The 55,774-nt window shown below is 59.3% G+C and carries 56 protein-coding genes and 4 pseudogenes; 33 read left to right on the top strand and 27 right to left on the bottom strand.

The annotated features are described in order from the left end of the window. Positions 1-168: 168 nt before the first annotated feature. From SBC1_RS40760 to SBC1_RS36810, 4 genes and pseudogenes are all read left to right on the top strand, one after another. Positions 169-249, top strand: a pseudogene (locus SBC1_RS40760) (hypothetical protein); the annotation flags it as partial. A gap of 133 nt (positions 250-382) precedes the next feature. Then, on the top strand, positions 383-676 hold the full coding sequence (locus SBC1_RS40765; RefSeq protein WP_370469760.1) for a universal stress protein: 294 nt from the start codon (positions 383-385) through the stop codon (positions 674-676). Between the two features lie 221 nt (positions 677-897). Beyond that, on the top strand, positions 898-1,290 hold the full coding sequence (locus SBC1_RS36805) for a TerB family tellurite resistance protein (RefSeq protein ID WP_165107357.1): 393 nt from the start codon (positions 898-900) through the stop codon (positions 1,288-1,290). Between the two features lie 447 nt (positions 1,291-1,737). Beyond that, positions 1,738-2,478: a Mut7-C RNAse domain-containing protein gene (locus tag SBC1_RS36810; protein ID WP_165107359.1), complete on the top strand. Its 741-nt coding sequence runs from the start codon at positions 1,738-1,740 to the stop codon at positions 2,476-2,478. A gap of 52 nt (positions 2,479-2,530) precedes the next feature. On the opposite strand, the gene SBC1_RS36815 is transcribed toward SBC1_RS36810, so the two are convergent. Further along, on the bottom strand, positions 2,531-2,749 hold the full coding sequence (locus tag SBC1_RS36815; protein ID WP_165107361.1) for a hypothetical protein: 219 nt from the start codon (positions 2,747-2,749) through the stop codon (positions 2,531-2,533). A 350-nt stretch (positions 2,750-3,099) separates the two neighbouring features. Beyond that, positions 3,100-4,563: a glucose-6-phosphate dehydrogenase gene (gene zwf / locus SBC1_RS36820; protein WP_165107363.1), complete on the bottom strand. Its 1,464-nt coding sequence runs from the start codon at positions 4,561-4,563 to the stop codon at positions 3,100-3,102. Between zwf and SBC1_RS36825 the strand changes: the two genes are divergently transcribed. Continuing rightward, positions 4,556-4,942 (top strand): hypothetical protein, encoded by a 387-nt coding sequence (locus SBC1_RS36825; RefSeq protein WP_165107366.1) that lies wholly within the window; start codon positions 4,556-4,558, stop codon positions 4,940-4,942. The two genes, zwf and SBC1_RS36825, sit on opposite strands and share 8 nt — an antisense overlap. After that, positions 4,930-5,229 carry a hypothetical protein gene (locus tag SBC1_RS36830; protein WP_165107368.1) on the top strand — a complete coding sequence of 100 codons (300 nt, stop codon included), beginning with the start codon at positions 4,930-4,932 and terminating at the stop codon, positions 5,227-5,229. The genes SBC1_RS36825 and SBC1_RS36830 overlap by 13 nt, the downstream gene beginning before the upstream one ends. A 228-nt stretch (positions 5,230-5,457) precedes the next feature. On the opposite strand, the gene SBC1_RS36835 is transcribed toward SBC1_RS36830, so the two are convergent. Beyond that, positions 5,458-6,222, bottom strand: coding sequence for a ParA family protein (locus SBC1_RS36835; protein WP_165107514.1), 765 nt, complete (start codon positions 6,220-6,222; stop codon positions 5,458-5,460). A gap of 414 nt (positions 6,223-6,636) precedes the next feature. Next, on the bottom strand, positions 6,637-7,689 hold the full coding sequence (locus tag SBC1_RS36840) for an alpha/beta fold hydrolase (protein WP_165107370.1): 1,053 nt from the start codon (positions 7,687-7,689) through the stop codon (positions 6,637-6,639). Between the two features lie 623 nt (positions 7,690-8,312). On the opposite strand from SBC1_RS36840, the gene SBC1_RS36845 reads away from it, so the two are divergent. The 7 genes and pseudogenes from SBC1_RS36845 to SBC1_RS40325 form a co-directional block, all read left to right on the top strand. Beyond that, on the top strand, positions 8,313-8,633 hold the full coding sequence (locus SBC1_RS36845; RefSeq protein WP_165107372.1) for a CsbD family protein: 321 nt from the start codon (positions 8,313-8,315) through the stop codon (positions 8,631-8,633). A 128-nt stretch (positions 8,634-8,761) separates the two neighbouring features. Next, positions 8,762-9,136: a phage holin family protein gene (locus SBC1_RS36850; RefSeq protein WP_165107375.1), complete on the top strand. Its 375-nt coding sequence runs from the start codon at positions 8,762-8,764 to the stop codon at positions 9,134-9,136. 376 nt (positions 9,137-9,512) lie between these two features. After that, positions 9,513-10,415, top strand: coding sequence for a YihY/virulence factor BrkB family protein (locus SBC1_RS36855; protein ID WP_165107377.1), 903 nt, complete (start codon positions 9,513-9,515; stop codon positions 10,413-10,415). Positions 10,416-10,776: 361 nt separating this feature from the next. Next, positions 10,777-11,337 carry a phasin family protein gene (locus tag SBC1_RS36860; RefSeq protein ID WP_165107379.1) on the top strand — a complete coding sequence of 187 codons (561 nt, stop codon included), beginning with the start codon at positions 10,777-10,779 and terminating at the stop codon, positions 11,335-11,337. Positions 11,338-11,891: 554 nt separating this feature from the next. Continuing rightward, complete coding sequence (locus SBC1_RS36865; RefSeq protein ID WP_165107382.1) at positions 11,892-13,493, top strand: sensor domain-containing diguanylate cyclase; 1,602 nt, start codon at positions 11,892-11,894, stop codon at positions 13,491-13,493. 259 nt (positions 13,494-13,752) lie between these two features. Next, positions 13,753-14,613 carry an SHOCT domain-containing protein gene (locus tag SBC1_RS36870; protein WP_165107386.1) on the top strand — a complete coding sequence of 287 codons (861 nt, stop codon included), beginning with the start codon at positions 13,753-13,755 and terminating at the stop codon, positions 14,611-14,613. 49 nt (positions 14,614-14,662) lie between these two features. After that, positions 14,663-14,824: pseudogene (locus SBC1_RS40325) on the top strand (DNA-binding response regulator); the annotation flags it as partial. Positions 14,825-15,039: 215 nt separating this feature from the next. Here the strand turns inward: SBC1_RS40325 and SBC1_RS36875 are convergent. Then, positions 15,040-15,741, bottom strand: a complete 702-nt coding sequence (locus SBC1_RS36875) for a glutathione S-transferase (RefSeq protein ID WP_241202528.1) — start codon at positions 15,739-15,741, stop codon at positions 15,040-15,042. A gap of 181 nt (positions 15,742-15,922) precedes the next feature. On the opposite strand from SBC1_RS36875, the gene SBC1_RS36880 reads away from it, so the two are divergent. Together SBC1_RS36880 and SBC1_RS36885 are read left to right on the top strand one after the other, a co-directional pair. Next, positions 15,923-16,498 carry a TetR/AcrR family transcriptional regulator gene (locus tag SBC1_RS36880; RefSeq protein ID WP_206366220.1) on the top strand — a complete coding sequence of 192 codons (576 nt, stop codon included), beginning with the start codon at positions 15,923-15,925 and terminating at the stop codon, positions 16,496-16,498. Between the two features lie 747 nt (positions 16,499-17,245). Continuing rightward, positions 17,246-17,638 (top strand): hypothetical protein, encoded by a 393-nt coding sequence (locus tag SBC1_RS36885; protein ID WP_165107390.1) that lies wholly within the window; start codon positions 17,246-17,248, stop codon positions 17,636-17,638. A gap of 130 nt (positions 17,639-17,768) precedes the next feature. On the opposite strand, the gene SBC1_RS36890 is transcribed toward SBC1_RS36885, so the two are convergent. Next, on the bottom strand, positions 17,769-18,128 hold the full coding sequence (locus SBC1_RS36890; protein ID WP_165107394.1) for a hypothetical protein: 360 nt from the start codon (positions 18,126-18,128) through the stop codon (positions 17,769-17,771). A 9-nt stretch (positions 18,129-18,137) separates the two neighbouring features. Then, positions 18,138-18,563: a hypothetical protein gene (locus SBC1_RS36895; RefSeq protein ID WP_165107397.1), complete on the bottom strand. Its 426-nt coding sequence runs from the start codon at positions 18,561-18,563 to the stop codon at positions 18,138-18,140. 446 nt (positions 18,564-19,009) lie between these two features. Here SBC1_RS36895 and SBC1_RS36900 point away from each other — a divergent pair, with 446 nt between their 5' ends. The 8 genes from SBC1_RS36900 (at position 19,010) to SBC1_RS36935 (ending at position 29,120) form a co-directional block, all read left to right on the top strand. Further along, complete coding sequence (locus SBC1_RS36900) at positions 19,010-20,179, top strand: porin (protein ID WP_165107520.1); 1,170 nt, start codon at positions 19,010-19,012, stop codon at positions 20,177-20,179. A gap of 103 nt (positions 20,180-20,282) precedes the next feature. Then, positions 20,283-21,179: a 4-hydroxy-tetrahydrodipicolinate synthase gene (dapA, locus tag SBC1_RS36905; RefSeq protein WP_165107400.1), complete on the top strand. Its 897-nt coding sequence runs from the start codon at positions 20,283-20,285 to the stop codon at positions 21,177-21,179. 20 nt (positions 21,180-21,199) lie between these two features. Continuing rightward, positions 21,200-22,369: an iron-containing alcohol dehydrogenase gene (locus SBC1_RS36910; RefSeq protein WP_165107403.1), complete on the top strand. Its 1,170-nt coding sequence runs from the start codon at positions 21,200-21,202 to the stop codon at positions 22,367-22,369. Continuing rightward, positions 22,366-24,672 carry a 4-hydroxythreonine-4-phosphate dehydrogenase PdxA gene (gene pdxA / locus SBC1_RS36915; RefSeq protein ID WP_165107407.1) on the top strand — a complete coding sequence of 769 codons (2,307 nt, stop codon included), beginning with the start codon at positions 22,366-22,368 and terminating at the stop codon, positions 24,670-24,672. Before SBC1_RS36910 ends, pdxA begins: the two co-directional genes overlap by 4 nt. Positions 24,673-24,776: 104 nt before the next feature. After that, complete coding sequence (locus tag SBC1_RS36920) at positions 24,777-26,219, top strand: sodium:solute symporter family protein (RefSeq protein WP_165107410.1); 1,443 nt, start codon at positions 24,777-24,779, stop codon at positions 26,217-26,219. A gap of 23 nt (positions 26,220-26,242) precedes the next feature. Continuing rightward, positions 26,243-27,439, top strand: coding sequence for an exo-alpha-sialidase (locus SBC1_RS36925; protein ID WP_165107413.1), 1,197 nt, complete (start codon positions 26,243-26,245; stop codon positions 27,437-27,439). Positions 27,440-27,609: 170 nt separating this feature from the next. Then, a complete protein-coding gene (locus SBC1_RS36930) occupies positions 27,610-28,374 on the top strand; it encodes a DeoR/GlpR family DNA-binding transcription regulator (protein ID WP_165107416.1) in 765 nt (254 codons plus the stop codon). Between the two features lie 53 nt (positions 28,375-28,427). Further along, complete coding sequence (locus tag SBC1_RS36935; RefSeq protein ID WP_165107418.1) at positions 28,428-29,120, top strand: SDR family NAD(P)-dependent oxidoreductase; 693 nt, start codon at positions 28,428-28,430, stop codon at positions 29,118-29,120. A 182-nt stretch (positions 29,121-29,302) separates the two neighbouring features. On the opposite strand, the gene SBC1_RS36940 is transcribed toward SBC1_RS36935, so the two are convergent. From SBC1_RS36940 to SBC1_RS36950, 3 genes are all read right to left on the bottom strand, one after another. Then, positions 29,303-30,076 (bottom strand): SDR family oxidoreductase, encoded by a 774-nt coding sequence (locus tag SBC1_RS36940; protein WP_165107420.1) that lies wholly within the window; start codon positions 30,074-30,076, stop codon positions 29,303-29,305. 204 nt (positions 30,077-30,280) lie between these two features. Next, positions 30,281-31,174: an alpha/beta fold hydrolase gene (locus SBC1_RS36945; RefSeq protein WP_165107422.1), complete on the bottom strand. Its 894-nt coding sequence runs from the start codon at positions 31,172-31,174 to the stop codon at positions 30,281-30,283. 22 nt (positions 31,175-31,196) lie between these two features. Continuing rightward, positions 31,197-32,039, bottom strand: a complete 843-nt coding sequence (locus SBC1_RS36950) for a DMT family transporter (protein ID WP_165107424.1) — start codon at positions 32,037-32,039, stop codon at positions 31,197-31,199. Positions 32,040-32,139: 100 nt separating this feature from the next. On the opposite strand from SBC1_RS36950, the gene gcvA reads away from it, so the two are divergent. After that, entirely contained in the window at positions 32,140-33,054 is a 915-nt protein-coding gene (gene gcvA / locus SBC1_RS36955; protein ID WP_165107426.1) for a transcriptional regulator GcvA, read from the top strand. A 229-nt stretch (positions 33,055-33,283) separates the two neighbouring features. Here the strand turns inward: gcvA and SBC1_RS36960 are convergent, their stop codons facing one another. Beyond that, complete coding sequence (locus SBC1_RS36960; protein ID WP_165107428.1) at positions 33,284-33,763, bottom strand: HU family DNA-binding protein; 480 nt, start codon at positions 33,761-33,763, stop codon at positions 33,284-33,286. Between the two features lie 493 nt (positions 33,764-34,256). On the opposite strand from SBC1_RS36960, the gene SBC1_RS36965 reads away from it, so the two are divergent. After that, positions 34,257-34,976, top strand: a complete 720-nt coding sequence (locus tag SBC1_RS36965; protein WP_165107431.1) for an H-NS family nucleoid-associated regulatory protein — start codon at positions 34,257-34,259, stop codon at positions 34,974-34,976. A gap of 364 nt (positions 34,977-35,340) precedes the next feature. On the opposite strand, the gene SBC1_RS36970 is transcribed toward SBC1_RS36965, so the two are convergent. The 4 genes from SBC1_RS36970 to SBC1_RS36985 all read right to left on the bottom strand — a co-directional run bounded on the left by SBC1_RS36970 (position 35,341) and on the right by SBC1_RS36985 (position 39,268). Further along, positions 35,341-35,613, bottom strand: coding sequence for a hypothetical protein (locus tag SBC1_RS36970; protein ID WP_165107433.1), 273 nt, complete (start codon positions 35,611-35,613; stop codon positions 35,341-35,343). A 521-nt stretch (positions 35,614-36,134) separates the two neighbouring features. After that, on the bottom strand, positions 36,135-36,377 hold the full coding sequence (locus tag SBC1_RS36975) for a hypothetical protein (protein ID WP_165107435.1): 243 nt from the start codon (positions 36,375-36,377) through the stop codon (positions 36,135-36,137). Positions 36,378-36,785: 408 nt separating this feature from the next. Continuing rightward, positions 36,786-38,240 (bottom strand): DUF2252 domain-containing protein, encoded by a 1,455-nt coding sequence (locus tag SBC1_RS36980; RefSeq protein ID WP_165107437.1) that lies wholly within the window; start codon positions 38,238-38,240, stop codon positions 36,786-36,788. 128 nt (positions 38,241-38,368) lie between these two features. Next, entirely contained in the window at positions 38,369-39,268 is a 900-nt protein-coding gene (locus SBC1_RS36985; protein WP_165107439.1) for a LysR family transcriptional regulator, read from the bottom strand. Between the two features lie 122 nt (positions 39,269-39,390). Here SBC1_RS36985 and SBC1_RS36990 point away from each other — a divergent pair, with 122 nt between their 5' ends. Together SBC1_RS36990 and SBC1_RS36995 are read left to right on the top strand one after the other, a co-directional pair. After that, complete coding sequence (locus SBC1_RS36990; RefSeq protein WP_165107441.1) at positions 39,391-40,779, top strand: MFS transporter; 1,389 nt, start codon at positions 39,391-39,393, stop codon at positions 40,777-40,779. Then, positions 40,779-41,906, top strand: a complete 1,128-nt coding sequence (locus SBC1_RS36995; RefSeq protein WP_165107523.1) for an FAD-binding oxidoreductase — start codon at positions 40,779-40,781, stop codon at positions 41,904-41,906. The genes SBC1_RS36990 and SBC1_RS36995 overlap by 1 nt, the downstream gene beginning before the upstream one ends. Positions 41,907-42,349: 443 nt before the next feature. Here SBC1_RS36995 and SBC1_RS37000 read toward each other — a convergent pair whose 3' ends face one another. Next, positions 42,350-43,312 carry a D-glycerate dehydrogenase gene (locus tag SBC1_RS37000; RefSeq protein ID WP_165107443.1) on the bottom strand — a complete coding sequence of 321 codons (963 nt, stop codon included), beginning with the start codon at positions 43,310-43,312 and terminating at the stop codon, positions 42,350-42,352. A gap of 322 nt (positions 43,313-43,634) precedes the next feature. On the opposite strand from SBC1_RS37000, the gene SBC1_RS37005 reads away from it, so the two are divergent. From SBC1_RS37005 to SBC1_RS37020, 4 genes are all read left to right on the top strand, one after another. Then, the gene (locus tag SBC1_RS37005) at positions 43,635-44,393 is read left to right on the top strand and encodes an SDR family oxidoreductase (RefSeq protein WP_165106741.1); all 759 of its coding nucleotides are present in this window, start codon (positions 43,635-43,637) and stop codon (positions 44,391-44,393) included. A gap of 58 nt (positions 44,394-44,451) precedes the next feature. Beyond that, complete coding sequence (locus SBC1_RS37010; protein WP_165106744.1) at positions 44,452-45,768, top strand: MFS transporter; 1,317 nt, start codon at positions 44,452-44,454, stop codon at positions 45,766-45,768. A gap of 27 nt (positions 45,769-45,795) precedes the next feature. Next, positions 45,796-46,188 (top strand): VOC family protein, encoded by a 393-nt coding sequence (locus SBC1_RS37015; RefSeq protein WP_165106746.1) that lies wholly within the window; start codon positions 45,796-45,798, stop codon positions 46,186-46,188. A 107-nt stretch (positions 46,189-46,295) separates the two neighbouring features. After that, complete coding sequence (locus SBC1_RS37020) at positions 46,296-47,540, top strand: citrate synthase (RefSeq protein ID WP_165989207.1); 1,245 nt, start codon at positions 46,296-46,298, stop codon at positions 47,538-47,540. A gap of 63 nt (positions 47,541-47,603) precedes the next feature. On the opposite strand, the gene SBC1_RS37025 is transcribed toward SBC1_RS37020, so the two are convergent. Next, on the bottom strand, positions 47,604-47,825 hold the full coding sequence (locus SBC1_RS37025; RefSeq protein ID WP_165106751.1) for a peptidyl-prolyl cis-trans isomerase: 222 nt from the start codon (positions 47,823-47,825) through the stop codon (positions 47,604-47,606). A gap of 472 nt (positions 47,826-48,297) precedes the next feature. On the opposite strand from SBC1_RS37025, the gene SBC1_RS37030 reads away from it, so the two are divergent. After that, positions 48,298-48,786 (top strand): hypothetical protein, encoded by a 489-nt coding sequence (locus SBC1_RS37030; protein WP_165106753.1) that lies wholly within the window; start codon positions 48,298-48,300, stop codon positions 48,784-48,786. Positions 48,787-48,995: 209 nt separating this feature from the next. On the opposite strand, the gene SBC1_RS37035 is transcribed toward SBC1_RS37030, so the two are convergent. The 7 genes and pseudogenes from SBC1_RS37035 to SBC1_RS37060 all read right to left on the bottom strand — a co-directional run. Next, positions 48,996-49,964, bottom strand: a complete 969-nt coding sequence (locus SBC1_RS37035) for a zinc-dependent alcohol dehydrogenase family protein (protein ID WP_165106757.1) — start codon at positions 49,962-49,964, stop codon at positions 48,996-48,998. A 78-nt stretch (positions 49,965-50,042) separates the two neighbouring features. Beyond that, complete coding sequence (locus SBC1_RS37040) at positions 50,043-50,774, bottom strand: SDR family oxidoreductase (protein ID WP_165106760.1); 732 nt, start codon at positions 50,772-50,774, stop codon at positions 50,043-50,045. A gap of 112 nt (positions 50,775-50,886) precedes the next feature. After that, entirely contained in the window at positions 50,887-51,435 is a 549-nt protein-coding gene (locus SBC1_RS40330) for a zinc-binding dehydrogenase (protein WP_241202529.1), read from the bottom strand. Beyond that, on the bottom strand, positions 51,432-51,857 hold the full coding sequence (locus SBC1_RS40335; RefSeq protein WP_241202530.1) for a zinc-binding alcohol dehydrogenase family protein: 426 nt from the start codon (positions 51,855-51,857) through the stop codon (positions 51,432-51,434). Before SBC1_RS40335 ends, SBC1_RS40330 begins: the two co-directional genes overlap by 4 nt. A gap of 144 nt (positions 51,858-52,001) precedes the next feature. Further along, positions 52,002-52,880 (bottom strand): NAD(P)-dependent oxidoreductase, encoded by an 879-nt coding sequence (locus SBC1_RS37050; protein ID WP_165106764.1) that lies wholly within the window; start codon positions 52,878-52,880, stop codon positions 52,002-52,004. Between the two features lie 168 nt (positions 52,881-53,048). Then, the gene (locus SBC1_RS37055; RefSeq protein WP_206366230.1) at positions 53,049-53,507 is read right to left on the bottom strand and encodes a MaoC family dehydratase; all 459 of its coding nucleotides are present in this window, start codon (positions 53,505-53,507) and stop codon (positions 53,049-53,051) included. Between the two features lie 24 nt (positions 53,508-53,531). Continuing rightward, positions 53,532-53,711, bottom strand: a pseudogene (locus tag SBC1_RS37060) (acetyl-CoA C-acyltransferase); the annotation flags it as partial. A 143-nt stretch (positions 53,712-53,854) separates the two neighbouring features. Here SBC1_RS37060 and SBC1_RS37065 point away from each other — a divergent pair. Continuing rightward, entirely contained in the window at positions 53,855-54,448 is a 594-nt protein-coding gene (locus tag SBC1_RS37065; RefSeq protein ID WP_165106775.1) for a TetR/AcrR family transcriptional regulator, read from the top strand. A gap of 10 nt (positions 54,449-54,458) precedes the next feature. On the opposite strand, the pseudogene SBC1_RS40770 reads toward SBC1_RS37065, so the two are convergent. The 3 genes and pseudogenes from SBC1_RS40770 to SBC1_RS37075 all read right to left on the bottom strand — a co-directional run. After that, a pseudogene (locus tag SBC1_RS40770) lies at positions 54,459-54,620 on the bottom strand (IS5/IS1182 family transposase); the annotation flags it as partial. A gap of 91 nt (positions 54,621-54,711) precedes the next feature. After that, positions 54,712-55,347, bottom strand: coding sequence for a chemotaxis protein CheB (locus SBC1_RS37070; protein ID WP_165106779.1), 636 nt, complete (start codon positions 55,345-55,347; stop codon positions 54,712-54,714). 130 nt (positions 55,348-55,477) lie between these two features. Continuing rightward, the gene (locus SBC1_RS37075; protein WP_165106783.1) at positions 55,478-55,702 is read right to left on the bottom strand and encodes a hypothetical protein; all 225 of its coding nucleotides are present in this window, start codon (positions 55,700-55,702) and stop codon (positions 55,478-55,480) included. Between the last annotated feature and the right edge of the window lie 72 nt (positions 55,703-55,774).

A 55,774-nucleotide genomic window follows, 5' to 3' on the forward strand; every position in this document is an offset into this window, starting at 1 on the left:
GTATGTGACCGGTCAGGGCGACGAGGAGAACGACAGTGTCATCCTTGGTTTTTCGGACCCTATGTCGCGCTCATTTTCCTCTCATTCTGACGCGCCATGATACGGCCATGGATCACAAACGGCATAGGCCAGCGTGTTCCACTGTCCCACTACAAGAAGGCACCCAAAATGTTCACAAGAATTCTAGTTGCGGTTAGTGCAAGCTCGGTCGATACGGTCTTGGAATCGGCCATCGAAATCGCACAAAAACACGACGCACGCATTTTTGCGCTGCACTTGGTCGATCCTACGCCCTGGTTGATGGGGCCAATCGACTATGACTTCGGACTCGTCATCCAAGCGCTGGAAGCACAGGGACTCGAACTCGTCACGCGAGTGACGGATGTGCTGGACCACCATTCGCGTCCCGCCGAAACCAGCATGGTCACGCTGCCGCGATCGGCGGTCTCGGTGGGCCGAGCGATTTGCCTCTGCCGCCGACGCGTCGGGTGCCGACCTGATTCTTCTCGGCGCGAGGAAATCGGGCTGGTTGCGCTGGCTGAGCGCGGACGTTGCCTCGGAGGTTCGGCGCCATACGAACACGCCGATTCAGACCGTCTCCGGCAAAGTCATCGGCGGCTCAACGCGTCGTGCCGCTACACGCTGGGCCGAGGCGCCGGCCGCTGACGCCCGATAATCCGGGTGCCGGCATTGATCGCGACATTCGCTGCTGACCGGCGACCGGGCGGTCCAAGATTTACATAACGATGGACTCCAATCCTTCGATGGACATAGATAATTTCGTTATCCTTAGTTAAAGGATGAATGTGGTGAATTGAATTGCCACGGTGAATCACCTGGATCCTTTCATAGTCCGTTTCGCCGGGCCATTCTTACCGAGATAGCAAGGAGTAGAGAATGCGTCACTATCATTGCAACAGTCCCGAGGCAGCGGGCCGTATCCTGGCGGCGTGTCTGCTTTCCGACGGACACCTTGGGCTCACGGAACTTGAGGCGCTCGATCGCTGCGGCATGGAAGAGCGGCTGTCGTTGAATCGAAGCCGTTTGCTCTCCATCGTGCAAACGCTGTACGAAGACCTGACGCGCTGCGGGTACTTGAGCTGGAGCGACGTGTGTCAGGTCGATCCCGCGGCACTCGCGTGGCTGGCGGCTGACGTGCGCGACCTGCAGCTCCGTAGCGACATCATTGATCTGTGCAACGAAGCCGTCATGGCGGACCGTAGCTTCTGCGATCGGGAAGCCAACTTCCTGAGACTGCTGCGCGACGCGTGGCAACTTCCGGCGCAATGACTTCACGCGCATCACAAGCTTCGATCAAGCCCTCGCCGGCATAAATCGAAGGAAGACCCCTGACGTCGCAAAGATTCTCGCCAATTCGCATCTGCAAGTCGAATGGCGTAACTGACCGGACAGAGCCCGACACGGTCAGCATAAAGCGCGGCCCGAAGCAAGGTGACCGCGCTCGCGCGTCATCCATTGTCCATCCGCTGAAGCTGCTAACGGATGCCATGAATCGCGACACGGAAAGCACGTTAGTGTCCGCCGCTCCGAAAGGGAATTAATGCGTGCCGCCGGTAGCTGCCAGCGTTACTGGCCGTCATCATCTCTTATGCAGGACCGCTGGATGGAACTTTCGGCGAGCGGCTCATCTCGACCAGAGCAGTGATGCAAACACGACCGTGGTGGCGAGCCAGCTCGGTGCGCATGCACAGCCGCCCACGGTGCGATACTTGTCCAATGGTGACCGCAACTTTCCGCTTCTACGAAGAGCTGAACGACTTCCTTCCGCCTGCATTGCGCCAACGGGAGTTCGAACGAGCCTGTGCGCGCGCCGCGACGGTCAAGCACATGATAGAGGCGCTCGGCGTCCCGCATACCGAGGTTGAGCTGATTCTCATCAATGGGGAATCGTCCGGCTTCGATCAGATCCTGCGCGAAGGGGATCGCATCGCCGTCTATCCGATCTTCGAGGCGTTCGACGTCACGCCCCTGCTGCGCCTGCGCGACCATCCGCTGCGGGTGACGCGCTTTGTCGCGGACGTGCATCTCGGCGGGCTCGCGCGCCTGCTGCGCACGACCGGCTTCGATACGCTATTCGACACCGAGTTCGACGACAGCGCGATCGTAACCATCGCCTCCTGCGATCACCGCATCGTACTCACGCGCGATTGCGACCTGCTCAAGCGTCGCGAGATCACGCACGGCTGTTTTGTGCACGCTCGCAAGTCAGCGCTGCAACTCCGCGAGGTCTTCGAGCGGCTCGACCTCGCGCGCAGTGCGCGACCCTTCACGCTATGCATACACTGCAACGCGCCGCTGCGTCGCGTTGACAAATCACTCGTGCAGCAACGCGTGCCAGCGCCAGTCTTCGACCGCTACAAGCGATTCTCCAACTGTGAGGTCTGCGGACGTATCTTCTGGGAAGGCCAGCATCAACAGCGCATGCTTGCTTTACTCGACGGCCTCATCGCCCGCTGATGCATCCTTGGCGACCCTTTGAACTAAAAGCGTGCAAGTGGAACTACGGCGGTCAACCGTGGCTATCGACCCACGCGCGAGCCCAGTCAAGCCCGGCATGTTGCGCTTCCTCTTCGGTATCGAAATGGCCAAGAACGCCCGAACCTTCAATAAGCTTATTGCTCCGTGTGATGGTTCCGCTGGCAGCGTACCGCTCCGGCTGCAGGATATCCTCCTGTTGCAGGATAGCGTGGCCCCAGACGCGGTACCCCCGATAGCTCTCTGATTCCATCAGCGCAAGATCTCTGCCGGAGCGTTGTGCGAATCCACGCATGACTCGCTGCCGCTACCCTCGAACGCAGGCACCGTGAGCGTCACCGGCAACCGGTATTCACCAAGTCTCACTATCGAACCTCCGTATTTTTCGGTTCAGGTCGCCCGCAACGCACGTGCATTGCATAGTGATAAAGCAACGTCCGCAACGAATCATGCCGCGGGATTGCTGAACATCAATGCGGTTGAGGTCCGCAGCTTGCGGCACATTTTCGCATAGGCAGAGCACGGCGGCTTGCCTTCAGTCAGTGACAATTTGGACCTATCAATCAGCCGCCAAGCAGGAGGTATCTCCAACACTGAATCGAGTCAACTACCCAACGCGTTTGGATCCCGCCACGCTCGCTCGAATGGAAGCCGCCACGCCCGGGGCGCAACGAGCTGATGGATGGCATTTGGCCCCCACGAACCCGGCGCGTAGAAGCGAACGGGCGGAGGGGATTCGAGCAAGGCCGTCGATACTTCCCACAGTCGCTCGATGCCCTCAGCGGTCGTAAAAAGGGTACGGTCACCGCGCATTGCATCGAGGATCAATCTCTCGTAGGCTTCTAGTACTTCGCCAATCAGACCAGTGTCGCGCATGGCGAACTGCAGGCTCAGTTTGTCCAGCCGCATGCCGGGACCCGGGCGTTTGCCATAAAACGAAAGCGACATTTTCGAGGCGTCCGCCAAGTCGAACGTCAAATGGTCCGGTCCTTGCGAACCGACACCTGATCCAGCCGGAAACATGCTTTTCGGCGGCTCGCGAAATGCGATCGAAATGATGCGTTGCCCCTCGGCAAGCCGCTTTCCTGTGCGCAGATAGAATGGAACGCCGGCCCATCGCCAGTTATCGATCGAACATTTCAATGCGATGAATGTTTCCGTTTCCGACTCTGGACTGACTCCGTCCTCGGATCGATAACCGGTGTACTGTCCCCTGACGACGTCAGTTGGCTGTATCGGCAGCATGCTACGAAAGACCTTGTTCTTTTCCTCGCTAATGGGCGACGGTTCCAGCGATGTAGGTGGCTCCATTGCCATGAACGCGAGGATCTGAAACAGGTGCGTGACGACCATGTCACGAAATGCGCCTGTCTGTTCATAGAAACCCGCGCGCTTGCCAAGGCCCAGCGTTTCAGGGACGTCGATCTGAACGTGGTCAATGAAGTTGCGGTTCCAGATTGGCTCGAACAAACCGTTCGCGAAGCGGAAAGCGAGAATGTTCTGGGCGGGCTCCTTCCCCAGGAAATGATCGATCCGGAAGATCTGCTCTTCTTCAAAAACTTCATGCAACCGGGCATTCAACGAAACAGAACTCGTCAGATCCGTTCCGAACGGCTTTTCCATGATGATCCGTGAGCGCTCCACGAGGCCCGCTTCCTTGAGCATGCCGACGGCTGAGAGCGCGGCGTTAGGCGGAACGCTCAGGTAATGCAGCCGCCGGCACTCGCCATCGAAGCTCAGTTCGGCGTTCAGCACCGCCGCCTTGAGCGCCTCCGCGCCTGCTGTCAGCGGCAGATAGTCGAGATTGGCGGCGAAAGTGTCCCACTCCGGCTGTGCGACCTTGCGAGAAGAAAACTCGTCAAGCGCTTCTCGCGCCGTGCGACGAAATTCGTCAATGTGAATATCATCGAGTGCGACGGCGATGATCCTGCAGCCCGGAATGAATCCTGCACTCGAAAGGTGGAACAAACCTGGCAAGAGCTTGCGTCGAGCCAGATCGCCAGTGGCGCCGAACAGAACAACGACTTGTGGGAATTGTGGACCCACCCCTGCAGATATCTTGGCCATTGTTCAAATCCTTTCTGGGTTGTCGACGCCTGATGGAAAAGAATGCGAGATGTCGCGTGAAACCGAGGAATTCTTTTTCAACAGTATCACGCACTTAAAGATCGAACTTGCGATGCCAACCGTGCACCAGCGCGGTGTCTGCATTTTGACTTTTACCGAACCCGGCAACTTGCTGATTCTTGCTCGCCCTACTTTCTCCGAGCTTGCCTCTGGGGGAAACACTGCAGCTACGCGGCAAGGAACGCGTTCACGGCCACCAGGTAACGCTGAACCTCGCATCCCGAAGTATCGCCCTGACACGCTCCAGTTCGCGCCTCGTGGCATTGTCAGCGCGGCCTTGCAAAGAGAGGGCGAGCACACGACCGCGTGCCGCGAATAGCTCCGCCCAATGCCGACGAAGTGATTCCGACCGATCGCGTGCAGGATCCTGCCGAGTTGCGGCAACCCGTCATTGGCCAGGGGCGCGACCCGGAACGAACGCCCATGCAATGGGATGGATCGCCGAACGCCCGCTTTTCAGGCGGTGTGTCGTGGTTGTCAACAAGCGGCCGTGATGACGGCAATGGCATTGGTCAGGATGCCAAAGCATCATCAATGTTATATGCTATCGACGCTCGCTTGCTTGCGTTGGGCAGAAGCGAACTGGTTGCTGGAGGGAGCGATTGAACCGGTTGTGTCCAGCGGGAACGTACTGACCTATGAACGCCGCCTGGCTGTTGACTGATTTTTCATCGCATTGAACATGGCCGGTTCCCCCGCACAGGTGGAAGCGCCCGAGGGAACCCTGGTCTTGTGAACCATAATCCGCTGCGTCAACCGAACTCGAGCGCGACTCTCACCGGGCTGGCTCGCCCCTGCGAACAGCGGACATTGCGCCCGTATCTGCCGCGAAACCTAAGCGTTGAGTTCTTGATGCAACGCCAGGTATTCTCGCGTGAGTTTGTGGCGCGGCTCAAGATAGATCATCGGCCTGGCATGCTGATGGCTTTCGCGTATTTTCACCGATTGGGACAAATAGGAGCTTAGCACCGGCAAGCCTTCGTTGAGCAATTCCTGCACGAGTTGTTGCGGCAGACTTGCACGTGGCTGAAACTGATTGATGACAATTCCTTCGACTGTCAGTTCGGGATTGTGGTCATGCTGGATCTCCTGAACATTTTCGAGCACCGAATATAGCGCGCGGCGCGAAAAGTCGTCGCAATCGAACGGGATCAGACAGCGTTCGACCGCGACCAGCGCCGAACGGGTGAAGAAATTCAGGGCGGGCGGCGTATCGATATATACCGCGTCATAGCCGTCAAGACCCTTGAGCGCATCGCGCAGCTTGTAAATTTTATAGCGCGACTCAAGCTTGCCTTGCAAGGCCTCGAGATTGGGCTGCGATGGAATGATATCGAGGTTTTCAAACGACGTGCCGTGTATGAACGAACCGATCTGCGGCTCCCTGAAGCTGAAGCTTAAGGTCGCTTCAAAAAAATCGGTCAGGGTCGGCTGCGTATCCCGCGCCTGCGCGCCCAACAAATACTGGCTTGAATTACCTTGCGGATCGAGATCGATCACTAGCGTGCGCGCCCCCTGGGAGGCACTGATCGCGGCGAGATTACAAACGATGGTGGATTTCCCGACCCCACCCTTTTGATTGAATATCACTCGGCGCATTGATTTTTCATCCATAAGGAAGCACCCGCGCAGTCTATCTGATTGGGAGCTCCTTTTGGGTCAGTCAAATGACCAAGATTTTCAGGCGGCGGCTGGGAATTTACGCCACGGATTACCGCGACCACGTGCGTGCGGACTTCCGCGATATCCGACGCGGGATTCGAGTGAGCGAAATCACCAGATGCAATGGAACGTCACATCATTCGTCCCGCGCGACTGCTTGTTCAACGGATATTCCAGTCAAGCCGGCACGACGAGATCCTGCTTCGTGGTCATCGCAGATTTTTGCCTTTCGATCAGCGCGGCCTCCCTCATTTTCTTCCGCTCTTCGAATGGGGAAGCCTTGGTGGATTTGAAGAACGGTCATCCCCGCGACCCGGAAGCGGGAATGGCCGTTCGTTGGAAGAGTCGCCGTCAAGCCCTGTCGACGTCAATGATGGCCTTGGCGAACTCTGCCGGCGCCTCTTGCGGCAAATTGTGCCCTATGCCGCCGGTAATGTTGCGATGCTCATACTTGCCAATGTACTTCTTGGCATAGGCGCTCGGGTCGGCATGCGGTGCGCCGTTCGCGTCGCCCTCCAAGGTGATCGTCGGACAAGCTATAGTCGGAAATGTCGCAATCTTCTTTTCCAATCCATCATATTTTCGCTCACCCGGCTCCAGGCCCAAATACCACCGATAGTTGTAGAGTGAGATGCGAACGAAATCCGGATTTTCAAACGCCCGTGCGGAGCGCTCGAACGTCTCGTCATCGAACGCCCATTTCGGCGAGGCTTGCTGCCAGATGAACCGGTTGAAGTCTTTAGTGTTCTTGGCGTAACCAGCCTGACCACGGTCCGTGGCGAAATAGAACAGATACCACCATTTGTTCTCGGCGGCTGGCGGCAACGGCTTCTGGACGGCGGCCTGGCTACCAACAAGATAGCCGCTCACCGAGACCAGCGCCTTGACGCGCTCGGGCCAAAGAAAAGCCAGAAGGTTCGCGTTTCTGCCACCCCAGTCGAATCCCCCCATAATCGCTTTATCGATCTTGAGTGCGTCCATGAAGTTAATGGCATCGACTGCGACTGCAGCCGGCTGAGCATTACGCGGCGTCGAGGCGGAGAGAAACCGCGTTTCGCCGTAGCCGCGCAAGTACGGGACCAGCACGCGGTAGCCGGCCGACGCGAGTATGGGGACGACATCGACGAAGCTGTGAATGTCGTAGGGCCAGCCGTGAAAGAGCAGCACCGGTGGGCCATCTGCTGGCCCGGCTTCTGCATAAGCGATGCTGAGTGCACCGGCATTGACATGCTTTAGGGGCCCAAAGGACGCTTTCGATGTCCCCGCCGTCCCCGACCCAGAAATGCGATTGTTGCTGCTCTCTTGTGCATAGGCGCTTGCAATGGTGCCTAGCTGGGCAGCCATGAGACCGAGTGCCGATGCTCCTAGCAAAGTCCGCCGCGATTTATTGACCTCTCCTGCCATTTGCTGCTCCTTGTGAGATTGACCGCCTACGAAGGGTACGGTGGAAACGTATTCCCCAAATGTTCGCCCAGGGGTAGTTTTGTAAGCCAATGTATGAAGTCGTCGGTTAGATACATAACGATACAAATATATTGGCATCCTAACTGTTTGCGCAGGCTGAGGAATTCCAGAAGAAACGTTCACTGGTTCCGTGCAGCAGCATGCAGTGAACGCGCAATGTGTCTGCCAACGCTTCGAACCGGGGCCATTCAGCGCGTTGCGCTTTTCCGGACGGTCCATGCTCTCCACCCACATCGACCATTTCTGTAGCTGGAGAAAAACCAGTGCCGCCACAAAGTGGACAGCTTCCGACATGAGCCGCATCTGGATAAGCTCGGGGAGCCGGGCGGCGGCCTCGGGCTTGGTCGCTTGTAATGGAGTAGTGGCATGAATCTGCGGTCCTCCCAAGTCTAGCGGTCAGCATCCTGCGGAATCGGATGCATGGCAAGTGCCTGTGTCTTAAAGACGAACCGCACCCGAATGTCGCCGACCTCGCGTTCTCCGGCCTCTGAATGGGACCTCGTTGGCGGGGCGGCTGGCACGCCCCATGCGAGGGAGAGCAGAGTAACCAACCGGAGGATGTCATGGACACCGACACAGCAGATGGTACGTTGAAAGAAGCAGCAGGCAAGGTTCAAGACGCAGTCGGCGGTGTGGTTGGCGACGCGGCCACGCAGTTATCAGGGAAAGCACGCGAATTAAGCGGTAAAGCGCAGCAACTCTGCGCGGATACCACTGGCCTCGTCCGGGACAAAACGGCCGAGAGTCCATTTGCGGTATTAGGCATTGTCGCCGCCGTCAGTTTTATAGCCGGCGTGATGTGGGCGAACAGCGGGGCGAACAGCGGAAATGTTCCTTCCCGGGGTTATGCGAAGAATTCGGGCACTAACGATCAGACGTATTAAATGGATGCTGTCGTAGTACCGGATCGAGGATCCTACGAACCTCAGCTTTAGCGGTCCGGAACTGCACTTCGCCGATCAGGATAGGTAGTGTGAAGTCGCCGGATTCACCATCACGCGGGAGCATTAAAATGTCGGCGCAATCAAAAATCATGCGGTGGCGCAATGTAGGTCGATTCTGTGCTCAAAGAGTCGCTGACTACGGTGAATTGTTTCGCATTGAACTGGCCGACACAAAAACGAGAATGCTCCACGAAGTGATTGCGCTGGTCGCGCTGGCGGTTGGCGCTCTTTTTACACTGTCCTTCCTTTGCATCGCCATTATTGTGTCGGCCTGGGGGACGCCTTATTTCCTCATCGTCGTGTGGGGCGTCGCCGCGACGTGGCTGGTCGTGACGATTGGCGCCTTCCTTGTCTTGCGTGCTCAGCGACCCGGGCAATCATTTCAGACCTTGCAGCGAGAGCTCCAACGCGATGTTGAGTCCATCAAGGAGGCGTTAAAATGAATCCCGGTATACGTGATCATAAGAAAGCCGAAGCAGTTGTTCTCGCACGCATGGCGGCAACGCGCGCGGCACTTGTATCTGCGAGTCAGCTTTCTAAAACAGGCTCCAGAGAAAGCCGGATAGCAAGACCCGTCTCACGGGAAGCCGGCCCGGTGATCTTGCGCACGCCCAACGCGGCGCTATTCGCCATCATCCTCGTCGGCTCGGTCATCATCGGACCGAGGCAAATCCTTGTCATATCGTTTAGAGCGGGCCTGACGGCGTGGATCACCAGAACGGTGCGCGCCCTTGCCGGCGGGTCAACTTAGAACGACCGGTCGCCAAAAAGGCGGCACAGCGCCCGAAACCACCAGGTCGTCTGCACAACGGAGTCGTCATGCAACGAATATACGGCAGCACCTTGTGGACCATCGCAGGTCATCCGGCAACGTTCGTGGTGCAAACCTTGAAAGCGTTTCGCGCGAACCAAGGGATGCTGCTCGCTGGTGCAGTCGCCTACTACGCACTGCTTTCGATCGTCCCGCTACTCATCCTGGTCGTGATCGCGCTATCACACCTGATCAGCCAGCCGGTGCTTCTTGATTCGCTGGCGCATCTGCTTGAGTGGCTGGTTCCGGGGCAAGCGAAGGCCATTGTTCGGGAGCTGACGAACTTTCTCGCTCACCGTGCCGTCATCGGTTGGGTACTTCTCTGTACCATGATTTTCTTCAGTTCGTTGGCGTTCACCGTGCTGGAAAACGCCATGTCGGTGATCTTCGTGCATCGGGTGACGATTCACCGGCGACATTTCTTGATTTCCGCGTTGCTCCCCTATTGCTACAGCTTATCGCTGGGCCTGGGTGTGCTCCTCGTCACGCTCGTCTCCAGCGCCTTGCAGGCCATCGGCGCAGACAGCATTGACGCGTTCGGCTGGCACGTCTCGCTTGTCGGTGCCTCACGTGTATTGCTTTATCTGTTCGGAGTTGCGGGAGAAATTTTTGTGTTGACGTCGATCTATCTCGTGATTCCAGTCGGGCGCCCGACATTCAGCCACGCTCTAGTCGGCGCGATCGCGGCGGCCTTACTGTGGGAAGCGACGCGTCACGTACTAGTCTGGTATTTTGCAACGCTTTCTCAAGTAAGCGTCGTATATGGATCGCTCACAACCGCGATCGTAGTTCTCTTCAGTCTCGAAGCCCTTGCAACGCTGCTGTTGTTCGGTGCTCAGTTGATCGCGGAATACGAACGTCTCAGCGCCGGCTCGAATGAGTCAGCCCCAAAACCATTCAGAACGGGCTGACAGACCGCCAGTTGATAGTTAGGCTCACCCTTCTGACTAGCGCCTGCGATCTGCTCATCGGCGGATAGCGCGCCGCCCTCAGGAATTCATGAATCGACCCGACGAAAGCCCTCAAAAAACCGATCCTTTTGGTAACCAACGTCGTCATCGGTTTTGCCTTGGGTAAGTCGTTGTTTAATAAACTAAATCGTATGACGCATTCGCGCAAATAAACGCTTGACACCAAGTGCACCCTGATTAAAATGTGTCGAATGTTGCGATGCACCAAACGATTTGCCTCAGCCCGTACCAGCGCGCCGCATTTCGGTCGCTGCCTTAATCCACGACCGCGATGACCGGTCGATACTTCGAGAGCGTAAAGATGACCCTGTTTACTCCTGAACAGTTCGCCGCCGCCAACAAGGCCCAGCTCGACTCCGTTTTCGGTCTGACGAATAAGGCATTCGAAGGCTTTGAAAAGTTGATTGAGCTGAACGTGCAAGTCGTGAAGTCGTCGCTAGCTGAAAGCCAGGAAAACGCACAGCGCGCGTTGTCGGTGAAAGACGCGCAAGGACTGCTCGAACTGCAAGCCAGCCTCGTTCAGCCAGTCGCCGAAAAAGCACTGTCGTATGCCCGCCATCTGTATGAAATCGCATCGTCGACACAAGCGGAATTCGCCCGTGTTGCTGAAGCCCAATACGAAGAGCAGAACCGCAAGGTGCAGACGTTCGTCGATAACGTCGCGAAGAGCGCTCCGGCCGGTTCGGAATCGGCTGTCGCCGTGATGAAGTCGGCCGTTACCGCCGCCAACACCACGTACGAAACCGTACGTAAGGCGACCAAACAAGCCGTCGAGATAGCGGAAAGCAACTTCAACGCAGCCGCTACGGCCGCGACGAAGGCTGCGACGCAAGCCTCACGCTCCGCAGCGAAGGCTGTTTAAGCATCGGCTCGTTGCAAAAGAAAAGAACCCGGCACTGCCGGGTTTTTTTATCCTTGCGCGACGTTCACCCGTTCAAGAGCCTTCGTTTCGATGCGACGATTAACTGCCGAAATGGCGCCTTGAGAAGCAGATAAATTTATGTCGCCCCGTCGTAGCCTGCATGGTATTTCCGCATCGTGTCCCACAAGCCTCGCCCGCCGGCTTTATGCCCCGCACTGTTGCGATCGACAGACGGCATGGACGGAAAAAGCGGTTCGAATTGGCGAACAACAACAGCTGGAACAGCGCCCATGTGGCTCACAAAGCACTCTTGGAAGCCCCTGCAACAAACCCGCATCCCTGATCCTTGGGGACGCGCGTAGACCATGAGCCGATCGAATAGTCGATGTCGGCCGTTCTGCCTCTTCGACTAACTTCGTAAGGTCGCCCCCAGATGCCGAACGCGCCCGTGCGCCGATTTGTCGAGCAGGCCAACCAATCGACCTTTGTTCGCGACATGGTGTTTATCCTGTCTGGGACAGAATCACAGCAGGTAAAAGGTTTTTAAGGCAAATATGAAGCCGACTCTGCCCAGTCTCGACAGAAGCAAGTCACTGCCCCGCACACTGATATTCATTCCCGTACTGACCCTCGTTGTCCTTTGCGTGCTATGGATTACGATTTCCGTGCGGCTGCATATCGAGAGGGCTGCAGTGCTGCGCGAAACGGAGGATGAGGCCAAGACCCTGGCGCGCTCGCTTCAAAATCACACCCTGAAGACCGTTCACGATGTCGACGAAATTGCGCTTCTGATCAAGTATGGCTATGAAAGTGCGCCACAGACGTTTGACCTCGCACAGTATCAAGCACGCGGGCTGATCAGCGCGGACACTGCGCTGCAAGTGACGATTGTTGGCACGAACGGTCATGTCCTGGCCTCCACCCTCAAATTTTCGGGCGTGGTCGATCTTAGCGATCGCCAACACTTCCTTGTGCATCGGTTAAATCCCGGAGTGGGACTATTCATCAGCAAACCGGTCATCGGGCGAGTATCGAACCAATGGTCAGTTCAGGCAACGCGTCGTATCGACCGGCCCGATGGCACATTTGGCGGCGTCGTGGTTGTCTCAGAGGACCCTGCCTACCTGACCGACGGCTTCTACAACAGCGCCGCGCTTGGAGAACATGGCCTGATCGCCGTCGTTTCCCGTCACGGTTTTACGTTGTCTCGCCGGGCGGGAGAGGCGCCCAGCACCAGCGGTGGTCCGCTACCCGACGGGTATGGCAGCGTCCTGCGCGCGCACGACGGTACGGTGGTGGATCCGGTCGATCATATCGAACGAATCGTCGCTAGCCGTGCAATCGACCGCTATGACCTGATGGTTGTCGCTGGTCTCTCGGTTGACGAAGCGCTGGACGACTACTACAAGATGCGGCGTGTGTACGTGACAATGGCCCTTGTCATCTCCGTTATCCTTATCGGTTTCTCATTGTGGATAATGGCGCTAGTTGCAAAGCTGCTAAAAGGTAAAGAGGAACTGCGGCGTCTCTCGGAAACTGACAGGCTCACCGGTGTGTTTAACCGGGGCCGAATCGAGGACCTGTTGCATCGGGCGGTCTCGTCACCCGACGCAAGCGGCAAAGTGGCGGCGATCTTCGTCGATCTGGACAATTTCAAGCACCTGAACGACACGTACGGACATCAGGCGGGCGACGAAGCACTCGTGATTCTTGCCGACCGGGTCCGCGTCGCTGCGGGTCCTCGCTGTGCTGTCGGCCGATTGGGCGGCGACGAATTTCTCGTGATTCTCGAGGCGGCGAACGCGTGGGAAATCGCGACCCAAACCGTTGAGGATATGGCGCAGGCGCTCGCCGTGGCAATCACGGTACGCAACAACCCACACATGATGCGCGCTAGCCTGGGAGTGGCGGTTCTTGAGCAAGGTGACACCGCCGATGACCTGATCAGGAAAGCGGACGAAGCCATGTACGAAGCCAAGAAATGCGGTCGAGCAAGTGCTCGTACTACGTGGCGCACCTATGACCAACTTGGCATCCAAAAAGTTGGCTCGCCGGGCGGCGACGTATCCGGAAAGCGGGACGTCCTGGCGGCAAAGGAACGGCACTCCACTCATTACTCCAATGGGGCAGACTCGATCCTGCCTTCCAACCCGTAGTCGGACAAAACCATCTGCATGGCTGGGTTGACGAGATCGAAACGGGCAGCATCGATGCGCTCGACGGCACAACACGACGCTTCTTGCCGCTTGCCCTGTCACCAACCCCTAGTGCGGTCGCCGCCAGCAACCGTGGGCAAATGTAGTGGCGACAGGCCGATGGCGATTGCATTGCTCGTCGAGCACGAAAATCAGGCAATGTGCGTGGCGCTGCGGTTTATATAATCCGGTGTAGGGAAAAAATTTTGAGCGGATCACCATGCGAAAACTCACCCCCGCCGGCCAGCAATTGATCGAAGAAGTCGCCCAGCGGCATGGATGCAGCACAGATGCCGCAATGAGCATGCTGGAGTCTGTGATTCGCGGTAACGGCAGCATGGCTCAATTCGATCATCCCGAATTTGGTGGTTCCGGCCAATGGATGCAGGGTGGCATGACCATGGTCTCCGACATGTTCAACAACCACCTGAAAAGCCAAGTGCAGGCGCTCTGTTCCGAGCTCTCCCGGCTGATAGCAAATCAGCCCGACCTGATTCGCAGCGGCAGCTTCCAGTCGCAGAGCCAGGGCAGTCAGCCGCAGCGCAATGACGGCACCGGCCAGCAACACCAGCAGCGCGCCAGTTACGGCGGCAGCACGCAGCAGCAGACCGCGACCGGACCGGTGAGCCTGTTTGTTCCGGCGCCCCCCGGCACCTCTGGCGACTGGTGGCCCGCTGATCTGGGACGCCCCAACAGCACCGGCGCGCAAAATGACGTCCGCTATGCCTTCTTTGCAGAGCCCCGGCGCTTGGCGATCGAAGTGAACGGCAGGATGACTGTGTACGATACGCTCGCTCACCAGATCAGCGGCTTCTCACAGCAGCAGTCCAGCGGCGCGTCCCTGACATTTTCTAGCCAGCACGGCTTGGTTGCCGTCGCCAGCCTCCCCGTTGTGTCGGCCGGAGGGGTTCCGCAGGCCGCGTCGTCGCCGGTGCAGGAGAAGCTCGTCAGCACTCATTCGGGCACCCGCGAGGCAGACGTGTTCGCCACCATAGAAAAGCTCGCCCAACTGCACGCGAAGGGAATTCTCAGCGATGAGGAGTTTGCCGCCAAGAAGGCGGAGCTGCTCAACCGTTTGTGAGCGTCCCGCCGTCGCGCAGCGCGATTCGGCTTCGCAAGTCGGGGATACGCGCGAAGTGCTGGCACGCATGCGCGCCGTGATGCGTCGTGATGCGCAACCGTTGCAAGTGCCGATCACGCACGGCAAACATCCGCGTGCTTATCGTTTTGCCGGCTGGGTGCTCAACCTCAATACCCGACGCCTGAGCACGCCGGACGAGACTCTTCTGCCGCCACGCCCTCGCAGTGATGGCACGCCGTGGAGAGCGCGGCGGATCTGGAGTCACGGAACGCAAAAGCTATGTAAGCACCGTGGTAGCTGCTACCGAGGAAATGGGTGGAGACCGTACTTAAATGGCAAAGCCCTTCGACTGCCTTCATGCGCCCAATCAATCCGCTCCCTTGCTTACTTTAAAGTCGTGAAAGCAACCGTTCACAGACAACCGCTTCAGGCGGTCGCCTCGGTCGGTTCTGACATCGTCACGCAGTTCTTTACGCTCGGACGCTCTTGCATCCTTGCGTACCAAGCTTGAAGAGCCTCGCACTCCGCCGGCACCGTCAGTTCCACGAGCCCCGCAAAGATCAAACCGCCTATGACCGTGATGTCGGCCATCGAGAAGACGTCACCGGCGACGAACGGCTGTGTTTTTAGAATGGCATCGAAATAGTGCATACCCCTGAGGGCTTTGTCGCGTTGACGGAACCCCCACTCGGCGTTCTGATAAAGCTCGACGTGGGCTCCAAGCCCCGGTGTGCCGTGATGGAAATAAACGCTAATGGCATCGAGCAGCTCCAATTCGGCGCGCTTGCTCATCATGTGGATGACGCCCTTTTCGCGCGGTGTCCTGCCGGTGAGCGTTGGAGCGCCATCAAGCGCGTCAAGGTATTCGGTAATGGCCGTGCATTCGGCAATGAAGGTTCCGTCGTCGAGTTCGAGCACCGGCAGCGTACCTGAGTAGTTCTTCGCGAGGAACTCGGCCTTCTTGTGCTCGCCTTTCCAAAGATCGACCGACACAAACTGGACGCGCGATTGCAGGTTCTTCTCGGCCAAAGCAATACGTACCCGAGCCGGATAAGGGCCAGTATGCCAATCGTAAATCTTCATCATGGCCAGTTTGGTTGCGTCGAATTTGATGTTGTCGGAACTCATTGTTTGCCTTTCTACAGTTGGTTGCATCGGAATAGATACCGTCAGGACCGTAGCGACAATACCTACCGCCCACTTGGTAGGGATTGCTGTTAAAAAGGCTACCGTCCACTTGGTAGGTTTAGTCTAGAAGCTATAATGTTGCCCGTCAACACCCATTTTTTCTTTTCGAGGGGCGGCAGCAGTGAAAAATGAAGTGAGCTCAAACTCCAGGGAGAACATCCTGGCAGCCGCCAAGAGGGTCGCGCAGGCGCGTGGCTATGGCGGGTTGAATTTTCGTGACCTCGCGGAAGATGTCGGCATCAAGGCCCCGAGCATGTACCACCACTTCCCAAGCAAGGCCGATCTGGGCGCAGCGGTAGCGAGGCGCTATTGGGAGGACTCAGCGGCTACTCTGGACGCACTGTTAGCCGGATCCTCGGATCCGATCCAGTGCCTGCGCCAGTATCCTGATACGTTTCGCAAGGCACTTCAGAATGATAATCGCATGTGCCTGTGCAGCTTCATGGCCGCCGAATATGATGACCTGCCAGAAGCGGTGAAGAAGGAGGTCCAGACCTTTGCTGATGTGAATGTTGCGTGGCTGAGCAAAGTTCTGTCCGCCGCAGCGGTGGTCAGTTCCGAGGAGAGTGAACCGCGGGCTCGCGCCATTTTCGCCGCCGTCGCTGGCGCTCAGCTCATGGCGAGGAGCCGCTCGGATATCTCGCTCTATGACTCAGTAATTGAGAGTTATCGCGTGGCTGGTCTCCTACCGGCCTAGCCGCGCAATCAACGCCCGCCTCAAATATCCGTTCGATTTGGAGTACGGTCGTCAGTCGGAGAAAGGCCTTAACGGCGGTACGGTCGGGGCCGTGAATGGCTACTAGCGGGCTTCTCCGACCTCGGAACGACGACCGTAACCTAAACCCACGCGAAGCGGTATGGCGTACGATTGCCGGGACAACCGCAAGGCGATTTTCAATCGCGGCGTGACGCCCAACATCAACCCTAACTCGCGCGGGCGCAAAACACCGAAGCAAGGTCGCAAGCCGCTGTTGGTCTTTACCTGGGAGGACACGGTTGCCCGCTGCCTCGCTTCGATCGCCTCAGTCACCTGCACTACGCATGCAAGACCCTTGCTTGCACGATGATCAGCCTGCGGCACTTCTGTCGCGAATAGTCTTTACAGTCATGGCCGTAACCGATGGTGCCGGGCGCCGAGCGGCCGCACGCCTGTCTCATGCATCTGAAAATAGAATTTTAATCAGCATAACCAATCATCACTTTCCGAAAAGAGCACATCTACGGAAAGCGATCATCACCTTCGCGATGCTTTCGAAGCATCGCCACCGGCACTAAACGGCATTGGATAACACTATTTTGTACGCTGACAGTGTAGATGGACACACAAGGCATCTCTTGCCCAATCGTGATTCAATTCTTGATCGCCTCGATGGATAGAGGGAAACAGCGTTCCGCTAGATGGCCGCCAGGTAGAGGCCACCCATGGGGATGGAGGGTTCCGTTCGTGATCGGCCTGCTCATCGCCCCGGTTGGCTTCTGGATCCGCAATCACCTCAACGAACCAGAAGCGATTGCCGTGTCATCGCACGCCCCGGTAACCACGAAAATATCGATGGTACAGGCGCTCCGCGAGCACCGAAAAGCATTGATTTCCAGTTCGCTCCTGACCGCCTCTGCGACGATCGCTTTGCACATCCTCGTCATCTATATGCCTACGTTCGCCAACCGCAGCCTGGGCATTCCGCTCGACAACGCGTTCGCATCCCAGTGCATCGACGTCTTCCCTGCAGCGCCCGCTGTGCAACTCCATGAACCGATTCCATATGATCACGCGCATATTGGCATCCACCACGAAGACCCCGACATTGACGAGGTGGGCAATAGCGATCACGAGTAAGTCTGTTTAATTGCGGTCCATGCAAAAAACCCGATGGGCGGGCGTCACCGCCCGGTATCTGCTTAACAGCACGACCGTCGCCGGTCCACATCGGGGGTTTCCACCGTGCATCGTCTACTACGCGACCCTGCTAAATGAATGCGTGCCGATGTCCAATGTCCACCAGCAACTTTGGCCACTCGGTAACACTGGCGTCGTCATGTACCACTTCTAGCTCTATCAATAGCGCCATGATTTCTTGATCGTATGCGTTGACGTTCGATGCGTAGAGCATTTGCAACAGGGCGCCGTCGCTTGCGTGCTGGTAGTACGAAATTCCGATGCCTTCAATGTCTGGACAATAAATCCCGTCGCTGATCAACGAGCCTATGGCACATCTGCGTCCGTCTTCGCACCGCAGCCGACAGGAGCCATTGTCATCCTCCGACACGGCGCGCTGCGTGAGGAGATGCGCACTTACGCGCTCGTAGATTTCTTGTTTGGAGAACATATGAGTCGCTCAGGCGGCCGATTTGAGAAGTTCAGCCGACAAGTCGAATTGACGGGCAATAGAGGCCAGACGATCACGCCATTCCCACGTCCCGAACGCATCGTGGACATTTTGCAAGCAGCTCAGCAAATCGACGGTGCGAGCGTCGTACACATTGATACGTGAGCGAAGCAGTGCGCGGGCAAGTGCCGCGACGCCCGCGACCATGTAGAACGGCACGGTGTGACTGTCGGCTCTCAGATAACGTACCGGCACACCTTCCATAGCGCTAGTGTGATCCTGCGGCCTGATAAAGCTGCCGACTGGGCAGCCGCCGCAACTTCCTCGATACGCGCCGCTGCCAAGCGGCAGGAGTGCAGCGCGACCCTGGCGCAAGAGATGATCCACCGATTTGTCGAAGATTTCTTGGTGCGTGTGGAAATTTATGGCTTTCATGGTCGCCCCCCCAGCGCGGAGTAGTGATTGCGTGCATCCTTATAAGGGATATCGGCGTCTTTATCCTGCTCTGTATCGCTACTAACCCGAGATCCCGCGTCGGTGGCCGGCCGCCAAGCTCGGTTACACAAAGCAGCGTGCGGAACAGATCGACTATCGCGATGCGTATTTCTCCGCCCCCCGCCAAACGACTCGTGTGCTGGCCCGGCTGACACTTCGTCAGGTTCGCTGCAACGCTTCACCGACAACACGCACTCCTTCCGCCATCTGATCAAAATGATCGATTCGATCGTTTTAGGGTTAACATTGATCTATTAGGTCATTTTTGATCTTATAATGACCGTATCGATCAATGCATGACCGACTTCTGATCGATGAGATCGCGACGCTTTGAACATCAAGAAGCGCCAGAGGCGCTCAAAAAAACTAACGGAGAACACATGCAGATGAAGCGTTCCATGCAAGTCCTGGCCACTCTGGGAGCAGTCGGCGCGTCGCAATTGGCAGCTACATGCGCTCACGCCCAGAGTTCGGTCACGCTCTATGGCTTGATCGACACCTCGCTTGTTTACTCGAACAATCAGAAAGGTAGCGCCAACTACCAGATGTCGAGCGGAACGCTTTCCGGAAGCCGTTGGGGCCTGAGAGGACAAGAGGATCTGGGCGGGGGCATGCAGGCGTTGTTTGTCCTGGAAAACGGCTTCAGCAGCACAGCCGGCACGCTCGGCCAGAACGGCCGCGAGTTTGGGCGGGCTGCGTATGTCGGCCTTGGAACCCCATTCGGCAAGTTCACGGCCGGCCGTCAAAACGAAGCTTCTGCCGACTTCCTCGGTACGCTCGTTGCGTCCAACCAGTGGGCCGGTGGCCTCGGCGCGCACCCGGGTAATACAGACAACCTCTATGTCAACGCCCGTATCAGCAACAGCGTCAAATATGTCAGCAACGACTACGCGGGTTTTCGCTTCAGCGGCCTTTACAGCTTCGGCGGCACGGCCGGCAACTTTGGCAATAACCGCGTCTGGAGCCTGGGCGCGACCTATGTGAACGGCCCGTTCGTCGTAGCGGCTTCGTACCTGAACGCCGCGCAGCCCAATACGTCGCTCTACGACGGCACCGCCGGGACCGCCGCGATTTCGCCGAACAACACGCCGATCTACTCAGGCTACACGTCGGCGCGTAACTTGCAGGTGGCGGGTCTCGGCGGCGCTTATACGCTGGGCGCGGCCACCTTCGGAGTGGTGTACTCGAACTCGAAGTACAGGGATCTGGGAACGGCTGCGGGCACGCTGCCGGTCACGCGCTTTCTCGGCGACACAGCCACCTTCGACAACGTCGAAGCCAACTTCCGCTATCAACTCACGACTCCCTTGTTGCTCGGGGTCTCCTACAACTACACCCGTAGCCACGGCGCGGGCGAAGCGCACTACAACCAGGTCAATTTGGGCGCAGACTATTTCCTGTCGAAGCGCACTGACGTGTACCTGAGCACCGGCTGGCAGCAGGCGAGCGGCACGGACTCGACGGGCCACGCAGCAACGGCCGCTTTTTGGCCGCTTACGGCATCGAGCAATTCGCATCAGGTCGTGGCTGCGCTCGGCTTGCGCCACAAATTCTGAATGTTTAACTCGCGGCGCGTGCGGGTCTTCCCTGCGCGCACCGCTTCAAATACCAGGACGGCCCCTCGCGTGCCGTTCGCTTAAAGCTTAGCGGAGCCCAAGCATGCCAGTTTCGTTCAAAGGGATCATCCCTGCCCTTATTACACCGATGACCTCATCCGAAGCCGTCGACGAAGACGGGTTGCGCGCACTGATCGAACGTTTGATCGAAGCCGGCGTGCATGCGCTTTTCGTGCTTGGCACGAATGGCGAATTCATCGCGCTGAGCGAAGCGGAAAAGCTTGAAATCGCGCGAATCGCCGTGGACCAGGCACGCTCGCGAGTGCCGGTGATTGCGGGCACCGGCGCCTACGCCACCCGCGACGTCATCGCGCTGAACCGCAAGATGCAGGATCTCGGCGTGGACGCTGCGTCGGTGATCACGCCGTACTTCAACGGCGCGACGCAAGCGGAACTCTTCACGCACTACGCGAAGATTGCGGAAGCCACAACGCTTCCCATCATGCTTTACACGATTCCGGCCAAGGCGGGTGTGACGCTCAATGTGGACACCGTTCGCCGTCTTGCCGATATTCCCAACATTCGCGGCATCAAGGACAGCGGCGGCGACTTTGATCGTCTGCTGCAACTGATCAACCTGCGCCGTGACGACTTCGCCGTTTTCACCGGCACCGACTCCATGATCCTCTGGACGCTGATTGCGGGCGGAGACGGTGCGGTTGCCGCGACCACCAACGCTGTGCCCGATGTCGTCATGTCGATCTGGAACAACTTCCAGGCGGGAGATATAGCGAGTGCTCGCCGTGCCCAGGAATCCCTGCGCGCGCTGCGTGATGCGTTTGCGCTCGGCACAATGCCCGTGGTGCTCAAGACCGCGGCCGAGATGCTCGGCATGCCGGCCGGCCCCGCGCGCGCGCCCGCACAACCGCTCGACGAGAAAACCCGCGAGCGTCTTTTCGAAGCGCTCGCGATCTATCGCGGCGCGGCCAACACGAAGTAGTGGAAACGAGATCAACCTCAATGAGCAATCCTTATCATTTTCAGACCGTCAAACACATCGTGCATGGGGCCGGCAGCCTGAACCTGTTGCCCGAAAAACTTGCCCTGCTCGATACACCCATCAAGCGTATCGCACTCATCACGCAGCCGGCGATCGAAGCGCTTGGCGTGATCGAGCAGGTCGTGGCAGGCCTCGCCGCGAAGGATGTTGAAGTACTGGTCGTGCGCGGTGTTGAACCGGAGCCGACTATTGGCAATGTTGAAGCCGTGTTCCGTGATCAGATCGCGCCGTTTGCACCGCAAGCCGTCCTCTCGATCGGCGGCGGCAGTGTGCTCGATGCCGCCAAGCTCTTCGCGGTGCGCCTGACCAACGACCAGCCGCTGCGCGAATGGCTCGGCATTGACCTCATCCGCAACCCCGGTGTGCCGATGATCCTTGTGCCCACCACCGCTGGCACAGGCTCCGAAGTGACACCGAACGCCATTGTCACGTTGCCTGACGAAGAGCTGAAAGTGGGTATCGTGAGCCGTCACCTGCTGCCCCAGATCGTGATCCTCGATGCCTCGTTGACCCTCGGGTTGCCCAAGGCGATCACTGCCGCGACGGGCATGGACGCGTTCGTTCACTCGCTCGAGTCGTACATCTCGACAAAGGCCAACCCCATTAGCGACATGTTCGCAATGGAGTCAATGAGGCTGATTGGCACAAACATTGTGGAGGCGTACGAGCACGGCGATTCGATCAAGGCTCGCGAAGCCATGATGCTCGGTTCAATGTACGGCGGACTCGCGCTGACGGCGGCCGGCACCGCTGCCGTCCATGCTCTGGCCTACCCGCTCGGCGGCATGTTCAACATCACCCACGGCGTTGCCAACGCCATGCTGCTCCCGCACGTGATGGCGTTCAACCTGGACGCCATCGTTGAACGTCTCGCCACGGTGGCCCGGGCACTCGATCTGAGTGGACCGGCCGACAGCGCGGATACCGCCGCGCAAAAACTGATCGACCAGATTGTCGCGTGGACGGCGGCCGTGGATATTCCGCAGGATCTGCGCGTCTTCGGTGTGTCGGAGGAACATCTGGATGCGCTCGCGGTAGCGGCATCGAAGGTCAAGCGGCTGCTGGGGAACAATCCCAAGGCGCTGAGTCTTGACGACATGAAGGCGATTTATCGCAGGCTGCTGCCATGACGCACACAAGCGCCGACGGACCCAAGCTGCTGATTTTCGGCGACGACCTGTCGGGCACCGCCGATTGCGCGGTCACGGGTGCAAGCCTTGGGCTCGAGAGCGTTGTGATGTTCGATGCCCACATGGCGCGCACGCTGCCGGAGGGCATCGACGTGCTGGCGATCGACCTCGACTGCCGGCGCAGTGCGCCCGAGGTTGCCGCCCGCGCCAACGCCGACGCGTGGCAAGCGCTCAGGCAACCGGGTCGTCGCTTATACAAGAAGATCGATTCAACGTTGCGCGGCAACTTCGCAGCCGAAGTCGCGGCGCTTGTGCCCCTGGCCGGTATGGCGATCGTGGCCCCGGCGTTCCCCGCAGCGGGGCGCACAACGCGCGATGCCCGCCAGTGGCTTCATGGCGCAGCAGTAGAGAGCAGCGAAGTGTGGCGCAACGAAGGTATCGCGGGCCGCGCGGATCTTGCCGCGATGCTCGCACAACAGGACCTGCGAGTGGGATTGCTCACGCTCGACGCGGTTCGCGGCGATCCATCCACCCTCGCCGCGCAGATCAGCGCAGCCCGCGCGGACGGCATGCAGGTATTAGTGTGCGACAGCGAAACCAACGACGACCTGCGCCGCGTCGCACGCGCTTCAGCATCGCTCGATGGCGTTTTCTGGGTCGGCTCGGCGGGGCTTGCGCGAGATCTCATGGCCGCGCTCGAACTGACGGCCGCAGGAGGACGGACGCACGCGCCATCCCTGGTTTGTTCGCCGGTGCTGACCGTTGTCGGCAGCATGTCGAGTATTTCTCATTCGCAGGTTGCCATGCTTAAGGCCGTGGCCGGCAACGCGATGCTCTCGCTGGAACTCACTACCGAATCATTGCGCCGCGAGCAACCTGAGCTGACCGCGGTAGTCATTGAAGCTTTGAGCCAAGGCCGCGACGTGATCGTCTCGCTGAAGCAAGACGACCGCGCGCACCTCGCTGACGGGCTGCTGTTCTGCCAGCGCCTCGCGGCCTTGCTCGCGCCGGCCGTGCCGCACGCGGCGAGCGTGATCGCAACCGGCGGCGAAACCGCGCGGACGTTGCTGGCCGCAGCCGGCATCAGTGCGCTGCGTGTTGTCGATGAAATTGAAAGCGGCGTGCCCTTGCTGCATGCAGCGCATGCCGGCCGGACCCTGCACGTCATCACCAAGGCGGGCGGTTTCGGCACACCCGGCACTCTTACTTCAGCCTGGCGACGGCTCGCCGGCGGTCCCCGCGCTGACGCGCGGCCATCTCATCAAGGAACTACCGCAATGACCTATCGTCCTGTTATTGGCATCACCATGGGCGATGCCGCCGGCGTCGGCCCGGAAATCATCATGAAGAGCCTCGCGCATGAGTCGGTCTATGCACAGTGCCGGCCGCTCGTGATAGGCGACTCAGCGCGCCTGCGCGACGCCGCAAGGCGCTCCGGCGTCTCGCTCGACGTGCGCTCGATCGAGCGCCCGGCAGACGCCGAATTCCGCCACGGCGTGGTCGATTGCATCGACCTGGGGTTGATCCCCGCCGACCTGCCCTACGGCAAGCTGTCGGCCATCGCGGGCGACGCGGCATACCAGTACATCGCCCGCACCGTCGAGCTGACGTCGGCGGGCGAACTCGACGCGATCTGCACAGCGCCGCTCAACAAGGAAGCACTGCATGCGGGCGGCCATATCTTCCCCGGCCACACGGAAATGCTCGCGCACCTGACCGGCATCGACGAGGTTTCGATGATGCTCGTCGCGCCGAAGCTGCGCGTGATCCATGTGACGACTCATATCGGGCTGCTCGACGCCATTCGGCGCATTGAACCGGGACTGGTCCAGCGCACCATCGAACGTGCGCACGAAACGCTCACGCGTGCAGGCATCGGCAATCCGCGCATTGGCGTGTGCGGCATCAATCCGCACGCAGGCGAGAACGGCCTCTTTGGTTATGGCGAAGAGGAAGAAAAGATCATGCCGGCAATCGCGATACTGCAGGCTCGCGGCTGGAACGTGGAGGGGCCGCTCCCCGCAGACACGCTTTTCTTCCGTGCCGGGCGCGGCGACTTCGACGTCGTCGTCGCGATGTACCACGACCAGGGCCATGGCCCGGTGAAGGTGATGGGACTGGAGGCTGGCGTGAATGTAACGGTCGGCTTGCCGGTCATCCGCACGTCGGTCGATCACGGCACGGCATTCGACATTGCCGGCACAGGCATAGCCGATGAACGCAGCATGCTCGAAGCACTCAGGCAGGCGCAGGAACTCGCGACGCGTCTTTCGGCGCACAAGACTTCGGTCGAAGCGTCATGAACCGCTAGCCGCAGACCCCAAGTATCGGCCGACCCGGCGGAGACACGCCCGGCGGCCACCGCTACCGCTGCAGAACGGCGTCATCAAAACAGGTGGAGACACGCATGACAACTTTCAGTTACTGGGACACCGCGATCATCATCGGGATGGTCGTCCTTTATATCGTGGTGACCAGCATCATCAGCATTCGCTTGCGCAGCCGTAACTCGGAGCAGTTCATGGTTGCCTCGCGCAACATGCCCGTGTTCGTGGTGGCCATCCTGCTGATGTCGGAATTCATTGGTGCGAAATCGACCGTAGGCACCTCGCAGGAAGCCTTCAGCGCGGGTATTGCGGCGTCGTGGTCGGTGATCGCCGCGTCGATCGGCTTCCTGTTCTTCGGCCTTTTCATGGCGAAGCGTCTTTATAGTTCCGGCGAATTCACCATCTCCGGGTTCATCGCGCAGAAGTACGGCAAGGGTGCGAAGCTGATCGTCTCGGCCATCATGATCTACGCGCTTTTTCTCGTGAACGTGGGCAACTACGTGAGCGGCGCGGCGGCAATATCCACCGTGATGCGCATCAACCTGCCTACGGCCGCAATCATTACCGCAATCGTCAGTACTATTTATTTTGCTTGGGGCGGACTGAAGAGCGTTGCCTACCTGACCATTGTCCACAGCGCAGTCAAGCTGATTGGGCTGGCAATTCTGGTTGTGGTCGCATGGCGGCTGACGGGTGGCGTCGCGCCCATGGTGCAAGCCATGCCCGAGCACTATTTCACCTGGAAGGGCAGTCTGAGCCAGGGCACGATTGGCGCGTGGATCATCGGCACGGCGGGCGCGATCTTCTCCACGCAGTTCATCATCCAGGCCATCTCGGGCACCCGCAGCGCGAACGCGGCCCGCAGCTCGACGCTTGTCGCCGCGCTGTTGTGCGTACCCATTGGCGTCGCTCTTGGCTTTCTCGGCGTAGCCGCAAAGTTCCTGTTTCCGGGCATCAAGAGCCTCTACGCGCTGCCGGTCTTTCTTCAACACATGAACCCGCTACTCGCCGGGGTCGTGACGACTTCGCTGGTCGCGTCGATTTTCGTGAGCGTGAGCACGGTTGCGCTCGCCATCGCTTCGTTGATCGTAAAAGACTTCTATGTGCCGCGCTATCATCCGACCCCGGAGGTCGAATTTCGCGTGACGCGCCGGATCTCGTTCGTGGTCGGATTTCTTCCGCTGATCTTCGTGCTCTTCGTGCCGCAAATCCTTGCCCTCTCGTTCTTCACCCGCGCATTGCGGCTGACCGTCTCGGTCGTCGCCCTGATCGGAATCTACCTGCCGTTCTTCAACAGTAATCGCGGCGCCATTGCCGGCATGATCCTCGCAACCGTGGCGACCACCGTATGGTATTTGCTCGGCAATCCGTTCGGCATCGACAACATGTACGTGGCGCTGCTGACGCCAGCCGTCGTGATCGTGCTTGAAAAACTGTTGTTTCCGTCGGGGCCGTCGCTGAAGGGCTCGAAGGACACGCCGCCCGCCGAAACAAAAGGCCTCGCGCAAAACAAATCGCACTAACCCCGTATTCAGGAGAAGACCGGATGACATCCGCCCTCGTCAATGCCTCTGTCGACAGCCTCAACCCCTTACACGATGCACAAGTGCGCACAGCCTTCGCCGATGCCGACCGCCGCGAAGCGTTCCTGCCAACCGTGTGTGTGCAAAATCATGCCGCGAATCTTCATGCGCTCGCCAACGGCGACCTGCTGTGCGTGTGGTTCGGCGGCACACAGGAAGGGATCCCCGATGTATCGATCTACCTGTCGCGACTTGTCGCCGGCACCGAGACCTGGTCCGCGCCGCAAAAGCTCTCCGACGACGCCACCCGCTCCGAGCAGAACCCGGTATTGTTTAGCGCTCCTGATGGACGGCTCTGGCTCATCTATACCGCGCAGTTGTCGGGCCACCAGAATACGGCCTTGGTGCGTCGACGGATTTCGTCGGACAACGGCCTGACCTGGGGTCCTGTCGAGACGCTCTTCGAGCGGCCCGGCACGTTCGTACGTCAACCGATCGTGGTGCTGCCGGACGGCGCATGGATTTGTCCTGTGTTCCTGTGCCGCACGGAACCGGGTGAGCGATGGGTGGGCAACAATGACGTCAGCGCCGTGATGGTCTCGAACGACCACGGCGCGACCTGGAGTGAGCACCAGGTGCCGGCGAGTATTGGCTGCGTGCATATGAACGTCCAGCTGCTGCAGGATGGCACCCTTCTCGCCCTCTTTCGCAGCCGCTGGGCGGACTTTATCTATGCAAGTCGTTCACGGGATGGTCGCGTATGGAGCACGCCGCAGCCAACCGAGGTGCCGAACAACAATTCATCGATCCAGTTCGTGGCGTTGCAAAACGGCCATCTCGCACTGGTATTCAACGAGAGCGATGCCTCGCATGCCACGCAACGACGCGCCTCGCTCTATGACGACATCGAGGATTCGGAGGATAGCGGGGAGTTGCGCGAGCAGGGTTCATCGTCGGCAGGTTCGGCCTTCTGGGGCGCTCCGCGCGCGCCGCTCTCGCTGGCCATTTCCGAGGATGGCGGCAGGACCTGGGGGCGCCGCCGTAACCTCGAGATCGGCGACGGTTACTGCATGACCAACAATTCCGCTGACCAGCGCAACCGGGAATACTCCTACCCGTCCATCGTGCAGACACCGGACGGCGCGTTGCACATCGCCTTCACGTACTTCCGGCAGCGCATCAAGTACGTGAGTGTCGGGGAAGCTTGGGTGCGGGGCTAGAACAAGGCGTTCTTGTTCAAACTTACGCCGGGGCGAGGGGAGCCGGAAGCTAGCCAATAAGCGAGCCGGATAGGCTTGGGCCGAAATTGACTACACTAGGCGCTTTCGTTGCGCGCCACTTCGTTCATGGCGCGCCTGACCTCCCCTACCCAGCCCAAAGATTATCGACCATGAAAGTCGCTAAGCGCCGCGAGGCAATGCTCAATGCCGTCCTCGGTGGAATGAATGATGTCGGTACATTGTGCGAGCACTTCGGCATGTCCGAAGCAACGGTGCGGCGCGATTTGCGGGCCCTTGCGGGTGACCGGCGCATCTTGCGCACGTATGGCGGCGCGGCCGCCGTCGGCGCGCATGAACCCGAGCCTTCGCTCGACGAACGCCGCGAAAGCTGGCGTGAACAGAAAGAAGCGATCGCGCGGGCGGCGTTCGCGCATATAGAAGACGGGGACACGGTGTTCCTGGACGGCGGGACGACCACCGCGGCGCTCGCGCGCTACCTTCCGGGACGCAGTTCGGTCCACGTCGTCACGAACAATTTGCTGGTCATCGGCGCATTGGCGTCGACCACCACGAAACTCACGCTGATCGGCGGCGACGTGCGGCCGTCCAGCATGAGTACGCTCGGACCGCTCGCGCAACTTGTGCTGAGCCGGCTGAGCGTCGACAAGGCGTTCTTCGGTGCAGACGGCGTGGTCGCGACGCGGGGGCTGTGCGAGGCGACCGCGGAGCAGGCCTATCTAAAAGAGTGTGTCATTCGCCAGGCCGCAAACGTGTTTGTGCTGGTGACCGCCGACAAGATAGGCCGCGCGAGCCAGCAGCACTGGACGCCGCTCGAGCGCGACTGGACGTTGATCACAGACGCCGCCGCGCCCGCCCAGGAACTCGCAGCATTCACCTTGCGCGGCGACGTGAAGGTGCAAACCGTGACAGTTTGACCAAGCGCGGTTTTTACTCGCGTCGACGCGCCCGCTTTCCACGAGGAGCGTTTATGAACTTGCAAGGCAAACCGCGGCATGCGGTGGTGACCGGTGCGTCGTCCGGCATCGGTCAGGCCATCGTGAGGCAACTGCTGGGTGATGGCTGGCGCGTAACGGGGCTATGCCGGACGGTTGGCGCAGATGTCATCCCCGGGATGTCCATTGTGCCCGTCGATCTCGCCGACTTCGATCGGCTCGGGGCCATTGCGCAAGAACTGGAACCTGCCGATGCGCTCATTCATGCCGCCGGTTTCATGCGTACAGCGCCCCTTGGCGAATTGTCGATGGACGAAGGCGCGCAGATGTGGCGGGTCCACGTTGATGCCGCTGCATTGCTCGCTGATCGTCTCGCGCCGGCCATGCCGCAGGGCGGGCGCATTGTGCTGGTCGGCAGCCGCACCGCGAACGGCGCACCAACGCGAAGTCAGTATGCCGCGACGAAAGCAGCGCTCGTCGGCATGGCGCGTTCGTGGGCTGCGGAATTGGCGCCGCGAGGGATTACGGTCAACGTGATCGCCCCTGGCGCCACTGACACGCCGTTCCTGCGCGATCCCGGCCGCGCGAAGACCCCGCCGAAAATGCCCCCAATGGGCCGCTTCATATCGCCCGATGAAGTCGCGGCGCTCGCTGTCTTTCTGTTGAGCGACGGCGCGCACAGCATTACCGGCCAACAGATCGTGATGTGTGGAGGTGCATCGCTCTGAGCGGCATTGATGCAGATGGCGCTCAGAGCGAAATGTTGAAGGTTCAAGCCGCGAGCGTGTCCATTGATCCGTAGCCGATCAACGGGCTTACGATCAGATAGTCGTGTATCGAAAGCGCCTGAGCGCAGAGCACGGTGCATTGAGAGAAGGGCCAGGAAGCGCCCGGCGCCGCACCCTGTTGCTCACTTGCCGCCAGTGACGTCGAGGAACGTGCCGGTGATGAAGGAAGCCTCCGCGCTGGCCAGCCATAGGATCGCCCGTGCAACCTCTTCAGGTTGACCGCCTCTTCCCATGGGGATCGAGTCTTTGACGCGATCCACCCTTCCCGGCTCTCCGCCGCTGGCATGCATGTCAGTGTAGATGTGCCCAGGGCGAATGCAGTTGACGCGGATCCCCTCCCGCGCGACTTCCTTGGCGAAGCCGGTAGTAAATGTCTCAACTGCACCCTTCGACGCGGCGTAGTCGACGTATTCGTTAGGACTGCCGAGCCTGGCCGATGCCGATGAGATGTTGATCACGGAGCCGCCCCGGCCATTATGACGATACGACATGCGCTTCACCGCTTGCTGCGCACAGAGGATAGGGCCGATCGAGTTGACCGCGAAGATACGCCGCATCCGCTCGAATTCGAGATCCTCTAGCCGGGACTGCGGCGCAAGTACCGCGGCGTTGTTCACCAGTACATCGATCCGGCCGAACTCCCGGTCGATCGCGGCGAATAGCTGAGCGACCTGCTCAGGATCCGCGCTATCTGCGCGCACGGGTAAAGCTCGGCGCCCAACAGCTTCTACATCAGCGGCCACCGCGAGGGCGGCAGACTCGTTGGAGACGAAGCTGATCGCTACATCGTAACCTTGTGCGGCAGCAAGCCGCGCAGTCGCCGCGCCTACGCCACGGCTTCCGCCCGTTATCAAAATGAGCGGCGCCTGCGAGACGCGGTCTGTAGTCGTTGACATAGGGATATTCCTCGCGGAGATTTAGAATGGACGAAGAAGGCACTCAATCCAGCCTATAGAAAGCTTAGGATTGCGTGCCATCAGGGGAGCGTTCAAGAAAGGGATTTTTCCGTACGTTTTGTACGTTAAGACTTCGCCTCGGTCGTTTTCGCTGCGCGCAACGGCCGGAATCGGCGTTTGGCTAATCGCCTCACGCGAAGAGCATCAACCGGCCCAGGCGTTGATATCAAGAACCGCGGCGGCGAACGCTTCTGGTGCCTCCTGCGGAAGATTGTGACCTGCATTCGGCACGACGCGGTTCTCATGGCGGCCCGTGAAGCGCTTTGAGTTTGCTTGTCTTCCTCCCAGCGGCGCGACACCGTCCGCGTCCCCCTCGAGTGTGATAGTTGGTACGGTGATCGGCGGCATGCTGGACAAGCGGCTCTCCATATCCTCAAATTGAGGATCGCCATTGACCAGTCCGAAACGGTGCCGATACGAATGGACTACAACGTCGACGAAATCTGGATTGTCAAACGCAGCTGCCGAGCGCGCGTAGGTGTCGTCGTCGAAGCGCCAGGTCGGCGACCATAATGACCATAAGAGCCGACAGAACGCGCGCCGGTTTACGGTCAGTCCGGCCCGGCCGCGTTCGCCATGAAGATAGTATTGGTACCACATGCGATGTTCTTTTTCCGGGCTGGCTGGCCGCATGGCGGTGGCGATATTCTGGATGTTGTAGCCGTTCACCGAAACCAGTCCACGCGCTCTCGACGGGTACAGCGCGGCCACGACGCATGCTGCCCGGCCGCCCCAGTCATATCCGCCCAGCACGGCCCGTTCAATCTGAAGCGCATCGAGCAGCGATAACAGGTCTGCCCCAAGCGCCGCCTGCTGGCCCGAACGAAGTGTTGCCGGCGCTAGGAAACGCGTTGGCCCATATCCCCGAAGAAAAGGTGTAATAACGCGGGCACCCCGGGATATCAGGCGTGGCGTCACATCGTCGTATGCGTGGATATCGTAGGGGAAACCGTGTAGCAGAACGGCTGGCCATCCATTGGTTTCCCCCTGTTCGTCATACGCGATGTCAAGCAGGTCGGTTGCAATTGTTTTAAGCATGAATCCATCCTTACAGGCAATGTCAAAGCCCCAGGCAAACCGCCCCGCCCGCGACGATCACGCACGCGAGCCAGCGTTTTCCACTGACCGTTTCCCGCAGAAACATTCGTCCGATCAGCACCGCAAACACCACACTGGTCTCGCGCAAAGCGGATACCGCGCCCATCGCGCCTGACTGCAACGCCCATATCACGATGCCATACGCCGCGATCGACACCAGGCCGCCGACGAGCGACGAGCCGATTGCCATGGGCGCTGACCGTACCGGTTCCCACAGCGCCGCGAGCCCGCGCGTCGCGACGAACAGCACCGGCATCAACCAATAGAACAGGAACATCCACGCGGTGTAGGCGAGCGCCTGGCCACCGGATAAGCGTACGCCGATGCCGTCGATCACGGTATAGACGGCGATCGTCACGCCGGTCGTCAGCGCGGCCAGCAAACCCGCACGCGACACGTGGCTCCGCTCCAGCGCGATTGCAATAATGCCACCCGATATCATCACGATCCCGAGCACGTGCAACGGGCCGATCGCCTCATGTGCGAAGAGCGCTGCGCCGAGCGTGACGAGCAGCGGCGATGAGCCGCGCGCGATCGGATACGCCTGCGCCAGATCGTTGCGGCGGTACGACCGTACGAGGGTCACGTTGTAGACGATATGCACGAGCCCCGATGCGACGATGTACGGCCACGCTGCGGCGGCCGGCAGCGGTGTGAACAGAATCACGACCGTAGAGACCGCCGCGATGGCGATGCTCATCCACGTCATGGACAGCAAGCGGTCGTCGTTGCCGTGCAGCATCGCGTTCCAGCTCGCGTGGAGCAGTGCGGCAAGGAGGACGAAGCCGCCGGTATAACTGAGCATGCGGGTCCGGGAGAAAGGGGGTAAGCAAGAAGGATATCTATCTTGTGGCTCGCGAACAAACCAGATAAATTGCTGATTCGCGTTAGATAAACTATTTCGAATGAAGCGGATACTGCCTCCACTCAATGCATTGCGTGCCTTCGAGGCGGCAGGCCGGCTAGGCAGCTTCAAGGAAGCGGCCGCGGAATTGCACGTGACTCACGGCGCGGTGAGCCAGCATGTGCGCCTGCTTGAGGAATGGCTGGGCGCACCGTTGTTTGAACGGCACAACCGGCGCGTGGCGCTCACTGCAGCGGCGAAGGCCTACCTGGAGGAAATCGGCCCCTTGTTTGAGCAGCTCTCGCAGGCAACCGCCAGATATGGTGTCTCCGCAACGGTCTCCCGGACGCTGTTCGTGAACGCACCCGCAACGTTCACATTGCGCTGGTTGGTGCCGAGACTGGCGAAATTCCGTGCCGAGCATGTCGACGTGGACGTCAGGGTGGAAACGTCGAACGAGCCGGTGGAGAGTCTGAAAGATATCTATGACGTCATCATCCGGGGCGGTCCGGACACGTTCTATGGCTATTCAATGCAACCTTTCTTGTCCGAGGAGAGACTCCCGGTCTGCAGTCCGTCACTCTTGCAACGACTGCCGCTTCGGGTGCCAGACGATCTGCGGCAGCATACGTTGCTGCACACGTCGAGTCTGCCGCGACTCTGGCCGGAGTGGCTGGCGAGGGCACAGATTTCTGCACTCCGGCCGGCTGCCACTCTGACCTTCGATCACTTCTATCTGACGTTGCAGGCTGCCATAGATGGCATAGGCATCGCGATGGGACCGACTGCGCTTGTATCAGACGACCTTGCTGTTGGCCGGCTTGTCGCGCCGTTCGCCGGCCCTCGTCTACCGTCGCGGAGCTATTGCACTTACGTTCCGGACGGGAGATCTGCAGATGACGTGATCGTGCTGTTCCGCTCATGGCTCGAGCGCGAGGGGATGCGTTCACGAACGGAGACGGCCCCTCAGATGTGAGCTCACTGAGCGCTATCGGAGCGGGGGCAATTGCGAACGGGGCTGGTCATACGGAAGCGACTTACGCTTGCACTTTGACTCGACGCACGTCTAATCTTCGAAGGTCCGCTGATGGCTGATGTGCGACCGTTCCAGGTCGAGACCGAGTTCCATAGACTGCTCGTACAAAATGGAAAATGCCCCTCGGATTTGCGTCGCGAGGGGCATTTTCACGTCAGAACACCTTCGCTTACAGCGCGGCGTCCTTCAGCTTCTTCAGCGGGCGCACCTTGAGGCGCACCGAAGCCGGTTTCGCCGCAAACCATTTGTCTTCACCCGTGAACGGGTCCTTGCCGAAGCGCTTCTTCTTGGCCGGCACGTCTTGCGCGACCACCTTCAACAAGCCCGGCAGGGTGAATTCCTTCGCGCCTTTCTTGTGAATCGATGCGAGTACCGTTTCTTCGAGGGCCGCCATCAACGCCTTGGCCGCTTTCGGCTCTACGCCTGAGCGCTCGGCCAGGTGAACGGTCAGCGAAGCCTTCGTAAACGTATCCTTGATAGGTTTCAAGGGAGTGGCAACGACAGACTTCTTCGCTGCAGGTGCAGCTACAGCTGCTTTCTTCGCAACTGGCGCAGCTTTCTTGCTGGCGGCTGTCGCTTTTTTCGTAGCGGGCGCTGCCGCTTTCTTCGTAGCAGGAGCCGTAGTTTTCTTGGTAGCGGTTGTTGCCATGAATGCCTCTCTTCTAGTCAAAGGTTGCCCAAGGCCTTTGCCTTTGCGCCGTCACCGACTAACGCAAAGGTACAAATTCTCGGGTTGGGCGCCAGCGTAACAACACCTACTTGAAGACGCAACGTCTGGAACCACGAATCAAGGGGTTTTTGGCATAAAAGTTACGAAAATGGCGACCTGTACCTCGTTTCATGGAGGCAGGTCTAGTAAAACCCTTATCCGACAGGGCTTGGAACACGCTCAAAGACCGCCAAATCAAACAATAGACCGATACGCGGACGGTCACTGCTTTGCGAAGAACAGCGCCTCTCTTGCACGGAGTCGGCGTTACCGGACGCACACAAACGGTGGCACCTGGACTCAAATCGCGAAGGCCCCTCACACGCCCAACCGTTATTGTTGGTTGCGTCCGCGTAACGCGAAGACCCTCCCGCGCTTTCACACTCTCGAAGCTCATGGCATAGTGCGGCCATATCCATTTAAGGAGATCACAATGCCAACTCTCGAACAGATTCAAGAAAAGATGAAGAAATTGCAGGCGCAAGCAGATACGTTGATCGCAAAAAAGGCGCAAGCAGCGGTCGACCAAATTCGAAAAATTATGCTGACGCACGGTTTGACCACTGTAGACATTGAAGCTAAAGCAAAGGCAAAGCGCGAAGCAAAAGCGGCAAACGGGAATACTCCAAACGTCCAGGCGAAGGTTGCCAGAAGTCTGAAGAGCAATACCGCGCCAAAGTATCAACATCCCAAGACAGGTGCCACCTGGACCGGCCATGGTCGCGCACCGGCATGGATTGTCGATGCCAAGGATCGCGCAAAGTTCCTGATTGCGAGTGGTACCGACACGGGTCGCGCAGCGAGCGTGAGTCCCGTGAATCCTGTGAGTAAGGCCAAGACCGCGGCCAAGAAGGCCTCAGCAGCTGCAGGCGCACTTGCTTCCAAGGGACAGCGCAAAGGACCGCAGCCGGCAAAATACCTCGACCCGAAGACTGGAGCAACCTGGAGCGGACGTGGTCCGGCGCCCGCGTGGCTGGCGGCAGCGAAAGACCGGACGCGGTTTTTGGTTGATGGTGCCGACGTCGGTTCGGCGGATTCAGGTAGCGCGAAGCACGCAAGCAAAAAAACTTCCGCCAAGAAGGTGGCGAAGAAAGCTGAAGCGACGAAGCCTGCTGCCAGGAAGCGCGCGACCGCAAAGACTGTGAGTAGATAAGTCACTGTGAATGTGACGCAGAAGCCACCGGCAAAGAAGCCACCGGCAAAGAAGCCACAGCTCAGCTAGCATGGATGGTCAAAGCCTCCTACCGGCTCGACGCACAGGAGGAAGCATGGACCCTCCTGGCGGAACTCGGGTGGGTCGCGCTGGACCGCTGCGCCGGGCTCCCGGCACACTAGGATAAGCGGTTCCAGTGGTCGGCCATTGGCGATCAGCGATTGCCCAATTGGAGGTTTGACTTGTGCCAAGACCGACCCGAGTTCGTTCGACTGTTGCCTGCTGACGCCGGAAAAGTCAGGCCGCTATAGATTGCCAAAAATTTCTTCTTCGAAACTCGCCGTCAGGATTCACCATGTCCTGCTTACTGAGCGCTCACGTTGACGCTCGACGAAGAAGAGTCGCTCCAGATCAATGGAATGATGGCGGCGACTGCGGCTGCGATGACCGCCAAGCCTGCTAGCCGGCGCAGCCGCAAGAGAAAAACCAACCGCCTGGGCGTCCGCGTTCCGAACTTGCGCCACTTTTTTGGGTTGTACTCGATATGCGCATACGCGCCATATGCGAAATACATGTGGATCGCAAAAAGGATAGAAACGATGACATAAGCGGGCACTACGATCTCGGCAACAAGCATGATCCCTGACAGCATGACACCCCCGTGCGCGGCTAGGAATTACTGCGGCACTCAAACGGCTCGGAGAGTCGTTTCGTGCAGTAGAAACCTGATTATTTCACCGCGTGGAGATCGCTATCCGTCAAAACATCACACCTTTGTGGCACTAAAAGTTACCAGCGTAATGGTGCCTGTCAGCAGAAAGGACCGCTTCGCAGATTCTCGTCGACTATCTTGGAAAGAACATAGGCGCTGGCACGCCGGCGGCGTTCTCTGTACGCGCGCGATCGGCGTGAGTGCATCGATGCCAATCGCATGAGGCTACCTGGGGCCACATCAGGCAAGTCGAGGCAGCAGGTTAGTGGGTATCCGTCGAGCTTTAGTTAGGGTGCCTCATTGATCTCTCGGAGCACATCCATGACAACACGACTGAAGATGCTGAGAGAGCATCGCTGCCGCGATGCGACGAACTCGGGATGAAGTAATCCCAACGAAGTCCACCGTATATACACGGCTGTGGCCCGCAAGAATTAATGATGAAGTCAGTGCACGGACCAGCGGCTCACGCAATTTTTTCGATAGTCGCGCCCATCGGCTATACGTTGGCCGCAGTCGATGGCGAACTGACAGGCCGTTACCTCGCTCGTGAAATCTCCCAGGGAGCCCATCGCTCTTCGGTCGCCGTCTGGATCAACAATAATCAGCATAGACGCAAATGAGCCGACAGTTCCGACCGCCAATGGCGTCAGGGTCCAGCCTTTGTAGACGACCGGAATTGCGTGCATGTCTGCGTATCCTTTTTATTTTCGTGGACTTTCGTTTTGCTAACGAATGCCATGATCATGAAGAGACTAAGCGACGCCGTTGCTGCTAGTCCGAGCACGAAAGGCGGCGCCCCATTTTAGACAGCTACCCCGATGGCTGCTTTTCGCAGGCGGTGACCGGTGGCGACAGGATAGTAGGCAGCGATGCCGCGACTTCTCCGACAAAACCTTAACTCTATTCGCCACCACTGTTTGTAGTGACTGGCCGGCACCCATAGGAGAAAGACGATCCAAGTGCGGACCTGCGATATGGCGGTGGCCGCGCGTAGAATCACGCCCGGCAACTCACCGCGGCCCAGCTGATTATCCGGTTCGACGAAGACTGGGGACGCGTGGCAGAGCGCTTGAGGGAGATATTTCTCAATGACGCTATGGTCGAAACGCGGTCTTGCCCGCCCCTTGTTCGCCATACTCGACTGGCAGAACACCGCGAGCAACCGCCTTGACCAGCGCCTGGTGGTCAGCTTCGGTCTGGTCCGCGTAGGCTTGGGCAAAGCGACACAGCGACCGGTCCAGCTTGTCCGACGAACCGACATACCCGGCGATCATCGAAGCGCCACTCGTGCGAGCGTGCCCTTTCGCCAGGAGATGACCCACAATCCCCGCGTAGTCGGTCAGTGCTGCAGGATCGAGCGCGTCAAGTGCAATGGTTCCTTTCATGTTACGGAACTGTCGGACGTAGTACTGCAAGCCGTCGATGGTGGTCCACCCCAGCAGCGGATCGCTCACCGTTTGCAGGGCCTGCTGGTATTCCACGACACGCTGCCCTTGGTGGGCGTGCCAGGCCGAGTCGCCATGAACGAAGGGCGCAAGCACCGAGCGGCGTGCCTGCTTGAGTTGCAGGAAAATGACGTCATCGGCGCTACTGCCCTCAAGCAACGCCACATACGCGCGCAGGCCCACGCTGCCGACCCCTACGACCTTATGGGCGATGTCGAGCAAGGTATAACCGCCGAGAACCCGGTGCCAATGCGACGCCAGGGTCTTTAAATACTCGTCCAGGGCGACGGCGATACGCTCGGAATCTGCTTCCGGGACGCGGGTAATCAGCGGTGACTCGTCGACAATGCGCCGCTGGCCGTCAAGCTCTGTCGTGAAACGTGGGAGCGCGCGATCACTCGTTCGTGTACGCGCACGTTTAGCCGCACGCACAATCTCGCCTCTCAGCGCTGTATCGGTTGCCGTTTCGTGCAGTCGATCAACGTCGATGCGCTCGTAGGAACGCGACAGCAGCGGCTCATCGGCGAGGTGTCGCACTTCATGCCGGTAGGCCGCGACGCAAGACGCCACCGACGCGTGGCATTGGGCTTCGCTGGCGCCAGTATGTCGGCCCGCAACCCAAATGCTGGCTACAAGTCGACGCAGATCCCACTCCCAGGCGCCCGGATGCGCCTCATCGAAGTCGTTAAGGTCGATGACCAAATCCCGTTCCGGCGAAGCGTAGAAACCGAAGTTGCCCAGGTGGGCATCGCCGCAGATCACCGGTGTGATGCCGGTAGCGGGAAGATGAGCAACATCTTCGGCCATCACTACAGCCGTACCGCGCAGGAACCCGTAGGGAGAAGCGACCATCCGGGCGACCCGGATCGGGATTAACCAGTCCAGCCTCCCCTCGTGTGAACGCATGATCTGCTCAACCGGGTCCAGCCGGTTCGCTGGTGCCTTCCAGTCACCCATTGAGGCGCGGGAAACCTGATCACGCAGGCTCCTGCCCAACTGGAACCGCTCTGCACGCGACATGGGTCGAAGGCGCAAAGAGCGGTAACTTTCACTGTCAGCGCTGGCCAGGACCACGTGGCCTACGGGTCGCTGTGTTGTCGTCATACTCTTTCCCTCGTTGCACAGACCCGCGGGTGGCTCAGCGGCCTACGCGGGATAAAAGAGTTGGGTGAAAACTCGCTCCATTTTCGCAGGCCCAATTCTCGCGCAAGTGTTGAACGCGAACATATTCGTTACCTCTTGTTCTTGCGCTCGCGCGTCGCGGCCTTCAAGGTCGTGAGAGCCGATTCGATCAACTGCCGCTGACGATCTTCGGCATCGGCGCCGTGCTTGCGCGTAATGGTAAACAGCGACAACGGATCGGGCGGGTCCAGCGCAATGCGGTGAATTGCGCAGCCCGTGTCCGCCTTCAAAGCGTCGGCGAGAAAGCTCGGGATGATCGCCCACGCGCCGTTCCTCAACACGGGCGCGAGCATATGGCTCTTGTCGACCCAGGTCGTGTGGCGGGACAATCCGCGCCGGGTGCGCCATATGTCGAGCCGAGATGACCATGGCAAATAGATTTCCCGCAACGGGTCGAGATCGGTCATATCCAGCGCTTCGGGCAGCGTCCGGCCGCTCGCGCCAGCGTGTGCGACGAGCATCGGGTAGTCACGTATTTTTGTGGACGTCAGATCCACATGTTCCGCGGGCGATAGCGTGAACGCCACATCGAGATGGCCCGAAGCGACGCGGTTGAAGAGCTGGTAATAGCGCCCGCTCTCCATATGGAGGCGAATGGGCGGCACTTCATCGCATAGTGCCGCGACAAACGGCGGCAGCACGTGAATCGCCACCGAATCCACGGCCCCGACCGCGAGATGGCGCTCCTTGTTGGCCTTGAGCTGCTCCGCCTCGACCTCCAGCATCTTCCAGCGTTCGGCGATGTCGAGAAAGCGTTCACCATCCGCCGTCAGCGAGATGCCGCGCGAGCCCCTCGAGCGCAACAACAGCGGATGCCCGATGCGCCGCTCGAGCGACTGAATCCGGTAGGAAACCGTGGACTGCGTCGCGCATACGATTTCCGCGGCCTGTAACAGGCTGCCAGAGCGCACGACCGCCAGGAACGTGTTGATCTCCTCGCTGAACAACATATTCAATCCTTCGATATGTGGTGAATAAAGATCAACGTTGACCGATATTTTGCGCGTCTTTAGCCTACATCGGAATCAAACAAAAAACCTTATCCATCAACGGTTCGCTCAGCGGAGCTTTCATGGCAAACACGCTTACCAGCATCGACGATCTTCCTACCAGCCGGTTCCACAAACGGATCGCCTTCGTTGCAGCGGGCGGCCCGTTCTGCGACGGGTATCTGCTCGGCATCATCGTAGTGGCACTTCCGTTCATTGCTCAGGACTTGCGGCTCGATGCGCTGCAAATGGGGCTGATCGGCGCGGCGAGCCTTATCGGCATGTCGATCGGCGGCGTCGTGTTTGGACCGATGACGGACCGCTTCGGCCGCCAGTCGATGTATGTGCTGAACCTCGCTGTGTTCGTGCTGTGCTCGGTCGCGCACCTGTTCGTCCACGACGTGACGACGCTCTTCGTGCTGCGCCTCGTAATGGGCATCGCGCTCGGCGCGGATTATCCGATCGCCACGGCGCTCGCCTCCGAGTTCCTGCCGAAAAAGCTGCGTGGCCCGATCCTCGCGAGTCTCGTGCTGTTCCTGTGGGTGGGCTACACGATCAGTCTTGCCACGGGGCTGCTCGTTAGCGGCAGCCCGAGCGGCGTGTGGCGCTATATCCTCGCGAGCGCAGCCATTCCCTCTGCGGTCTTCCTGCTGCTGCGCATGAACATTCCTGAATCGCCGCGCTGGCTCATTTCGGCGGGACGTCAGGAGGAAGCGCGGCGCATCGTCACCGAACACCTTGGGCCTCATGCCGACTTCGCGGTGCTGGTCGCCGAAACTCGCGTCAGTGCCGGACGGCGTGGCCTCGGGATGTCGAGTATCCGCGAACTGCTGGCGCGCGGCTATGGGCGCATGCTGGTGTTCTGCTCGATCTTCTGGATGTGCCAGATCGCGCCGTCATTCGCCATCAAGACGTTCCAGCCAATGCTTCTCAAATCGCTCGGCGTAACGCAGGCGCTTGCGGGTTCGCTAATCATCATTGCGTTCGCGATCGTCGGCACGGCGATCGGCATGCTTATCGTCAACCGGGTGGGTCGACGTCCGCTGCTGCTGGCCTCGTTTGTGCTGGCCACGCTCGCGCTCGTGCTACTCGCCACGCCCCTCTCCGGTCTCTCCACGGCCGCCATCGCGCTCTTCATTCTCTTCACCGTCGCGGAGGCCGCCGGCTCCGGCCTGCAGTTCATCTACCCGAACGAAGTATTCCCGACCGATTTGCGCGCGACCGGCATGGGACTCGCGATGTCCGCAAGCCGCATCGGCGCCGCTGCGGGCACGTTCCTGTTGCCGACCGTGCTCTCGCACTTCGGCAGCGCCAACGGCCTGCTGATCGCCGCTGGCATCAGCGGCGCAGGACTGATCGTGTCCGCGCGCATGGCTCCCGAAACACGCGGCCTGTCACTGGGGCAATCGCACCTCGCGCAGACGCCGGCGAACAGCTCTACCCATATCAACGAAAACGAGGCACGTACATGATGGACAGCAATCCTAAGGTAATCATTGTCGGCGCAGGCATTATCGGCGCCACCCTCGCTCGCGATCTGTCCAGCCGGGGGGCGCGCGTCACCGTCATCGACAAGAATGAGGTCGCCCTCGGCGCGACGTCTGGATCGTTCGCGTGGATCACCAACCAGACTAAATTCCGCAACGCGGACTCGCTCGAGGAATCCCGCGCGCGGGAATACTTCAACCTGCACCGGCTTTCGCATCTACGCTGGCGCTATCTGCAAAGCGTGGTCGCGGATTTGCCGATTCGCTGGTCGGGTTGTTTCCAGATGGCTGAGCCCGGCAGCGAAGGGGCGAAGGAATTGCGGTCTGAACTAGAGCGGCGGTTGAGCTGGGGTAGCCCGACCTATACCGTGACGGCCGCCGAGGCGCACGAGATCGAGCCGGCACTGGAACCCGGCGACGAGACGTTCATCACGTACACGCCGGACGAAGGCATGATGTCCCCAGTACAACTCACGTCGACCATGTTGCAAGCCGCGATTGTGCGGGGCGCGCGCTATTCGCCACACGACGTCTACGAGAGCTTCGAGAAGACGTCCGCCGGCTACGAGGTCACGAGCAGCTCGGGCAAACGCGAGGCTGACCTGCTGATCTTTGCGGGTGGTGTGGCAAATCCCAAACTCGTCGAAGGGACGGGGCTTGATGCGCCGCTCACACACAGCACCGGCAGCGTCGTTCATCTCGCACCGCTGCCGAAACTGTTCGACTCGGTGATTCTGAGCGCGCACGTGCATGCGATACAACGCGTGGACGGGCGGGTCGTCATCGCCAAGCATTTCTCGGGATCACCGGTGGGCGATCCGGGTACACCCGACGCCGAGGAACTGGTGCGTATCGCCGCGCATATTCTGCCGGGGCTGAGCGACGCGATGGTGGAGAAGGTGACTGAGACACGGCGTGTGATTCCATCCGACGGGCTGCCGGTTATCAGCCGCAACCCGGCACTTCCTGGTGTGCTGGCGGTGACGACGAACGCGGGGATAAGCCTCGCCGCCGTGCTGTCGCAATTGATCACGACCGAGTTGCTTGACGACGTGAAGGTGCGCTTGCTTGACCCGTATCGATCCGGGCGGTTCCGGGTGCAGGCGAATTGAGCGTTTTCCGGTGGGTTGGAAGTGGGTTAGAAGCGCGGTTCTAGCCTCTCTTGCCCGGGGTTTGCGCAGCATAAAGCGGCTGCTCGGGCTGTCGGTTTATGCTTCGCAAACTCGAAAACCGAAAGCCACTCAGGGTTGCGTTGCAAACCGGCCCCGTGGTTCAGACTCCGGTCAGTAAAGCTGATTAGAAGATCAATCCACGCCCAGTGATTACGGCAATCGATGACAGGTTGGATTTGACGGTTTGTGTTCCATGGTTTCAATACAACGCGGCGTTGAAGGACAGCCTTGAACCCGCACTGGGTGTCAGTCCGTTCGGCTGACCCAGACAGATAGCTGGCGAGGTTTGCGCTGCTGTTTCTTTGCCTGCAGATCTCACTGCGCAAGCTGCACGATCACATCGTCGAGGTCAGCCTGCGCGAACTCGCGCGCGAGATCGCGCCTCAGACCGGATTTAAGGCGCCCCGCCCATCCAGCACGGCGGCGACATTGTCCAGCGCTGTCAACCCCATCTGGTCGCGGGTCTCGATCGTGGCGCTCGCCATATGGGGCGTGATGAACACGTTGTCGAGTTTTGCGAAGCGCTTGTCGACATTGGGCTCGTTCCGGTACACGTCCAGACCCGCGCTGAACAGATGTCCCGATGTCAGGGCTTCATAGAGCGCATCTTCGTCTACGAGGCCGCCACGCGCCGCGTTCACAAAAACCGCACCCTTGGGCAAGAGTCCAAATTCCCTTTTCGTCATCAGCGGGACGCCCCCTCCCGGCACGTGTAGCGTGAGCACCTGGCAATGCGGCAACATTTGCTCGAGGCTGGCGTAGAAGGTCGCGCCATTCTCCAGCGACGGAGCCGCACGGCCAATGTCCGTGTAAATCACGCGCATGCCGAAACCCTGCGCACGCTTCGCAACCGACCGACCGATACGCCCGAACCCGACAATCCCGAGCGTCTTGCCATTCACTCGCGTGCCCAGCATCTCGGTCATGCCGAACGATTTGCCCCATCCGTTGCGCATTATTCGTTCGTACTCCGACGCACGGCGGCAAGCCGCCAGCACGAGCAGCATGGAGAAATCGGCCGTACATTCGGTCAACGCATCGGGTGCGTTCGTGACGGCGATTCCCCTCTCGCGGGCGGCAGCCACGTCCATGTGATCGAAGCCCGCGCTCGCGTTCGCAATGATCTTGACCGTCGAGGGCAGCGCGGCAATGTGCTCCGCCTGCAAACCGGACTTCTTCCCGATCAGTACGGCCAGCACGTCGTGCTTCCTGCAGAAGTCGACGACAGACCACGAGTCCATATCGGATTCGGTCACGAAGGCATGAAACTCGGCCTCGGCGCGATTCGCTACGGCCGTGGGAACCTTCCGCGCAATCAACAGCCTGGTGCATTTATTTTCCGACATGGTTTTCCTTTGATGGACAGACGTCGAGAGACTACGAAACCGCGGAGTCGACCGTCAATATTGATTGGATGAATCAACTTATCGCGACTGATTCGTCCCTTATTCGTCACACCTTGTCACGCCGGATCCTGCGTGTTGCAGTTCGTTCCATCCGCACCCTTCGTCCATCTTGCTGACGACATCGCGAGCATCAGGAAAACCCTATGACGATCCTTATCAGCAAGGCCCCCGGATGTTGATTCAATGAATCAAGATTGCTCAACGCATGGCGTGAATGCAACTCTCCTTCTCATGTTCAATTGAATTGTCGAGAGGAAATGAAATGCCTGGATCGAAGAAGTTTGCAGCCGTTACGGGCGCCGGCTCCGGCATCGGCCGCAGCGCCGCCGTGGCGCTCGCCAACGCTGGATTCGCCGTCGCGCTGATCGGACGCAGAGCCGAGCCTCTGCAGGAAACGAAAGAGGCAATCGGCACAGCCGGCGGGGAAGCGCATGTATTCCAGGCTGACGTTGCCGACGCCGCATCGGTCGATCACGCGTTTTCGCAGATCGCCAACGCATTCGGCCGGCTCGACGTGCTCTTCAACAACGCAGGCCGCAACGCGGGGGCCGTGCCCCTGGAAGACTACGAGGTCGCGTTCTGGAACGATGTCGTGGCCACCAATCTGACCGGCGTCTTTTTATGCGCTCGGGCCGCTTATCGCTTGATGAAAGCACAGTCCCCTCAAGGGGGACGAATCATCAACAATGGATCGATCTCAGCCCATTCGCCGAGGCCGCATACCATCGCCTATACGGCAACGAAACATGCCGTCACCGGCATCACCAAATCGATCGCGCTGGACGGACGCGCTTTCAACATTGCCTGCGGCCAGATCGATATCGGCAACGCGGCCACATCGCTGACGGAACGCATGAGCCGCGGCGTGCTTCAAGCAGATGGAAGCATGGCGCCCGAAGCAAGAATGGATGTGACGCACGTGGCGAACGCGGTCGTGCACATGGCCAGTCTTCCGCTCGAGGCCAATATCCTCAACATGACCATCATGGCGAGCGCCATGCCGTTTGTCGGCCGCGGATAAATCGCCTTCTCGCCAAATACAAAAACAAAAACAACAGGCTAATGTTCAGGAGACACCGATGAAAGTCGTAGAGGAACAAACATTGCCGGCGCGAAACCCGGCTTACGCGGATACCACGAAACGCTCCAGGGTGCGGTACGTCGTGCTCTCGATGTTGCTCGTGGCAACCATCCTCAATTATGTGGACCGCTCGGCGCTGGGCATTGTTGCGCCTGGCCTCTCGAAGAGCCTCGCGCTCGACAAGATGCAGATGGGCGAGCTGTTTGCGGCGTTCGGCCTTGCCTATTCCATTGCCTTGGTGCCCGGGGGCGTGCTGACCGACATTCTCGGCTCACGCGTAGCCTATGCCCTGTCTCTCATCGGATGGTCATTTGCCACGCTGACGCAGGGTCTCGCAACCGGCTATCACATGCTGCTCGGATCGCGGCTCGCAATCGGCGCAATGGAGGCGCCAGCCTTCCCTTCCAACGCGCGCGCAGTGACGTTGTGGTTTCCCGCCGGAGAACGCGGCTTCGCGACCAGCGTGTATGTAATGGGGCAGTACATTGGGACGCCCTTGTTCACCGGCTTGTTGCTGTGGATCTCCGCCGCGTACGGTTGGCGTACGGTCTTTTTCGTGACGGGCGGATTCGGCATTCTGTTCAGTCTTGTCTGGTACCGGGTTTATCGCGATCCGCATCAGCACGCGGGCGTGAATGCGGCCGAGCTGCAATACATCAATGAAGGCTCCACGGCGGCGCGCAAGCCCCGCGAGAAGTTCGATTGGCGCATGGCGCTCAAGCTGCTCAGCTACCGGCAGATTCTCGCCATCTGCCTCGGCAAGTTCTGCAACAACACGCTGCTGGTCTTCTTCACCACCTGGTTCATGACCTATCTGATCGAAGCGCGTCACATGTCGATGATCAAGGTCGGGATCTTCCAGGCACTCCCTTTTATCGGTGCGACGATTGGCATTCTCGTGGCCGGCTACCTCTCGGACTTTTTCATCCGGCGCGGGGTGTCGATTTCCACTGCGCGCAAGGCGCCGCTCATCATCGGCACGTTGCTCGGCGCGTCTATCGTGCTCGTCAATTTCGTCGAGTCGAACGAGTTGGTGATCACCATCCTGACTGTCGCGTTCTTCGCACAAGGTGTCGGGTCAATGTCGTGGGCCGCCGTTTCTGAAATCGCGCCTCGACAGTATGTGGGACTGACCAGCAGCATCACTAGCTTGGCAGCCAACATCGCTGCGGTCACTACGCCCCTCATGATCGGCTACATCACTCATCACACCGGCCACTTCTACTGGGCTCTCAACCTGATGGGCGCGATATGCGTGCTCGGGACCCTCTCTTACTCCGTGCTGCTGGGGAAGCTTTCCCGCATCGAACTGTGACGCTTTCGGCTATCGTGTGAAAAACGAATGATTGAATTCAAGTGGGATCATCTGCAACTGTGCTCGGCCGACGCCGAAGCCACCGCCGCATGGTTTGCGCGCTGCCTGAACGCCGAGATCGTGCGTCGCCCGGGACGAGTGGATTTGCGCATCGGCGGCATCAACCTTTTCATCACATCGCTGGCGAGCGCCCAAACCGGCCGCCCTGCTCATGGCGAGCAAAGGCAGGGCATCGATCATGTCGGCGTGGTCGTGGAGGATCTCGACGCCGCGTTCGAGCATCTGTTGCGCTGCGATGCGGAAATTGTCGAGGCGGTCAAGCAGGTTCGCCCCGGCGTCAGAGCCTGCTTCGTGCGATCGCCGGGCGACGTTCTCGTCGAGATCCTGGAGCGGCGCCCCGCCGAGATGACTTTTACCTGAAAAAACGTCAATATGGACGCTGGATTGGTCGCGCGAATATGCAAGGCGTGATCGCATCGCAACTCCCCTGCTGCCCCGTTCCGCCTCATCACCTTGCCTGCCATCCCATGCGAAACTGGATCACGCTGACTGAAGCGGCTCGACAACTCGGCGTGCAAGCGCAGACTGTCTATGCGTATGTAAGCCGGGGCACCATCGCGGTCATGCCGGATCCTCATGACTCGCGCAAGAGCCTCTATCGCGCGGAGGACGTTGCAGGTCTGTGCCGCAAAAAACAGGTGGGACGCAAGCGCGAGGCACTCGCTGCCGGGACAATATTCGGCGCGGAGCCCTGCATTTCCAGCAGTATCACCAGCTTCTCGAAAGGTCGGCCGTATTACCGGGGACGCGATAGCATCCGGCTTTCGGATACGGCAACGCTCGAGGACGTGGCGGCCATTCTCTGGAATGCGCGTGCGCCCGTTTCCTTCGAAACCGGTGACGTGCCGCTACTAGGCGACCAGCGAGGCAGGCAATGCGCGTTCACGTCGCTGGCAGCGCTCGCGGCCTGCGGGCACTCGACTCTCGGACGCACGGACAGCGCACTACATGTGGAGGCCGGCCGGCTTGTGGCGCTCATCGCGCAAGCGTTTGGCGCGCGATGTGACGCGAATGCACAAATGACGCATGAACGGCTCGCGCTCGGTTGGGGCCAGGATCGCGATGGCGCCGAACTCATCCGCCGCGCAATGGTCCTCGTAGCCGACCACGAGATTACGAGTTCGGCGTTCGCCGCCAGGATTACCGCGTCCACTGGTGCATCGCTGCCGGGATGCCTGCTTACGGGACTCGCGACTTTCTCCGGCCCGCTGCATGGCGATGCGTCAGGCCGGGTGCGGGCCGTGTTCGACGACGTCCGAAGACTCGGTGCGGAGTACGTCGTTGCCCACCATTTGCAGTCGGCCATTCCAATCCCGGGGTTCGGACATCATCTGTATCCGGACGGCGATCCGCGGGCAGCCGCCTTGCTCGACGTGCTGAATCCACCTCAAGAGCTCATGTCGTTCATCAACAAGGTGGTTGAGCTGACCGGGCTCAACCCGAATATCGACGTTGCACTTGCTGCCTTGGCGGCGCAGCTGGAACTGCCACGCGATGCGTCGTTCGCGTTGTTCGCAACGGCCCGAAGCGTGGGCCTGCTCGCGCACTGTATTGAGCAGCTCCGGGTCGGCAAAGTCATACGGCCAAGAGGCCGCTATATTGGGCGCGCATTGGAAGACGCCAGCCCCGAGCTGCCCACGAAAGACGGCGATAAGACGTTCGATCCGGCCACGCTCGATAAGAATCGGTTGTTCAAGGCGGTTGAGCGCTGAGAAGGCGTAAGACCTGATCTCCGCTGAAACAAAAACCCCTGAAACCCACTCCGGCTTACACAATTACTCGACCTTGGCGTCAGCTCGCAAGCCGGCAATCATCTTGTCGATCATCTGCGATTGCGCTTGCTGAAGCAGCATCGGCTTCATGTCCTCAAAGGAGGGGACTTTCAGCGGGCGAGTATCGTCAAGTTGGAGAACATAGCATCCATACCCCGACTTAACCGGGACCCGGGTGTACTGCCCTTTTTTCAGCATGCCAAATGCATCGGCAACCGGCTTCACGAATTTGCTGGGCGAGGACCAGCCGACATTGTATTTGGAGCCGTTAGGCTCTCTGCAAATTAGTCTCCTGACTGCACGGCACGAACCGACAAACTGTCCGATCGCGAAAGGATAGATGCAGCCGAGCACCGTAGCAGGACGCTCTATTTTTGAGCAGTTCGATGAACTTAACCATCAGCATTCCTATCAACTTCATACCGAATCATAAAAGGTTCTTTAGCGCGACGGAGCCTCCGTCTGCATTGGGTACGTCGTAATGCCGTGATCTATTCGGTAATTGGTTCCGCCGTCGCCTTGCAAGTCTTCGTGGGTCGGTAAATTTCGCGAGAGCGCACTAATGCCATAGAAATGGCCGCGAGGTGCAAATGGTTACATTTGTTCTTGGAGCAAACGGTCAACGCTTGTCACTAAGGATGCGTTATCAGACACAGCACCGCATTAATCCGCGGTCGTACACTAAAGGATCTAAACCATGAAAAAGATTATCGCTGCTCTCGCCTCCGCCCTTCTCGTGTCGACCGCTTTCGCACAAATGGCGGCACCGTCGACTGCAACAACGGAAGCCGGCAAAGCGCAATTGAAGGCAGATCATAAAAAGGCCGACGCGCAAAAAACGGCGAACGAAAAGAAAGCAGACGCGTCTCAAGATGCTGCGAAGGCACAAGCGTCTGCCAATGAAGACAAGACTTCAGCGCAAGCCGATGCCAACAAGGACGCCGCGAAGGTCGCGAGGGCGGACACCCCCAAGGAAGCCTCGGCCGCGCGGGTCGACGCAATGAAATCGCAGAAGAAAGCGAACAAGAAAAAGAGCGAAGCCCAGGCTAAAGCAAATGCCAAGAAGCAGGATGCAAACAAGGACGCTTCTGTCGCACAAGCCAAGGCTGACAAGGAAAAGGTTGAGGCACAAGGCGATGCAAACAACACAGCCGCCGACGCGAAGGTTGACGCAGCCAAGAAGTAATTGATCAATGGCAGGGGCGTTCAATGTGGATACCCCTGCCTCGCACTCAAGAACAATTGTTTTGTAGCTCACCCGATACCGGGTAGATTCCCCCGGAGCTAGACGAGCCTCGTTCACGTGGTTTTGATGCTGCCCCAATCAAACCGATCCAGCAGGGAATGCTGTCGAGTTCCCCTTGTTCCAGGCTGGCCAAACCTCCCGCCTTGCACCTAGTCCCCAACTTTCAGAAGAACTTTTCCACCTCGCGCCTGATGGGCGATTGCGGCGTCGATTTCCTCAAGCCGATATGTCTCGGCCACTGGAATAGCGACCTCGCCCGACGCCACCATCTTTGCGGCCTGCATGATAGCGCCAGGAATCGGGCCGGCAAAATCCGGATTACCAACAGAAAAACCACGAACGGTCAGGTCATTGAAGATGACATCGAACGGGCTAATCGACATCGCCGCAAAGCTCTGGGCAGCGTACGACACGAGGGTGCCGCCATGCCCCAGCAGCTTGGCCAAGCGGCTAGTGGCCTCGCCACTGACAGCGTCCAGCGCAAGTTGGATGCGCTTTTCGCCTACCGCCTCGGCGGCTTTCGCGGGCGCGCTATCGTCGTCCAGCAAGACCAGTTCGCACCCAGCTTCTCGCGCGGCGCTCATAGCCTCGGCCCGGCGCACCAGTCCGAGAGTTTTGACGCCTTTTTGCTTGGCGAAACCGACTATCCAGCGTGCTATGGCCGAGTTGGCCGCGTTGATTACGATCCAGTCATCCGACTGCAGCCGTACGTACGTCTCAAGCAGCAGATGCGCGGTGGGTGGGTTAATGGTCAGCATTGCTAACTGACGTGGATCGGCATCGGCCGGAAGCGCGACCAAACCGTCCGCGTTGACGAGCATTCGCTCGCGCCAGGTAAAGCTGCCCATCGGGAGAGGCACGCGGTCGCCGACTCTGACGTTGTTGACGTCGGTACCAACCTCCAGCACTCGCCCCGCACCCTCGTTGCCAATAACCGATGGCAACTCGGGATGCAGTGGGTACAAGCCTCGCGCGACGAGAATGTCGCTGAAGTTGACTGGGGCGTACTCGACCCCGACCAGCACCTGGTCCGCCCCCGGACTGACGGGTTCTGGCAACTCACGGAATTCAAGTCCCGTTGCTGGTTCGCCATATGCGGTGAGCACAACACCTTTCATGATGAAACTCCTCTTCAATGGACACCCAAGCACGCACAGCACCCGGGCATGCCTTATAAGACATCAGGTTGCGCAATGTCAGATCTGCGCTCTGCCGCCATCCACGAAGAGCTCGATGCCCGTAACGAAACTCGAGTCATCCGAAGCGAGAAACAGGGCAGCCTTGGCAACTTCGTCGGCTTCCCCCACGCGTCCCATCGGGATGGTGGATAAAATCCTCGCCATAGCGTCTGGAGGCTGCTGACCAATGATCGGCGTATCAATTGGACCTGGGCTAAGGACGTTTGAACGGATGCCACGGTCCTTCAGCTCCACGGTCCATCCCCGCACGAAATTGCGGATGGCCGCCTTGGTCGCGCCATATACCCAGAAGGCAGGCGTCCCTTTGGCGCTCGCGACGGAACCCGTGAGAATGATCGACCCGCCGTCGTTCAAGAGCGGCAAGGCCTTTTGGACGGTGAAGAGCACTCCCTTCACGTTGGTAGTGAACAGTTTGTCGAAATGCGCTTCGGTGATATTGCCCAGGGCGGCGAACTCAGCGGCACCGGCGTTAGCGAAGACAATGTCGATTCTTCGCCCTGTCGCTTTGATGTTCTCATAGAGACGATCAAGGTCAGCCAGATCGGCGACGTCTCCCTGTATGCCAGTCACATTGTCCCCGATGACCCTCACGGCTTCGTCTAGCTCCTTCTGGCGACGGCCGGTGATGAAGACGTAGGCGCCCTCGGCGACAAAGAGCTTCGCGGCGGCCAAGCCTATCCCCGACGAGCCGCCGGTGATGACGGCCACCTTTCCCTGCAACTTACCCATAGCGATTACTCCGTTGATTGCTAAGTTATGCAAAGCTTCCAACGCGTTCATCGCGTCTGAGACTCTTCAAGCCAGCGCCTGATATTCGACGCTGATACGGTTGCCATGTCGATCATCCCGCCAGGACGACTTTCCCAAACGGCCGATCCTCAATCAGATGGCGCAGAGCTTCGCCTGCCTCGTCGAAGGGATAGACCCGTTCAACGATCGGCTTGACCGATCCGCCCACGATCAGCGGGATAATGTCCCGCCACGCGGTGGCGATCGAAGCCGGTGATTGGGCGAACAGGGAGAAGCCGGCCATTCGCGCGCGCTTCCAGATGAAGTCCGTCACATCGATTGTGGTCCTGCGTCCAGCGGAGTAGCCCAAGGTGATCAGGACGCCGCCAAGACTAAGGCTGCTTAGCGCATCACTGGTCACGCTTGCGCCGATGCTCTCTATGACGATATCGACCCCCTTGCCATCCGTGATCCGGCGAACGCCCTCGGCGAGACCTTCTGTGGTGAGGTCGATCACATCTTCGAAGCCAAGCTCGCGCGCGCGAGCGGCTTTCGTCGCGCTGCCGGCTGTCGACATGACCTTGCTGGCGCCCTGCGCCCGCGCGAGTTGATAAGTCGCGTTGCCGACGGACCCGCCGATCCCCGGAGCCAGCACTGTCATGCCTCGCTTGAATCGGCCAGCGTCAACGTGATCTGCGCCGTCAGCCAGGCCACTGGAAGGCTGGCCGCGACTACGTCGTCGATCCCATCGGGCACGAGCGCCAGATCTTCGGGCCTCGCCAGCAGCCATGCTTGCCACGCGCCATTCTCGCGAACGCCGTAGGGTCCTGTGAACATCACGCGGCTTCCCACCGCGAGGCCGGAGTCGCCGGCATGCTCGATGACACCAGCACCTTCGTTGCCGAGCACCAGCGGCGCCCTGGCCCGAGGGTGCCCACCCGACAGGATCGTGTGATCGAGCGGCGTGACGCCGGCGGCTGTAACGCGGATCAGGACCCTGTCCTTTGCCGGTTGCGGCTTGGGCGAGTCGATCTGCCGCAGCCCGCCGTAGCCCGAGAAAGTCGCTGCCTCGATTACACGCATCGCTACCATTCCTTAAAGTTACCGATCTGTTACTTAAGTACAATATAGTTACCGGTCTGTCACTATGTCAAGCGATAAATCAGATCGAGAGGGACAAACGGATATATGTAGACACTGCAATCTGGAATCGCGCGGCGAACGCGATCATTGGCCAGATTCGGTTCTTGCCTCGAGTGCGAGGACGACGGCAGCGATGTCTGACTGCCCGTGCCCCAGCGCCAGCGTCTCACCGAATAGCGCGTGGCAGACATCCAATAGCGGCGAAGCGACCCCGGCTTCTCTGGCCGCTTCCGCAATCAATCGGTTAACCGTCAGCACATTAGTGATCGACCCCTGGACATCGAAGTCACGCATCACCAGCTTGAGAATTTTCACGCGTGAGATGTCGCTCGCCATCTGACAGGCATCCACGACGGTGCGGAACTGCTGCATGTCCAGACCGTGCCGCTCGGCAAAATGAGCCGCTTCCGCAAGGCCGGTGACTGTGGTCATCAGAAACAGGTTCACCGCGAGCTTCATGAGAAGCCCGCTCGGAACCGGGCCGCACACAATTGTCTGATGGCACATTGGTTCGAGCAGAGGACGCACGCTTTCGACGGCCGCGTCTTCACCGGCTAGCATCGCTACGAGTTGGCCCGCTTCGGCGGGCTTGCGCGAGCCCGAGACGGGTGCTTCCACGTAGCTGCCACCGGCGTTGCGAATGTCGGCTTCAAGTCCGCGCGAGTAATCGGGCGAGGTCGTCCCCATGTGGACGATCGTGTGGTGCGCAACGGTCACGCTGAACTGCGGCGTGCCGCGGGCGAGGACGGTGTCGATTGCGTCGCCGTCGGTCAGCATCAGGAACACCACGCGGGTGCGTTTAAATATCTCGGCAGGGTTGGTCGCGACGGTTGCACCCACCGCTCGCAAAGACTCGCTCCTTTCAGCGGAGCGATTCCAGACAATCAGTTGCGTGCCCGCGCGCGCCAGATTGAGCGCCATTGGCTGCCCCATGACACCTAAGCCGATGAAACCGATGTCCATATTTACCTCTATCCCAAGGCGGTTGACGTTGGTGCCGACGCGGTCGGATACGTGCCGCGAACACCGTGAGCTGATTTCGAATGCAGTACTTCCTTAACTCATTCATTTCGGTATCCGAAATTTATATCATGAGCATTCTTCTTCGACGATCGATCCCGCCTTGCGGTATCAACGCAAATGTTGTTTCCGGCGCGGCACCACCATGTTCACGACATGCACCAGCACGGCTTCGTCGTCCTGGTTCAGGGTGGTCGTTCGGAGTTTGATCAGGCCCTGCTCTGGGCGCGACTTTGACGGTCGTACCTCGATCACCTCGCACTCGACGCGCAACTCATCACCGGGGCGCACTGGCCGGGGCCATCGGCACTCGTCGAGGCCAGCTCCGATGAAGCCGCCAGCCGGCTTGAGTTCGGTCTCAATCATCAACCGCATCGTCACGGCGGCTGTGTGCCAGCCGCTAGCGGCCAGTCCGCCGAAAATCGAGTGACGCGCGGCCGCCTCATCGAGGTGAAAGGGCTGTGGATCGAATTCAGCAGCGAACGCGAGGACCCGCTCCTTGTCGATGCGCAGCCGCCCTGAGCCAAACATCTGCCCCACTGCAAAATCTTCCAGATAGCGCTCGCTCAACTGATTCATGATTCAGCTCCAGCTTTACGCAATGGCCTCAAGCGCGAGCGGGAGGTCTTCTCCGCCGCCGACGCACAAGGTGACGATGCCCCGTTCGAGATCATCACGGCGCATCGAATGAATAAGGCGGGTGGTGAGCACGACCTCTGTTGCCCCCATCGGGTAGCCACGGACGATGGCGCCGTGTTCGACATTAACCATGCCCTGCGACAGCCTGAGAAAGTCTCTGCTTCTATCGTCCTCATGGCCATTCTCCATAAAGTTACAGACCTGTACTTATCTTGAAGAGTACGGACAGGTCTGTTACTTTGTCAACCAGAATCTCGGAATGAAAGGAGTTTGTAGATATGAAGTCAGCAGCCCGACCCCGGCGGGGCGCGCCGCCAAAGGGCGAAGTGAGCGCCCGCGAGCGAATCCTCGCGACAGCAAGCGAGTTGTTCTACCGTGAAGGCATCCGCGCCATCGGCGTCGACACGGTTGTCGAGCAATCCGGCGTGTCGAAGACGAGCCTTTATCGTCTGTTCGAATCCAAGGACGCCTTGATTGCCGCCTTCGCCGCCGAACAGGATCGGTTGTTCTGGGCGCGGTGGGATAGCATTGAAGAGCAGCACGCCAATGACCCGCGCGCTTTGCTGGAGGCGCTGCTTTCCTGGATCGCAAAGCGGATCGGACACCCCGACTTTCGCGGCTGTCCATTTCTCAACCTGGCGACGGAGTTTCCCGACGACAACCATCCTGGCCGCGTCGTCGCCCGGGGAAACAAAGAGGAAATGCGGGCGAGGCTCGCGGCCATAGTGGCCAAGCTTGGCGCCGATGATCCCAACCGTACAGCGTCTCAGATAGCGCTGCTCATCAACGGCGCGTACGTCACCGGCCTGATGGAAGAGCCGGCTGATCTGAGGAGCGACCTTGTTGATGCCGGCATGAAATTGTTGGCTTAGTGGATTACGCGGTCTTATCCCAAACCGGGACGTGTGGTGCAATCTGTTTGTGCTCGATCACCCAGGTAAGCATCGATGCCGAACCGTATGCGGTATTTCCGGTACGCCGCGAAGGTTTCAGACCAAGCCCCTCTTCAACGCGCTCAATCATTGCTCTGGTCAATTCGACCTCGTGCGATCAGTTTGCAAGCTTTGCCTCAACGACCGTGATGATTCACCCTTGCAGGTCAAGCAGATAGTTCGTTCGCGAAGGTCCTCATCGTTCATCCCGGTTCGGAGCGTCGTTGGTCGATTGGTAACGAGCCCTGGTTGCCTTGACGAGGTAAAAGACTACCTATTACCAGTGCGATCTCGGTCCCACTGCCCACGAAAGTGATTGGCCCGTCAAAGTCAATCGCATTTTGCTGCATGCCTCTTGGCTTGTTTTGAGGATCGAGGACCATCGTCAAACCGCCCGCCTCGTGTATCGCGGCAAGCCCGCGAGAGCCATCGTCCAAAGATCCGGATAAAACGATTCCTACCGTTCGTTGTCCGATGTTTTCGGCCATGGAGTGAAAGAGCGCGTCGACAGTGCGGTTTCTCAATCTGTTGTTTGATCCATCGATCAGGAACGCCGACCTGTCCTCGAGCAACGTCAAAGGACGGTCAGGCATTCCGATATAGCACACATCCGGTATGAGAACCTCCCCTTCGCGGGCGATCTCCACGTGTAGTCCAGCACAGCGACTAGCCAGAACCCCTCTGAGATTGCTCGGCTCCTCGCTCAGCCGGTGGAGCACAACCATTAACACAGCGTGCATGCCTTTGGGCCACACGTTGAGTAGTTCAATGATGTCGGAAAGACCCTCACTACCCGAAGCGCCTAGAGCGACGCAGTACGGATGCTTATCTGCACTCATATGCGCTCCTCATAAGATCGTCGCTCAAATCGCAAGTCTTCCCGCGTTCACCGGAATGTTGCGAGCAATCATCACAACATCCACTGATGACGATTTTGAATGAGGCCGTTTGGTGCTTTCTGTCCGAAGGCTAGCAGGCCATCGTCATCAAGCAATGCCGCCTTATCTCCGCCTTCGCGTGCTCGACGGCGCACGTAAAAGCATCATCTCGAGTTGAAAATGTACCCAACGTGCCCGATCCGCGCTGTTCGTGATTGCCGTCCACGATAATTACCATCGACGAAAATCCGGCCGGGATCGGTGCGACGATCGGGAAAATCGTTGCCCCCATAAAAGCGACACTCGGCGGTTGCATGGCTGCCTCCCACGTACCGAAAATGGCTGTCGGTTCTGAAGACTAGTTCAACTGAAACGTCAGGCAATAGCC

It is taken from the genome of Caballeronia sp. SBC1, from assembly GCF_011493005.1.
Taxonomy (GTDB): domain Bacteria; phylum Pseudomonadota; class Gammaproteobacteria; order Burkholderiales; family Burkholderiaceae; genus Caballeronia.

What these genes read in the sequence shown, in the direction of transcription:
- SBC1_RS36920 (WP_165107410.1), top strand. Translation starts at nt 24,777, where the DNA reads ATGACAACTTTCAGTTACTGGGACACCGCGATCATCATCGGGATGGTC.
- SBC1_RS37075 (WP_165106783.1), bottom strand. Translation starts at nt 55,702, where the DNA reads ATGCAACCGCCGAGTGTCGCTTTTATGGGGGCAACGATTTTCCCGATC.
- SBC1_RS37035 (WP_165106757.1), bottom strand. Translation starts at nt 49,964, where the DNA reads ATGAAAGGTGTTGTGCTCACCGCATATGGCGAACCAGCAACGGGACTT.
- SBC1_RS36925 (WP_165107413.1), top strand. Translation starts at nt 26,243, where the DNA reads ATGACATCCGCCCTCGTCAATGCCTCTGTCGACAGCCTCAACCCCTTA.
- SBC1_RS37050 (WP_165106764.1), bottom strand. Translation starts at nt 52,880, where the DNA reads ATGGACATCGGTTTCATCGGCTTAGGTGTCATGGGGCAGCCAATGGCG.
- SBC1_RS37020 (WP_165989207.1), top strand. Translation starts at nt 46,296, where the DNA reads ATGCGAAACTGGATCACGCTGACTGAAGCGGCTCGACAACTCGGCGTG.
- SBC1_RS36950 (WP_165107424.1), bottom strand. Translation starts at nt 32,039, where the DNA reads ATGCTCAGTTATACCGGCGGCTTCGTCCTCCTTGCCGCACTGCTCCAC.
- SBC1_RS36965 (WP_165107431.1), top strand. Translation starts at nt 34,257, where the DNA reads ATGCCAACTCTCGAACAGATTCAAGAAAAGATGAAGAAATTGCAGGCG.
- SBC1_RS36865 (WP_165107382.1), top strand. Translation starts at nt 11,892, where the DNA reads ATGAAGCCGACTCTGCCCAGTCTCGACAGAAGCAAGTCACTGCCCCGC.
- SBC1_RS36855 (WP_165107377.1), top strand. Translation starts at nt 9,513, where the DNA reads ATGCAACGAATATACGGCAGCACCTTGTGGACCATCGCAGGTCATCCG.
- SBC1_RS36805 (WP_165107357.1), top strand. Translation starts at nt 898, where the DNA reads ATGCGTCACTATCATTGCAACAGTCCCGAGGCAGCGGGCCGTATCCTG.
- gcvA (WP_165107426.1), top strand. Translation starts at nt 32,140, where the DNA reads ATGAAGCGGATACTGCCTCCACTCAATGCATTGCGTGCCTTCGAGGCG.
- SBC1_RS37040 (WP_165106760.1), bottom strand. Translation starts at nt 50,774, where the DNA reads ATGGGTAAGTTGCAGGGAAAGGTGGCCGTCATCACCGGCGGCTCGTCG.
- SBC1_RS37000 (WP_165107443.1), bottom strand. Translation starts at nt 43,312, where the DNA reads ATGTCGGAAAATAAATGCACCAGGCTGTTGATTGCGCGGAAGGTTCCC.
- SBC1_RS36910 (WP_165107403.1), top strand. Translation starts at nt 21,200, where the DNA reads ATGAGCAATCCTTATCATTTTCAGACCGTCAAACACATCGTGCATGGG.
- SBC1_RS37070 (WP_165106779.1), bottom strand. Translation starts at nt 55,347, where the DNA reads ATGAGTGCAGATAAGCATCCGTACTGCGTCGCTCTAGGCGCTTCGGGT.
- SBC1_RS36980 (WP_165107437.1), bottom strand. Translation starts at nt 38,240, where the DNA reads ATGACGACAACACAGCGACCCGTAGGCCACGTGGTCCTGGCCAGCGCT.
- SBC1_RS36815 (WP_165107361.1), bottom strand. Translation starts at nt 2,749, where the DNA reads ATGGAATCAGAGAGCTATCGGGGGTACCGCGTCTGGGGCCACGCTATC.
- SBC1_RS40335 (WP_241202530.1), bottom strand. Translation starts at nt 51,857, where the DNA reads ATGCGTGTAATCGAGGCAGCGACTTTCTCGGGCTACGGCGGGCTGCGG.
- SBC1_RS36975 (WP_165107435.1), bottom strand. Translation starts at nt 36,377, where the DNA reads ATGCACGCAATTCCGGTCGTCTACAAAGGCTGGACCCTGACGCCATTG.
- SBC1_RS36960 (WP_165107428.1), bottom strand. Translation starts at nt 33,763, where the DNA reads ATGGCAACAACCGCTACCAAGAAAACTACGGCTCCTGCTACGAAGAAA.
- SBC1_RS37005 (WP_165106741.1), top strand. Translation starts at nt 43,635, where the DNA reads ATGCCTGGATCGAAGAAGTTTGCAGCCGTTACGGGCGCCGGCTCCGGC.
- SBC1_RS36945 (WP_165107422.1), bottom strand. Translation starts at nt 31,174, where the DNA reads ATGCTTAAAACAATTGCAACCGACCTGCTTGACATCGCGTATGACGAA.
- SBC1_RS40330 (WP_241202529.1), bottom strand. Translation starts at nt 51,435, where the DNA reads ATGACAGTGCTGGCTCCGGGGATCGGCGGGTCCGTCGGCAACGCGACT.
- SBC1_RS36990 (WP_165107441.1), top strand. Translation starts at nt 39,391, where the DNA reads ATGGCAAACACGCTTACCAGCATCGACGATCTTCCTACCAGCCGGTTC.
- SBC1_RS36995 (WP_165107523.1), top strand. Translation starts at nt 40,779, where the DNA reads ATGGACAGCAATCCTAAGGTAATCATTGTCGGCGCAGGCATTATCGGC.
- SBC1_RS37065 (WP_165106775.1), top strand. Translation starts at nt 53,855, where the DNA reads ATGAAGTCAGCAGCCCGACCCCGGCGGGGCGCGCCGCCAAAGGGCGAA.
- SBC1_RS36985 (WP_165107439.1), bottom strand. Translation starts at nt 39,268, where the DNA reads ATGTTGTTCAGCGAGGAGATCAACACGTTCCTGGCGGTCGTGCGCTCT.
- SBC1_RS36835 (WP_165107514.1), bottom strand. Translation starts at nt 6,222, where the DNA reads ATGCGCCGAGTGATATTCAATCAAAAGGGTGGGGTCGGGAAATCCACC.
- SBC1_RS36870 (WP_165107386.1), top strand. Translation starts at nt 13,753, where the DNA reads ATGCGAAAACTCACCCCCGCCGGCCAGCAATTGATCGAAGAAGTCGCC.
- SBC1_RS36840 (WP_165107370.1), bottom strand. Translation starts at nt 7,689, where the DNA reads ATGGCAGGAGAGGTCAATAAATCGCGGCGGACTTTGCTAGGAGCATCG.
- pdxA (WP_165107407.1), top strand. Translation starts at nt 22,366, where the DNA reads ATGACGCACACAAGCGCCGACGGACCCAAGCTGCTGATTTTCGGCGAC.
- SBC1_RS36890 (WP_165107394.1), bottom strand. Translation starts at nt 18,128, where the DNA reads ATGTTCTCCAAACAAGAAATCTACGAGCGCGTAAGTGCGCATCTCCTC.
- SBC1_RS37015 (WP_165106746.1), top strand. Translation starts at nt 45,796, where the DNA reads ATGATTGAATTCAAGTGGGATCATCTGCAACTGTGCTCGGCCGACGCC.
- SBC1_RS36845 (WP_165107372.1), top strand. Translation starts at nt 8,313, where the DNA reads ATGGACACCGACACAGCAGATGGTACGTTGAAAGAAGCAGCAGGCAAG.
- SBC1_RS36850 (WP_165107375.1), top strand. Translation starts at nt 8,762, where the DNA reads ATGTCGGCGCAATCAAAAATCATGCGGTGGCGCAATGTAGGTCGATTC.
- SBC1_RS36875 (WP_241202528.1), bottom strand. Translation starts at nt 15,741, where the DNA reads ATGAGTTCCGACAACATCAAATTCGACGCAACCAAACTGGCCATGATG.
- dapA (WP_165107400.1), top strand. Translation starts at nt 20,283, where the DNA reads ATGCCAGTTTCGTTCAAAGGGATCATCCCTGCCCTTATTACACCGATG.
- SBC1_RS40765 (WP_370469760.1), top strand. Translation starts at nt 383, where the DNA reads ATGTGCTGGACCACCATTCGCGTCCCGCCGAAACCAGCATGGTCACGC.
- SBC1_RS36970 (WP_165107433.1), bottom strand. Translation starts at nt 35,613, where the DNA reads ATGCTTGTTGCCGAGATCGTAGTGCCCGCTTATGTCATCGTTTCTATC.
- SBC1_RS36940 (WP_165107420.1), bottom strand. Translation starts at nt 30,076, where the DNA reads ATGTCAACGACTACAGACCGCGTCTCGCAGGCGCCGCTCATTTTGATA.
- SBC1_RS37010 (WP_165106744.1), top strand. Translation starts at nt 44,452, where the DNA reads ATGAAAGTCGTAGAGGAACAAACATTGCCGGCGCGAAACCCGGCTTAC.
- SBC1_RS36930 (WP_165107416.1), top strand. Translation starts at nt 27,610, where the DNA reads ATGAAAGTCGCTAAGCGCCGCGAGGCAATGCTCAATGCCGTCCTCGGT.
- zwf (WP_165107363.1), bottom strand. Translation starts at nt 4,563, where the DNA reads ATGGCCAAGATATCTGCAGGGGTGGGTCCACAATTCCCACAAGTCGTT.
- SBC1_RS36810 (WP_165107359.1), top strand. Translation starts at nt 1,738, where the DNA reads ATGGTGACCGCAACTTTCCGCTTCTACGAAGAGCTGAACGACTTCCTT.
- SBC1_RS36935 (WP_165107418.1), top strand. Translation starts at nt 28,428, where the DNA reads ATGAACTTGCAAGGCAAACCGCGGCATGCGGTGGTGACCGGTGCGTCG.
- SBC1_RS37030 (WP_165106753.1), top strand. Translation starts at nt 48,298, where the DNA reads ATGAAAAAGATTATCGCTGCTCTCGCCTCCGCCCTTCTCGTGTCGACC.
- SBC1_RS36860 (WP_165107379.1), top strand. Translation starts at nt 10,777, where the DNA reads ATGACCCTGTTTACTCCTGAACAGTTCGCCGCCGCCAACAAGGCCCAG.
- SBC1_RS36900 (WP_165107520.1), top strand. Translation starts at nt 19,010, where the DNA reads ATGAAGCGTTCCATGCAAGTCCTGGCCACTCTGGGAGCAGTCGGCGCG.
- SBC1_RS36895 (WP_165107397.1), bottom strand. Translation starts at nt 18,563, where the DNA reads ATGAAAGCCATAAATTTCCACACGCACCAAGAAATCTTCGACAAATCG.